Annotated in this window: 47 protein-coding genes, 1 other RNA gene and 2 pseudogenes (1 of these 50 only partly in view); 26 read left to right on the top strand and 24 right to left on the bottom strand. The window is 55.7% G+C overall.

The genetic code is table 11. The features are described 5' to 3' along the window. Positions 1–188 precede the first annotated feature (188 nt). A complete protein-coding gene (gene ettA / locus LRO94_RS24690) occupies positions 189–1,853 on the top strand; it encodes an energy-dependent translational throttle protein EttA (protein WP_032884676.1) in 1,665 nt (554 codons plus the stop codon). Positions 1,854–2,202: 349 nt separating this feature from the next. Continuing rightward, complete coding sequence (gdhA, locus tag LRO94_RS24685) at positions 2,203–3,540, top strand: NADP-specific glutamate dehydrogenase (protein WP_032884677.1); 1,338 nt, start codon at positions 2,203–2,205, stop codon at positions 3,538–3,540. Here gdhA and LRO94_RS24680 read toward each other — a convergent pair. The 5 genes from LRO94_RS24680 to LRO94_RS24660 form a co-directional block, all read right to left on the bottom strand. Beyond that, on the bottom strand, positions 3,537–4,034 hold the full coding sequence (locus LRO94_RS24680) for a GreA/GreB family elongation factor (RefSeq protein ID WP_032884678.1): 498 nt from the start codon (positions 4,032–4,034) through the stop codon (positions 3,537–3,539). The two genes, gdhA and LRO94_RS24680, sit on opposite strands and share 4 nt — an antisense overlap. Before the next feature lie 70 nt (positions 4,035–4,104). Further along, positions 4,105–4,461 (bottom strand): hypothetical protein, encoded by a 357-nt coding sequence (locus LRO94_RS24675; RefSeq protein ID WP_032884679.1) that lies wholly within the window; start codon positions 4,459–4,461, stop codon positions 4,105–4,107. A gap of 159 nt (positions 4,462–4,620) precedes the next feature. Beyond that, positions 4,621–4,926 (bottom strand): chorismate mutase, encoded by a 306-nt coding sequence (locus tag LRO94_RS24670; protein ID WP_032884681.1) that lies wholly within the window; start codon positions 4,924–4,926, stop codon positions 4,621–4,623. Between the two features lie 153 nt (positions 4,927–5,079). Continuing rightward, entirely contained in the window at positions 5,080–6,933 is a 1,854-nt protein-coding gene (locus tag LRO94_RS24665) for an Lnb N-terminal periplasmic domain-containing protein (protein ID WP_179179853.1), read from the bottom strand. Positions 6,934–7,025: 92 nt separating this feature from the next. Continuing rightward, positions 7,026–7,514, bottom strand: a complete 489-nt coding sequence (locus LRO94_RS24660) for a DUF3015 domain-containing protein (RefSeq protein WP_027605327.1) — start codon at positions 7,512–7,514, stop codon at positions 7,026–7,028. A 267-nt stretch (positions 7,515–7,781) separates the two neighbouring features. On the opposite strand from LRO94_RS24660, the gene LRO94_RS24655 reads away from it, so the two are divergent. Together LRO94_RS24655 and LRO94_RS24650 are read left to right on the top strand one after the other, a co-directional pair. Beyond that, positions 7,782–10,220 (top strand): Lon protease family protein, encoded by a 2,439-nt coding sequence (locus LRO94_RS24655; protein WP_032884683.1) that lies wholly within the window; start codon positions 7,782–7,784, stop codon positions 10,218–10,220. Between the two features lie 298 nt (positions 10,221–10,518). After that, complete coding sequence (locus tag LRO94_RS24650) at positions 10,519–10,836, top strand: PA4575 family protein (protein ID WP_032884774.1); 318 nt, start codon at positions 10,519–10,521, stop codon at positions 10,834–10,836. 6 nt (positions 10,837–10,842) lie between these two features. Here LRO94_RS24650 and LRO94_RS24645 read toward each other — a convergent pair whose 3' ends face one another. Continuing rightward, positions 10,843–12,666 carry a hypothetical protein gene (locus LRO94_RS24645; RefSeq protein ID WP_081797591.1) on the bottom strand — a complete coding sequence of 608 codons (1,824 nt, stop codon included), beginning with the start codon at positions 12,664–12,666 and terminating at the stop codon, positions 10,843–10,845. Positions 12,667–12,831: 165 nt separating this feature from the next. On the opposite strand from LRO94_RS24645, the gene LRO94_RS24640 reads away from it, so the two are divergent. Beyond that, positions 12,832–13,320, top strand: coding sequence for a TIGR00645 family protein (locus LRO94_RS24640; RefSeq protein WP_005791582.1), 489 nt, complete (start codon positions 12,832–12,834; stop codon positions 13,318–13,320). A 19-nt stretch (positions 13,321–13,339) separates the two neighbouring features. Here the strand turns inward: LRO94_RS24640 and LRO94_RS24635 are convergent, their stop codons facing one another. The 5 genes and pseudogenes from LRO94_RS24635 to LRO94_RS24620 all read right to left on the bottom strand — a co-directional run bounded on the left by LRO94_RS24635 (position 13,340) and on the right by LRO94_RS24620 (position 19,341). After that, complete coding sequence (locus tag LRO94_RS24635; RefSeq protein ID WP_032884684.1) at positions 13,340–14,773, bottom strand: ArnT family glycosyltransferase; 1,434 nt, start codon at positions 14,771–14,773, stop codon at positions 13,340–13,342. Between the two features lie 149 nt (positions 14,774–14,922). Then, positions 14,923–15,711: a methyl-accepting chemotaxis protein gene (locus LRO94_RS28190; RefSeq protein ID WP_375803696.1), complete on the bottom strand. Its 789-nt coding sequence runs from the start codon at positions 15,709–15,711 to the stop codon at positions 14,923–14,925. Between the two features lie 111 nt (positions 15,712–15,822). Then, positions 15,823–16,773: pseudogene (locus tag LRO94_RS28185) on the bottom strand (PDC sensor domain-containing protein); the annotation flags it as partial. A 444-nt stretch (positions 16,774–17,217) separates the two neighbouring features. Next, positions 17,218–18,333 carry an HD-GYP domain-containing protein gene (locus LRO94_RS24625; protein WP_081797593.1) on the bottom strand — a complete coding sequence of 372 codons (1,116 nt, stop codon included), beginning with the start codon at positions 18,331–18,333 and terminating at the stop codon, positions 17,218–17,220. A gap of 75 nt (positions 18,334–18,408) precedes the next feature. Next, positions 18,409–19,341 carry a chemotaxis protein CheV gene (locus tag LRO94_RS24620; protein ID WP_032884688.1) on the bottom strand — a complete coding sequence of 311 codons (933 nt, stop codon included), beginning with the start codon at positions 19,339–19,341 and terminating at the stop codon, positions 18,409–18,411. A gap of 587 nt (positions 19,342–19,928) precedes the next feature. On the opposite strand from LRO94_RS24620, the pseudogene LRO94_RS24615 reads away from it, so the two are divergent. The 5 genes and pseudogenes from LRO94_RS24615 to LRO94_RS24595 form a co-directional block, all read left to right on the top strand. After that, a pseudogene (locus LRO94_RS24615) lies at positions 19,929–20,474 on the top strand (type I restriction endonuclease subunit R); the annotation flags it as partial. Between the two features lie 27 nt (positions 20,475–20,501). Further along, a complete protein-coding gene (locus LRO94_RS24610; protein WP_081797595.1) occupies positions 20,502–21,413 on the top strand; it encodes a restriction endonuclease in 912 nt (303 codons plus the stop codon). Between the two features lie 936 nt (positions 21,414–22,349). Further along, a complete protein-coding gene (locus tag LRO94_RS24605) occupies positions 22,350–25,139 on the top strand; it encodes a class I SAM-dependent DNA methyltransferase (protein ID WP_179179854.1) in 2,790 nt (929 codons plus the stop codon). Continuing rightward, positions 25,136–27,256 carry a DEAD/DEAH box helicase gene (locus tag LRO94_RS24600; RefSeq protein WP_179179855.1) on the top strand — a complete coding sequence of 707 codons (2,121 nt, stop codon included), beginning with the start codon at positions 25,136–25,138 and terminating at the stop codon, positions 27,254–27,256. Before LRO94_RS24605 ends, LRO94_RS24600 begins: the two co-directional genes overlap by 4 nt. Beyond that, entirely contained in the window at positions 27,249–28,430 is a 1,182-nt protein-coding gene (locus LRO94_RS24595; RefSeq protein ID WP_179179856.1) for a GIY-YIG nuclease family protein, read from the top strand. Before LRO94_RS24600 ends, LRO94_RS24595 begins: the two co-directional genes overlap by 8 nt. A 109-nt stretch (positions 28,431–28,539) precedes the next feature. Here LRO94_RS24595 and LRO94_RS24590 read toward each other — a convergent pair whose 3' ends face one another. Next, complete coding sequence (locus LRO94_RS24590) at positions 28,540–29,208, bottom strand: hypothetical protein (protein WP_179179857.1); 669 nt, start codon at positions 29,206–29,208, stop codon at positions 28,540–28,542. 149 nt (positions 29,209–29,357) lie between these two features. Here LRO94_RS24590 and LRO94_RS24585 point away from each other — a divergent pair, with 149 nt between their 5' ends. Further along, positions 29,358–29,603 (top strand): helix-turn-helix domain-containing protein, encoded by a 246-nt coding sequence (locus LRO94_RS24585; RefSeq protein WP_090399705.1) that lies wholly within the window; start codon positions 29,358–29,360, stop codon positions 29,601–29,603. A 63-nt stretch (positions 29,604–29,666) separates the two neighbouring features. Here LRO94_RS24585 and LRO94_RS24580 read toward each other — a convergent pair whose 3' ends face one another. Both LRO94_RS24580 and LRO94_RS24575 read right to left on the bottom strand, forming a co-directional pair. Then, positions 29,667–30,635, bottom strand: a complete 969-nt coding sequence (locus LRO94_RS24580; RefSeq protein ID WP_179179858.1) for a DUF932 domain-containing protein — start codon at positions 30,633–30,635, stop codon at positions 29,667–29,669. Between the two features lie 49 nt (positions 30,636–30,684). Further along, entirely contained in the window at positions 30,685–31,014 is a 330-nt protein-coding gene (locus LRO94_RS24575) for a hypothetical protein (RefSeq protein WP_233896900.1), read from the bottom strand. Positions 31,015–31,379: 365 nt separating this feature from the next. Here LRO94_RS24575 and LRO94_RS24570 point away from each other — a divergent pair, with 365 nt between their 5' ends. Then, on the top strand, positions 31,380–31,604 hold the full coding sequence (locus tag LRO94_RS24570; RefSeq protein WP_179179859.1) for a helix-turn-helix transcriptional regulator: 225 nt from the start codon (positions 31,380–31,382) through the stop codon (positions 31,602–31,604). Positions 31,605–31,952: 348 nt separating this feature from the next. After that, the gene (locus LRO94_RS24565; RefSeq protein ID WP_179179860.1) at positions 31,953–33,065 is read left to right on the top strand and encodes a YagK/YfjJ domain-containing protein; all 1,113 of its coding nucleotides are present in this window, start codon (positions 31,953–31,955) and stop codon (positions 33,063–33,065) included. Between the two features lie 3 nt (positions 33,066–33,068). On the opposite strand, the gene LRO94_RS24560 is transcribed toward LRO94_RS24565, so the two are convergent. The 6 genes from LRO94_RS24560 to LRO94_RS24535 form a co-directional block, all read right to left on the bottom strand. Next, complete coding sequence (locus tag LRO94_RS24560; RefSeq protein WP_179179861.1) at positions 33,069–33,731, bottom strand: hypothetical protein; 663 nt, start codon at positions 33,729–33,731, stop codon at positions 33,069–33,071. Between the two features lie 243 nt (positions 33,732–33,974). Next, the gene (locus LRO94_RS24555; protein WP_179179862.1) at positions 33,975–35,210 is read right to left on the bottom strand and encodes an integrase domain-containing protein; all 1,236 of its coding nucleotides are present in this window, start codon (positions 35,208–35,210) and stop codon (positions 33,975–33,977) included. 182 nt (positions 35,211–35,392) lie between these two features. Beyond that, positions 35,393–35,789: a transfer-messenger RNA gene (gene ssrA, locus LRO94_RS24550) on the bottom strand. Positions 35,790–35,883: 94 nt separating this feature from the next. Beyond that, positions 35,884–36,165: a hypothetical protein gene (locus LRO94_RS24545; RefSeq protein WP_179179863.1), complete on the bottom strand. Its 282-nt coding sequence runs from the start codon at positions 36,163–36,165 to the stop codon at positions 35,884–35,886. 136 nt (positions 36,166–36,301) lie between these two features. Then, on the bottom strand, positions 36,302–39,112 hold the full coding sequence (locus tag LRO94_RS24540) for an FAD-binding and (Fe-S)-binding domain-containing protein (RefSeq protein ID WP_179179864.1): 2,811 nt from the start codon (positions 39,110–39,112) through the stop codon (positions 36,302–36,304). A gap of 106 nt (positions 39,113–39,218) precedes the next feature. Then, entirely contained in the window at positions 39,219–40,913 is a 1,695-nt protein-coding gene (locus tag LRO94_RS24535) for a lactate permease LctP family transporter (protein WP_032884701.1), read from the bottom strand. A 261-nt stretch (positions 40,914–41,174) separates the two neighbouring features. Here LRO94_RS24535 and LRO94_RS24530 point away from each other — a divergent pair, with 261 nt between their 5' ends. Further along, entirely contained in the window at positions 41,175–41,942 is a 768-nt protein-coding gene (locus LRO94_RS24530) for an FCD domain-containing protein (RefSeq protein WP_032884703.1), read from the top strand. A 37-nt stretch (positions 41,943–41,979) separates the two neighbouring features. Here the strand turns inward: LRO94_RS24530 and smpB are convergent, their stop codons facing one another. Beyond that, positions 41,980–42,462: an SsrA-binding protein SmpB gene (gene smpB / locus LRO94_RS24525; protein ID WP_003176160.1), complete on the bottom strand. Its 483-nt coding sequence runs from the start codon at positions 42,460–42,462 to the stop codon at positions 41,980–41,982. A 168-nt stretch (positions 42,463–42,630) separates the two neighbouring features. On the opposite strand from smpB, the gene LRO94_RS24520 reads away from it, so the two are divergent. Both LRO94_RS24520 and LRO94_RS24515 read left to right on the top strand, forming a co-directional pair. After that, complete coding sequence (locus tag LRO94_RS24520; RefSeq protein ID WP_032884705.1) at positions 42,631–43,065, top strand: type II toxin-antitoxin system RatA family toxin; 435 nt, start codon at positions 42,631–42,633, stop codon at positions 43,063–43,065. Continuing rightward, positions 43,058–43,360, top strand: coding sequence for an RnfH family protein (locus LRO94_RS24515; RefSeq protein ID WP_032884706.1), 303 nt, complete (start codon positions 43,058–43,060; stop codon positions 43,358–43,360). Before LRO94_RS24520 ends, LRO94_RS24515 begins: the two co-directional genes overlap by 8 nt. A 63-nt stretch (positions 43,361–43,423) precedes the next feature. Here the strand turns inward: LRO94_RS24515 and LRO94_RS24510 are convergent, their stop codons facing one another. Next, positions 43,424–43,951, bottom strand: a complete 528-nt coding sequence (locus LRO94_RS24510) for an outer membrane protein assembly factor BamE (RefSeq protein ID WP_017528805.1) — start codon at positions 43,949–43,951, stop codon at positions 43,424–43,426. Positions 43,952–44,049: 98 nt separating this feature from the next. On the opposite strand from LRO94_RS24510, the gene fur reads away from it, so the two are divergent. Beyond that, entirely contained in the window at positions 44,050–44,454 is a 405-nt protein-coding gene (fur, locus tag LRO94_RS24505; RefSeq protein ID WP_003194220.1) for a ferric iron uptake transcriptional regulator, read from the top strand. An 84-nt stretch (positions 44,455–44,538) separates the two neighbouring features. Here the strand turns inward: fur and recN are convergent, their stop codons facing one another. Next, positions 44,539–46,212, bottom strand: coding sequence for a DNA repair protein RecN (recN, locus tag LRO94_RS24500; RefSeq protein ID WP_032884707.1), 1,674 nt, complete (start codon positions 46,210–46,212; stop codon positions 44,539–44,541). A gap of 254 nt (positions 46,213–46,466) precedes the next feature. On the opposite strand from recN, the gene grpE reads away from it, so the two are divergent. From grpE to LRO94_RS24460, 8 genes are all read left to right on the top strand, one after another. Then, positions 46,467–47,027 (top strand): nucleotide exchange factor GrpE, encoded by a 561-nt coding sequence (grpE, locus tag LRO94_RS24495; protein WP_017139264.1) that lies wholly within the window; start codon positions 46,467–46,469, stop codon positions 47,025–47,027. Between the two features lie 102 nt (positions 47,028–47,129). Further along, the gene (gene dnaK, locus LRO94_RS24490; protein WP_032884708.1) at positions 47,130–49,046 is read left to right on the top strand and encodes a molecular chaperone DnaK; all 1,917 of its coding nucleotides are present in this window, start codon (positions 47,130–47,132) and stop codon (positions 49,044–49,046) included. A gap of 318 nt (positions 49,047–49,364) precedes the next feature. Further along, complete coding sequence (gene dnaJ / locus LRO94_RS24485; RefSeq protein ID WP_032884710.1) at positions 49,365–50,489, top strand: molecular chaperone DnaJ; 1,125 nt, start codon at positions 49,365–49,367, stop codon at positions 50,487–50,489. 10 nt (positions 50,490–50,499) lie between these two features. Further along, positions 50,500–51,306 carry a 4-hydroxy-tetrahydrodipicolinate reductase gene (gene dapB / locus LRO94_RS24480; protein WP_032884711.1) on the top strand — a complete coding sequence of 269 codons (807 nt, stop codon included), beginning with the start codon at positions 50,500–50,502 and terminating at the stop codon, positions 51,304–51,306. Positions 51,307–51,565: 259 nt separating this feature from the next. Beyond that, the gene (gene carA / locus LRO94_RS24475) at positions 51,566–52,702 is read left to right on the top strand and encodes a glutamine-hydrolyzing carbamoyl-phosphate synthase small subunit (protein ID WP_032884712.1); all 1,137 of its coding nucleotides are present in this window, start codon (positions 51,566–51,568) and stop codon (positions 52,700–52,702) included. Positions 52,703–52,807: 105 nt separating this feature from the next. Next, on the top strand, positions 52,808–56,029 hold the full coding sequence (carB, locus tag LRO94_RS24470; RefSeq protein WP_032884713.1) for a carbamoyl-phosphate synthase large subunit: 3,222 nt from the start codon (positions 52,808–52,810) through the stop codon (positions 56,027–56,029). Beyond that, entirely contained in the window at positions 56,026–56,502 is a 477-nt protein-coding gene (gene greA, locus LRO94_RS24465; RefSeq protein ID WP_032884714.1) for a transcription elongation factor GreA, read from the top strand. Before carB ends, greA begins: the two co-directional genes overlap by 4 nt. Before the next feature lie 28 nt (positions 56,503–56,530). Next, positions 56,531–56,935, top strand: coding sequence for a hypothetical protein (locus LRO94_RS24460; RefSeq protein WP_032884715.1), 405 nt, complete (start codon positions 56,531–56,533; stop codon positions 56,933–56,935). A gap of 8 nt (positions 56,936–56,943) precedes the next feature. Here LRO94_RS24460 and LRO94_RS24455 read toward each other — a convergent pair whose 3' ends face one another. Beyond that, entirely contained in the window at positions 56,944–57,252 is a 309-nt protein-coding gene (locus LRO94_RS24455; RefSeq protein ID WP_017139256.1) for a YhbY family RNA-binding protein, read from the bottom strand. A gap of 105 nt (positions 57,253–57,357) precedes the next feature. Between LRO94_RS24455 and rlmE the strand changes: the two genes are divergently transcribed. After that, a protein-coding gene (gene rlmE / locus LRO94_RS24450) for a 23S rRNA (uridine(2552)-2'-O)-methyltransferase RlmE (protein WP_003235041.1) crosses the window boundary here: on the top strand, positions 57,358–57,671 show its start. 337 nt of this gene lie beyond the right edge of the window; the window shows 314 of its 651 coding nt (coding positions 1–314); it begins with the start codon at positions 57,358–57,360; its stop codon lies beyond the right edge, outside the window.

Raw genomic sequence — 57,671 nt, 5'->3', positions numbered from 1 at the left:
CAGCCCTGCTTGGCTGGACTGACCAAGCGCATTGAGGTAGCTTTGCCGGTTACGCGGGGGCGTTCCAGCCCCAGATACTCAGGCTTTTTTCGCTCGCTGGCATTGATGATAGTCAACGGCCCGCGCGGCGCATGGCTTGGCACGGGCTTCGCCCGCTTAATTCATCAGTCACTGACGCTAGGTTCACCATGGCTCAATACGTCTTCACCATGCATCGGCTGGGAAAAGTTGTTCCGCCGAAGCGGGAAATCCTGAAAAATATTTCGCTGTCCTTCTTCCCCGGCGCCAAAATCGGCGTGCTCGGCCTCAACGGTTCGGGTAAGTCCACGCTGCTGAAAATCATGGCCGGCGTCGACACCGAGTTCGAAGGCGAAGCCCGCCCGATGCCGGAACTGAACATCGGCTACCTGCCGCAGGAACCAATCCTGGACCCAACCAAGACCGTGCGTGAAGTGGTTGAGGAAGCGGTCAGCGTGATCAAAAACGCCCAGGCGCGCCTGGACGAAGTCTACGCCGCCTACGCCGAGCCGGATGCCGACTTCGACAAGTTGGCCGCCGAACAGGCCAAGCTCGAAGCCATTCTGCAGGCCAGTGACGGTCATAACCTGGAACGCCAACTGGAAGTCGCCGCCGATGCGCTGCGCTTGCCGGCTTGGGACGCCAAGGTCGAATTCCTGTCCGGTGGTGAAAAGCGTCGTGTGGCCCTATGCCGCCTGCTGCTGTCGGCCCCCGACATGCTGCTGCTCGACGAACCAACCAACCATTTGGACGCCGACTCCGTCGCCTGGCTGGAACATTTCCTTCACGATTTCCCGGGCACCGTGGTTGCGATCACGCACGACCGGTACTTCCTTGACAACGTGGCCGGCTGGATCCTCGAGCTCGACCGTGGCGCCGGTATCCCGTACGAGGGCAACTACTCCGGTTGGCTGGAAGCCAAGTCCGATCGTCTGGCCGCCGAATCCAAGCAGCAATCGGCCCATGAAAAAGCCATGAAGGAAGAACTGGAGTGGGTGCGCAAAGGCGCCAAGGCCCGCCAGTCCAAATCCAAGGCACGTCTGCAACGCTTCGAAGAAATGCAGTCCCAGGAATTCCAAAAGCGCAGCGAAACCAACGAGATCTATATCCCGGCCGGTCCGCGCCTGGGTGACAAGGTCATCGAATTCAAGAACGTTTCCAAAGGCTATGGCGACCGCGTGTTGATCGACAACCTGTCGTTCTCCATGCCAAAAGGCGCGATCGTCGGCGTTATTGGTGGTAACGGTGCGGGTAAATCCACGCTGTTCCGCATGCTGATGGGCAAGGAAACGCCGGATTCGGGCAGCATCGAGATCGGCGAAACCGTGCAACTGGCTTGTGTGGACCAGAGCCGTGATGACCTCGACGGCAGCAAGACCGTGTTCCAGCAAATCTCCGACGGCTCTGACCAGATCCGCATCGGCAACTATGAAATTCCGTCGCGCACCTATGTTGGCCGCTTCAACTTCAAGGGCGGCGATCAGCAGAAGTTCGTCAAGGACCTGTCCGGCGGTGAGCGCGGTCGCTTGCACCTAGCCCTGACCTTGAAAGAGGGCGGCAACGTGCTGCTGCTCGACGAACCGTCCAACGACCTCGACGTTGAAACCCTGCGTTCCCTGGAAGAAGCCCTGCTGGACTTCCCTGGCGCCGCCATTGTGATCTCTCACGATCGGTGGTTCCTTGACCGCGTCGCGACCCACATCCTGGCGTACGAAGACGACTCACAAGCGGTGTTCTTCGAAGGTAACTACACTGAGTACGAAGCGGACCGTAAAAAGCGTTTGGGCGAAGCTGCTGCCCAGCCGCACCGTGTACGGCACAAAAAACTGGCCTGATCCGGCTGGTTGAAAAAAGCGGGGCCTTCGGGCTCCGCTTTTTTTTGCGCTGGGGTTTTGCAGTGTTTTTGATGGCCCTATCGGGAGCAAGCTCCCTCCCACATTTGATTTGTGAACACATCCAAAATGTGTGAGGGGGCTTGCCCCCGATAGCTATTTCCCTGCTGGTGCGTAACCTGCCTTGGCAATCCTCTTTTAAGTGCAAAAAATCCCTGTTTCCTGTGTTTATTTATATCCAATGCACCATTTAAATTCACAAAAGCGACATTTTGCCCTGTCGCGGTGCGACATGAATTGATAAAGTCCGGCTCAATCTCCCTTAAAAGCAATCAATTTGCCGAGACTTTTCATGATCGAATCCGTCGAATCCTTCCTTGCCCGCCTCAAAAAACGCGACCCAGACCAGCCAGAATTCCATCAGGCTGTAGAAGAAGTCCTACGCAGTCTGTGGCCGTTTCTTGAAGCCAATCCCCATTACCTGACCTCGGGTATTTTGGAGCGCATCTGCGAGCCGGAACGAGCGATAACGTTCCGGGTTTCGTGGGTCGATGATCACGGCAAGGTCCAGGTCAATCGCGGTTTCCGTATCCAGATGAACAGCGCCATCGGCCCCTACAAAGGTGGCCTGCGTTTCCACCCGTCGGTGAACCTGGGCGTGCTGAAATTCCTCGCCTTCGAACAGACCTTCAAGAATTCCCTGACTTCGTTGCCAATGGGCGGCGGCAAAGGCGGCTCGGACTTTGATCCAAAAGGTAAGAGCGACGCCGAAGTCATGCGTTTTTGCCAGGCATTTATGAGCGAGTTGTACCGCCATATCGGTGCGGATGTGGATGTGCCGGCTGGCGATATCGGCGTGGGTGCACGTGAGATCGGCTTCCTGTTTGGCCAGTACAAGCGCCTGAGCAACCAGTTCACCTCCGTGTTGACCGGCAAAGGCATGACCTACGGCGGCAGTCTGATCCGTCCGGAAGCGACCGGATTTGGTTGCGTGTACTTCGCCGAAGAGATGCTCAAGCGCGACGGTAAACGGGTCGAGGGCAAGCGTGTGGCGGTCTCCGGCTCAGGCAACGTCGCCCAATACGCGGCGCGCAAGGTTATGGACCTGGGCGGCAAGGTGATTTCCTTGTCTGACTCCGAAGGCACCCTGTACGCCGAAAGTGGTTTGACCGAGGAACAATGGTCGGCGCTGCTGGAGCTTAAAAACGTTCAGCGTGGGCGCATCAGCGAACTGGCCGAGCGTTTCGGCCTGGAGTTCCGCAAGGGGCAAACGCCGTGGGACCTGGCCTGCGATATCGCCCTGCCATGCGCCACCCAGAATGAACTCGGCGCCGACGCCGCCCGCACCTTGCTGCGCAACGGCTGTATCTGTGTGGCCGAAGGCGCCAACATGCCTACAACGCTTGAGGCTGTGGATATCTTTATCGAGGCGGGCATTCTGTTCGCACCGGGCAAGGCATCCAATGCCGGCGGCGTTGCGGTGAGTGGCCTGGAAATGTCGCAGAACGCCATGCGCTTGCTGTGGACCGCTGGTGAAGTGGACAGCAAGCTGCACAACATCATGCAGTCGATCCACCACGCTTGCGTGCACTACGGCGAAGAAAACGGCCGCATCAACTACGTGAAGGGCGCGAACATCGCAGGCTTCGTGAAAGTCGCCGACGCGATGCTGGCCCAAGGCATCGTCTAGGTCTCGGCTTCGATACGCAGCACCTCGATCAGCTGATCGCCAACGGGGCGCTTCCACAGCACCTCATCACCCACCTGGGCGCCCAGCAACGCGCGGCCCAGGGGTGAACCCCAGTTGATCAGGCCTGTGCTGGCGTCGGCCTGGTCTTCACCGACCAACTGGATGCGCTGTTGCTCGTCATGCTCATTGGCGAAGGTCACCCAGCTGCCGATCTGCACCTTGTCGGTGCCGGTGGCCAGCGCCACGACCTGGGCGCTCTGGACGCGTTGGTTGAAGTAGCGTAAATCCCGCTCAAGATCGGCCTGGCGCTGCTTATCGGCCTGCTCACCCTTGGCAGATTCGGCACTGTGCTCAGCCTTCAACTGCGCAACCTTGGCCTGTAACTGCGCCAACCCTTGCGCGGTCAAGTGATTGGGTTGCTCACTGACCTGACGCTCCACTGGCTGATCAGCCTGGGCGGCGGCGTTATCCTCATTTACAAAAGCTCGGCTCATGACGTTCTCCCTCTATGGAGCTTGGGCCATGTTCGCTGCGCTTTAGTTTCGATGGATGTCTGAAAGCGACCTATTGCGAGCGATAGGCCCGAGCGGCATCGCGATCCTTCTCGTGCTGCCAGGCGCGCTCACGGTCGTCCCAGTGATTGTCCTTGTAGTCGCGCAGTTCTTCGTTTTCACGCATGGCCTTGCACTGGCGAAAGCCGTCCTCCCAGCCTTCGGCGTATGTCCGGTCTTTCAGGTAGCGCGGGACATTTTTGCGAAACTCCCCGGAAATCACCCCGGCGGCCTGGCGACCGCTGCTGCAGCCATCGTCAAATCCATCGGCGAAGGCCGGTGGATAACCTCTGGCCAGCAATTCCTGATGAGTCGATTGACAACCCGCCAGCCACACCATCGCACACAGTATTACTGCATACCGCCACATTGCTTGCTCCCTGGCCGTTTAACGGCTGATAGGGGAAGTCTAGATAGGGATTTGTCGGGGAGGTGTGAAAGGGGTGTGAGAAAGGTGTGGAGCACGATGAGATCGGTCGGTGAGTGCCGAACCGGTGATGAGGAAGCTGGGCTCCCTCACCACAAAAGACTATGTGGCCTGGCTGTTCGCCAAAGCCCTGTGTTCCGCCAATTCCTGCTCAATGAATGCCGCAATCATTGCGCGATAGACCTGCTCGGTTACCTCGGGGTTTGCGCCCACGGTCTCCGATAATTCCCGCACCTTGGTGATCACCTGCTCAACCCGCTGTGGGGCCTTGACGCCATCGGTGTCTTTTTTGAAGCGTGCTGCCTGTGATACGTAGCGGCCTCGTTCGGCCAGCAGGGTGACGATTTGCTGGTCGAGGCGGTCGATGTTGTTTCGAACGTCTTCAAGGGTGGTGCAGGTAACGGCCATGTCGAGTCAACTCCTGATTGTGCGGGCAATGCTAACAAAATATGGGAGGTGGCTTGCTCCCGATAGCAGAGTGTCAGTCAGTCAATACTTAACTGAAACACCGCCATCGGGGGCAAGCCCGCTCCCACATTTTTGATTTTCTCCAGGCTTTGGTCAGTAGTGATACCACTTCACTTCAAGCATCACTTCATTCACTGGAGTCGACAGGTGGCTGTACTCGCGCTGTGCGCTCAGGCGCAGGCCCAGGTTACGGGACAGTTCCCACTGTTGGTTGAGGCTGATGCTGCGCCGCACTTCACCATTGGTGAAGAAATCGCCCTTGGCTTCCAGGCTCAAGTTGCCCAGCGGGTTTTTCCACAGCACGCCGGTGTTGAAGCCGGCTGCGGGGGAGATGGCTTCGTTGAAGTCGTTGTTGTGTTCCACGCGCACGGTGCCGAGGGCGAAGCCGAGCATGTCGTCGCGTAGTTGCCAGGTGCCGCCAGCGCCGCCGTTGACGTGGGCGACCAGGGTTTCGTCGTCGTGTTTGCCCGGCACGCGTTCCAGGCCGCCCGTGACTTGCCAGGACCAGGGTTGCAGCAGGGCGTTGCGTGGGGTCAGGGAGCGGATGGTAGCCAGGTCCAGTTGCTGCAATTGCCAGTGGTTACCTTCGTACTGGCGCAGTTTCATTTGCAGGATTTCAATCTGGGCGCCGAGGGGGAAGCCTTCGGCGTTGTCGTTGAGGTCGTGGTAGGCCATGCGCAGGCCGTATTCACCGAAGGCTTTGTCGCCCCGGGTGCCGATGCCAGCTTGCCAGGTACGCGACTCATGGCCGTTTTCCGGCAGGCCGGGAGGCGTGATCTTTAGATCGGGCGCGGGGTTCTGGTTGATCGCGCGCAGCAGTTCGAAGCTGCGTTGGGAGCGTGCGGTGTCCCGTTCAAGGCCATTGGCACGGTAGCGGCCCAGGCGATAGGCGGCGTCGATGATCAGGGCCTGACGTTCGCGGGGTAAGGCTTTAAAAGCAGGCTCTTGTAGTTGCTGCTGGTCATCGCTGACCTTGAGCACCCATTGCTGCTCGTCGCTGTCCAGCGGCTTTGCGCGCTCCAGCAACTCTCGCTCGCGGGACGGTCGGTAGTCGATCTTCTCGACCAGGCCCGCGTCCTTCACCGCCTTGACGGTGTCGGTGGGAATGGCGGTCAGCGGGAATTGCTCGGTCAGGCGCAGGCCGGGGCGGGCCACTTGCAGCAGTTCCAGCAGGCGATAGGAGCAGTTTTCGTCGAAGAAGAAATAGTCGAACTGGATCTGCTTGAGCTCCCACACGTGCTCGACCATGCGCTCGGTCTCGACCTGGGTGAGGTTAAGGCGATATTCCCACAGGTCGCGGTTTTCGAGGCTGCGGTACTCGGAGAGTTTTTCTTGGTAAGGCACCAGCGCGAACAGACCGGGGTAGCCGCCCATCAGGCCTTTCCAGGCGTAGAGAATGCTGTTGTCCGAGCCTTCTATATAGGCGCCGAAGTTGATCGCGTAGCTGAGCAGCGCGGTCTTGTTGCTCTGCACGTCGGCCTGGTCGATACGCAGCAGGGTGTGGCCGAACATCGAGGACGGGCTGTTGAGGTAGGCCGCCGGGAAGATCATCACCGCGCTATGGGGCGAGACGTCCTTGAACCATTGCTTGAATTCGGTGCAGTCCACGGCGGGCAGGTCAGTCAGGTGCAACTGATCCTTTAACCAGCGGGTACGTGCGGGGTAGACGCATTGGGCGTGCTTTTCACCCAGGCTGGCCGGAGCATAGAGTGCTTCAACGGTGGCCTTGAGTTCGGCATCCGGGTGATGGGCACCGTCGGGGGCGAGGAAAAATTTCTGCTCGCTGACATAACTGCGCCAGCCACTGATTTTGCCGGCTTCGTAATGGCCCAGCGAAAGCCAGAACGGCTCGTTGGCCAATTGCTGCAAACGTTGATCATCAAGGTGCGGTGCCGCGTACAGCGGGGCGCAGGCGAGGAGTGCCATCCAGGCAAAGCGTTTGAGCATAGGGGCAACTTAAGTCGGAAATTAGAGAGACCCAAAGGGGAAGCGGGTCCAAAAATAAAACCCGCGCCTGGGGAGGCGCGGGCAGGTCGAGCTTAAGCCTGGGTAGCGTATTTCGCCAGACGGGCATCGCCTTTCAGTACAGCCAGAGTGTTGTTGTGTACGTCTTCAGCGGTCACATCGGCCTTGCTGAAGATTTGCTGGAAGTGTTCGTGAGCCACTGCAGCGAAGTGTTCGCGATCTTCCGGAGCAACGCCCAGTACCACCGCGTAAGTGGTCAGTGCTTCGCCATTACCCTTGGCCATGTCTTCGGACAGCTCGTTCATCATGCCATTCATGGCAATCCAGGACTTGCCGCCGTAGGTCAGCGCGCTGTTGGTGCTGCAACCGTTGGTGCCCGAGGTCATGCCGAAGGTGGCGTTACCCGAAGTACCGTTGGTGGTGGAAGCCAGGAAGTGAGCCGGAGTGCCGCGCTGGCCTTCGAACAACATGTTGCCCCAACCGCAGTTCGGGCCACCTGGTGCTTCAGCCATTGCATTGAGGGAGACGACGGTGAAGAGAGTACCGAGAAGGATCCGTTTCATAGCTTTGTTCTCTTTGTGTGCAAACCAATGGACAAGGGTTCAGGCACTTCATAGCGCCCTAGGGATCGGTTATTAGTCCAACCCGCGCAGTTTGGAGTTTAGGCACGTTCCAAGGGTTCCGTGTGTTTTTATAAAACAATCAGAGATGTCGCGATTTTTTTGTAGGACTCATTCGGTGTCTACGCTTTCACAAAGGCTCGCCTTGCCAGAGCGCGCAACGGGGAGCCAGAATGCCGTCATCTGCCCCGCCTGATGTAAGGAAGCCCGATGCCTGATCCTGTTGCTGCCAGCCTGCGTCTAGCGCCCGAAGCGCTGACTCGTCCTTTTTCCGCTGAACAGTTCAGCTTCTCGACCACCAATGATTTGGAGCCCTTTCGCGGTGTGCTTGGCCAGGAACGCGCAGTTGAAGCGTTGCAGTTCGGTGTGGCCATGCCACGCCCCGGTTACAACGTGTTTGTCATGGGCGAGCCGGGCACCGGTCGCTTCTCGTTCGTCAAACGCTACCTGAAGGCCGAAGGCAAGCGCCTGCAGACCCCGGCGGACTGGGTCTATGTGAATAATTTCGATGAACCCCGCGAACCACGCGCCCTGGAATTGCCAGGCGGTGCTGCGGCGGCGTTCATTGCCGATATCAACGGCTTGGTCGACAACCTGGTGGCCACCTTCCCGGCGGTCTTTGAGCACCCGACTTATCAACAGCGCAAAAGCGCCATCGACCGCGCGTTCAACCAGCGTTACGACAAGGCCCTCGATGTGATCGAACGCCTGGCTTTGGAAAAGGACGTGGCGCTGTACCGCGACAGTTCCAACATCGCGTTCACGCCGATGCTCGACGGTAAGGCGCTGGACGAAGCCGAGTTTTCGCAACTGCCGGAAGTAGATCGCGAGCGTTTCCACACAGATATTTCCGAGCTGGAAGAGCGCCTCAACGAGGAGTTGGCCAGCCTGCCGCAGTGGAAGCGTGAGTCCAACAACCAACTGCGCCAGTTCAACGAAGAAACCATCACCTTGGCCCTGCAACCTTTGCTTGCGCCACTGTCGGAAAAATACGCCGAGAACGCAGCTGTCTGCGGTTACTTGCAGGCGATGCAGGTGTACCTGCTGAAAACTGTGGTCGAGCAATTGGTCGACGACGCCAAGACCGACGCCCAGGCCCGCAAGCTGCTCGAAGAGCAATACTGCCCGAGCCTGGTGGTTGGGCACCCGGTCAACGGCGGCGCCCCAGTGGTGTTTGAACCGCACCCGACGTACGACAACCTGTTTGGCCGTATCGAATACAGCACCGACCAGGGCGCGCTCTACACCACCTATCGCCAACTGCGACCGGGTGCCTTGCACCGTGCCAATGGCGGGTTCCTGATCCTCGAAGCCGAAAAAATGCTCAGCGAGCCGTTCGTGTGGGACGCCCTCAAGCGCTCCCTGCAATCGCGCAAGTTGAAGATGGAATCGCCTCTGGGCGAGCTGGGCCGTCTGGCTACCGTGACCCTCAACCCGCAAATGATTCCGTTGCAGGTCAAGGTGATCATTATCGGTTCGCGCCAGCTTTACTACGCGTTGCAGGACGCCGATCCGGACTTCCAGGAGATGTTCCGGGTGCTGGTGGATTTCGACGAAGACATCCCGATGGTCGACGAAAGCCTGGAGCAGTTCGCTCAGTTGCTCAAAACCCGGACCTCGGAAGAGGGCATGGCGCCGTTGACCTCGGACGCGGTGGCGCGGCTGGCGACTTACAGCGCGCGGCTGGCGGAGCATCAGGGCCGTTTGTCGGCGCGTATTGGTGACTTGTTTCAACTGGTGAGCGAGGCGGACTTTATCCGCCACCTGGCCGGCGATGAGATGACCGATGCCGGCCATATCGAGCGCGCCCTCAAAGCCAAGGCCACCCGTACCGGCCGCGTGTCGGCACGGATCCTGGATGACATGCTCGCCGGGGTGATCCTGATCGACACCGCCGGTGCGGCCGTGGGCAAGTGCAACGGGCTGACGGTGCTGGAAGTCGGTGACTCGGCATTCGGCGTACCGGCGCGGATTTCCGCCACGGTGTACCCGGGCGGCAGCGGCATTGTCGACATCGAACGTGAGGTTAACCTCGGTCAGCCGATTCACTCCAAGGGCGTGATGATCCTCACGGGTTACCTGGGCAGCCGTTATGCCCAGGAATTCCCGCTGGCGATCTCGGCGAGCATCGCGCTGGAGCAATCCTACGGTTATGTGGACGGCGACAGTGCGTCCCTGGGCGAGGCGTGCACCTTGATCTCGGCCCTGTCGAAAACCCCGCTCAAGCAATGTTTTGCCATCACCGGTTCGATCAACCAGTTTGGTGAAGTGCAGGCGGTAGGTGGGGTCAACGAGAAGATTGAAGGCTTCTTCCGTCTCTGTGAAGCGCGCGGTTTGACCGGTGAGCAAGGGGCGATCATTCCTCAGGCCAACGTGGCCACGTTGATGCTTGATGAGAAGGTCTTGCAGGCTGTGCGCGCCGGGCAGTTCCATATCTACGCGGTGCGCCAGGCCGATGAGGCGTTGAGCCTGTTGGTGGGTGAAGACGCGGGTGAGCCGGACGCCGAGGGGCAGTTCCCGGAAGGGACCGTCAATGCGCGAGTGGTCGAGCGTTTGCGTGCGATTGCCGAGATGATCAGCGAGGAAGACTTGAAAGAGGCGGAGAAGGAGTTGGCGCAGCAGGCGCTGGCCGAAGCCAAGCCCACCTGAGTTCTGAGGCCAGGCCGGGTCAAACATGTGGGAGGGGGCTTGTTCCCGATTGCGATAGGTCAGTCATGTAGATGTCGACTGACACACTGCATCGGGAGCAAGCCCCCTTCCACATTTGGAACTGGTTGCGTCACTAAATTGACTTCCTTCTGAGGGACTAATGTCCGTTGGTCCCTACGGCCTTGGTTTGTCGGGTTTTTCTTCTATTCTCTGCTTTAGGGATATTCACAGGAGTCGCTGGATAGAAACAGCCTTGCCCCAGGCCGGGCTGAACACCGATCTGCCGAGGGTCGCCGCCATGCCGCGCAACCTTTGTCTTACCCGCCAGTGCTTTGGCCTGGTCACCCGTATCGAATGCTCCATTCGCCCTCTCGCGGGGGATAACGGGATGTGGACCTTGTTATTTGCCGCCGGAATGTCCGGTGAACAGCCGTCCACCATCAAGTCCCAAGGCCCGTTTCATGGGCCTTTTGCGGCGCAAACCATCCTGGAATCGATTGTGGATAGCCTGACCATGCACGGCTATGAAGTGGCGGGCGACCCACAGATCTGGTGCCTGCATATGCAGGCCCATCTGCGGCAGCTCAATGGCAACCATGAGCCGCTTGCGCTGTAGTGGCGGTCACTTGCTGTCGGGCTTGTCCAGCTTGACCTCGAAGCCGTACTGCACGGTGTTCAGGTCGGTGCGCTGGTAGCTTTCCAGTGCGGTCGGTCGGCCGTAGAAATAATGCACGTCAAACATCGCCGTGCCGTATTCCTCGGCGCGGTGGCTCACCCCAAGGATTTCCTTGAGGTACTGGCCACTGGCGTCCTTGGCATAGAAGCGCCAGCTGTCGGCCGGGAATTCTTTCTGATCGACGATCAGCGCATTGTCCTTGAGCGACAAGCCCTTGGGCAGCTTGGCCACGTCTAACTCACCTTTCTCGATAGTCGCCAAAAACAGCGGGATTGAGCCCACCACAAACGCCGGGTTTTCCGGGAACAGGGTGAGGTCGTAGGTGAGAGTTCCACGGGCCGGATTTAGCTCGAACGCTTCGGTCGGCAGCTCGATGGGGTCGCCGCGCTCACCTTTTTCGTCCGCCGTAAAAAAGGTAATCGGCGATTCGCTGCTGTTGCGCTCTGCACCGACCAGGTCGTCATTAAAGGTGAACGGGTGGTCGAACACGATATGCGCGGCACTGGCGTCTTCGACAGACTGGCTGATGCTGACGCTGTTTTTCAGTTGTTCTTCGGTCATTGCCGAGTCTTTGAGCCAGCTGGCAGCGCTGTCGTCGTAGACGGTGACCGGCATCGGCAAGGCTTGTACGGTCTTTTCCAGGCTGTTCTTGTCGAAGCGCAACACCGGCAAGTCGAGGTCCTTGCGGGTAACGGACGCCGTGGAAAAGTCCATCACGTTGACCTGCAGGGTATCGATCAGGCCGTTGAAATACACCTTGGCGTAATGACTACCCTGCTTATGCTCGAAAGCTTTCTGTTCATCCGTCAGTTGTTTTTCGAACCCCTCCGACCAGGCCTTCTGCTTTTGCATCTCGGCCAACTGTTTCTCGTAGAACGCCACTTGCGCGGCACTTTCGTTGATCGAACCTGAGCGTGTGAGGAATTGCCCGGTAGTGTCGCGCGCCTGCACCAGCAGAGGGTTTGGCGACTCGTCGCCGACTTGCGGGGCCAGTGGCTCGCTGTTGGTCAGCTCGATTTCGGCGTAGTTCTTCTCCAGCAGCAGCAAATTGAGGGTGATATTGCCCTCAGTGCGTTTGTGACCCACGTCCTTTTTCGACAGGTCGAACGTCAGCACCTTGCCCGGCGCGATGACTTCGACCGCGCCTTTTAGGGTGACAGGCTGGGGTTGGCTCTTGTTTTCCGTCTCGATGCCGTCGATGAAGGGGTAGGTCACCGTCAGGTCATCGGGGTTGGTCAGGTTGGAGCTGCTGGGGCTTAACTGAATGCCGGGGTCTGTCTCCGACCATTCCGGCTGGAAGGGGATGACTTTGTTGTTGCTCAAGGTGACCGACTGCCATTCCAGGCCATGGGGGAAGGGGAATTGGTCGGGCATGTTGAAACTGAACGGGAAGACCGGCTGCAAATCCGTCAGGTAGTCGGAGTGTGAAGTCTTGCGCAGTACGAACAGGCCATTGATATAGGTATCCACCAGCGCCTGGGGCGTGGGGTAGTGCTTGAGCAGGGCCAGGTTGTCTTCGCCGTACTCGGCCTCGATGGGCTTGGTGGCCAGTTTGACCCGCGCCCGTTCCAGCAATAGCAGCGAACCGCCGAGGTCGGCGACGGCGTCACGCAGTTTGGGGTCTTGGATGCTGTCGAGGGACTGTTCGAATTTGGCGGTTTTCTCTTCGAGGGTCGTCTGCTTCTGCTCGTCGCTGGGGGAGCAGCCGCTGGCCAGCAGCAATGCCGCGCACAGGCCAATGCTGGCCAAAGGGGATCGCACATCCATCATCTGAGTTTTTCCTGTCCGACGTCATCGAGCCGAGTTGAGATGGGCTCGACACTAGCAGAAAAATTCTCTTACAGATGCCGCCTGGGTCAGTTTTCTCGCGCTTACAGGTGTCTTGTAGCGGCTGGTATACTCGCCGCCATTTTTAGCCAAGCTGTGTGAGATCCCATGGAACGCTTTATCGAAAACACTATGTACGCTTCACGCTGGCTGCTGGCGCCGATCTACCTGGGGTTATCCCTGGGTTTATTGATCCTGGCGCTGAAATTCTTCCAGGAAATCATTCACGTGATTCCCAACATTTTCACCATGCTGGAAGCGGAAGTGATCCTGCTGCTGCTGTCGTTGATCGACATGGCGCTGGTGGGTGGCTTGCTGGTGATGGTGATGATTTCCGGCTACGAGAACTTCGTGTCGCAGCTGGATATCGATGAAAACAAGGAAAAGCTCAACTGGCTGGGCACCATGGACTCTTCGTCGCTGAAGATGAAAGTGGCGGCGTCCATCGTGGCGATTTCCTCGATCCACCTGCTGCGCATCTTCATGGACGCCAAGAACGTCGATCCCCAGCACCTGATGTGGTACGTGATCATCCACATGACCTTCGTGGTCTCGGCCTTTGCCATGGGCTACTTGGACAAGCTCACCAAGCACTGATGCCCTGCGTGCGCTGGCCTTACTGCTCGATGAAGTAGTAAGGCTGGCGACCGATCTTCATCTCCTTGATCACGGTGATCTTCCCGCTCAGTTGGCGGGTGTTGTCCAGCAATGCAATGTTGCCGGGCTTGGCCGTGAGAAAACTGTGTAATTCAGCTTCGGTCTGCAGGATCGGCAAGTAGGCCTGCAGATAGAACACGCTCGCCCCGGCGATGCGCTCATTGGGCTGGAACATCACCACATTCTTACCTTCAGTTTGAAACGCCCTGGCCTGACTGATCACGGGTACGAAAGACTCGCGCTTGTCTGCTTTGGGTGCGAACCAGAACGCAGCCGTCAGGTAGCTGACCATTGCCAGGCTGAACACGCCGATGATCACCCCCCGGTGGTAGCGGTACAGCGCCGGCTTGCGCACCTTGAGCCATTCCAACAGCACACCTGCATATTCTGCTGCGAGCACGGCGGCGGCTGGCGTGAGTGCCATCAGGTAAACGGTGCGCTTGCTGGACGCCAGAGTCAGCAGAGTGAATTGCGCCACCAGCCAGACACTGAAAAACAGGCGGTAGCGATCGCGCACCAGGCTTTTTCGAAAGTGCCACAGGCCCAGGTACACGAGGATATTCCAGGGCAGGAACGCTTGCGGCAGCTTCGCGAAGTAGTAGTAAAACGGCTCGTAATGCCCAGCCTCGACGAACGACCCGCTGAACCGCCCGACGCTGTTGGTCCACAGCACTTCGCCCACGGCCTGCATCCCGCCGCGCTGGAACAGGAAGCCCAGCCAGATCATCAACGGCACCAACGCCAGCACGGTGAACACGCCCGGTTTGAGCCACTCGCCGATACGCAGGCGCTTGTCCATCAGGCTGATGCTGGTCAGGTACACAAAGATCACGATGCCCGGCAACGCGAGGCCCAGCACGCCTTTGCTCAGGGTGGCGATCACCATGCCGGCGGTAAACAGCATCCATGCCCACGCACTGGAACCCTCACGTCCGGGTCGCACGGCTTGGTAGAACGCCAGCAGCGCGGTGGTCACGCCCAGGCTGAGCAGTGAGTCTTCACCCACGCCGCGCACATTGCCCCAGTAACTGGCCATGGTCGCCAGGATCAGCGCTGCGCAAAACGCCAGTGCCTTTGGGCGTCCGAACCTGCGCAGCATTCCATAGAGCAGCATCACGCTGAACAGACCGGCAAATGCCGAAGCCAGCCGTACCGCCCCAGGTGTGCCGCCAAACAGGCGAATCGCTCCGGCGTCCAGCCACAGGCTTAGGGGCGGCTTTTCCAGGAAGGGCTCACGAAACAGTTGCGGTACGACCCAGTCATTGTCCAAGTGCATGGCCATGGCAATGCCCGAGACACGGGCCTCGGTGGAGCCTTGCAGTTCATGGTTACCCAGGGCCAAGAAGAACAGCAGACCAGCAAGCAGGAGCAGCAGAGGAGCGGGACGCGTCATGGAGTCTGGCTACCGAGAGAAGGGGGATCGTTTGAGGGAACGGCTCACAATCGATGAGTATAGGGAGGTGATTCTTAATATTTCATGAATGGGCGTGGGTTATGTCGCTGGGCCAGGAGGTTGACGACCCCCTGGCTTCGCGTGAGGCATTACGAGGCTTTGACTTTGAAGCGGCTCAGGCCCTGTTGCATGGAGTTGGCCCGTTCCGACAGGTTCTTGGCTGCCACTGCACATTGCTGGGAGTTTGCCTGGTTCTGCTGAGTGACTTCGTCGATCTGCTCCAGGCCGATGCTCGCCTGTTGCAGGCCGGAAGCCTGTTCGCTGGAGGCTTGGTAGATCAACGACACCAGGCTGGAAACCGTGCTGGTGCCAGTAACGATATTTCTCAACGAGTCGGCGGTGCGCCCGGCGATGATCATGCCGCGTTGCGTTTTGGTCGAGGAGTCGGCAATCAACGCGGCGGTTTGCTGGGCGGCTTCGGCGCTGCGGGCGGCGAGGCTCCTGACTTCGTCGGCGACCACCGCAAAACCACGCCCCAGTTCGCCGGCACGTGCGGCCTCGATAGCTGCGTTCAACGCCAGCAGGTTGGTTTGAGCGGCGATGTTGTCGATGGTGGTGATAATCGCGGTGATGTCTTTGCCCGAATTGTCGATTTCCGCCATGGCCGCGATCAATTCACTCATCAACTTGTCACTTTCCCCGGCGTCGGCGCGCGAGGCCTGGGATTGCTCGTCCGCCTTCTTCGCATTGGCGGCGTTGTCGGTAGTCTGCGCTGCCATCTGGGTCATAACGGCACTGATTTCGGTGATGGACGATGCAGAATTGGACGCGCCGTCGGACAGCGACTGGCTCAACTCGGTGACCTGCGCGGAACTGCCGGTGATTTGCGTGGCGCTGGCCTGCACTTGGGAAATGAGGGTGTTCAGGTTACCGACCATTTTTTCCAACGATTTGCCGAGGGTGTCGTTGGGCGAGGACAGGCGTACTTCCAAATCCAGGTCCCCTTCGGAAATACGCTCGGCCACACGCACCTGGCGTTGCAGGCTTTCCGACATATCGTTCAAGGCAAAGGACAATTGGCCGACTTCGTCATCAGATTTCTGCACCAGCCGGCGAGAGAAATCACCCAGACTGATATTCGCGGCCAGAGCCGCAGCTTCACGAATCGGGCCGACGATTTTCGCAGTGGCAAACCACAGCGCCAGCAATGCCAGCAAGGAGACACCTACGCCGACCGAGACCTGCCAGATGCTGCTCTTGACGCCGCGTGACTGCAGTTCCTGCTCCAGGGCCAAGGCCTGGCTCATGACCACCGCCTTGGGCAGATGGATCAAAATCGCCCACGGCTTGCCGGTGCGCCCCAGATTGATCGGCATCTGTACTTCGATTTCCTGGGAGTCCTGATTGAGCCGGCTGTCTCCCTGGCCTTTTTGCACATTCGCCAACACCTTTTCCCAAGTGCCTGGCAACAAGCCTTTCAGTGACTGGCCAATGAATTCCGGGCGTTTACTGTCAGCCACCACGAGCCCTTGATTGCTCAGGATCGACACGGAGCCTTTGCCGCCATACAGATCTGCGGACATTTGCTCGCTGAGTTTCTGGATAAACGAGATATCGAAGTCAGCCCCGACCACGCCGTAGAACTTGCCATTGGCAGTGATAGGTACCGATAGCGTGGTCAGCCACACATTTTTGCCTTGCACCACGTAGGGAAGTGGGTCCAGCACGCTTTCTTTCTGGGTGTCCCGTGGGCCTGAGTACCAGCCGCCCTTCAACACGCCATTGGGGTGGCGGGCATCGGAGTCGTACTCAACCAGCGGTTGCACGGCGATATGGCCATCTGAACTGCGTGTCCAGTAGGGGGTGAAGCGACCGGTCAACGGGTTGTTACCGCCCTCATTGATACGAAAGGCTTGGTCCTGGCCGTCCAGCGCATCCGGTTCCCAGCATGAATACGTGCCGTTGAAGTCGGGGTTGTCCTTGAGCACGCTGAGCAGCATCGTATTGATCTGCTCACGGCTGAGGGTCAGTGGGCTCTGCGCACTTTTACTCGCTCCCAGCGTATTGGCCATTGTGCGTGCTGAATCCAAGGCGTTCTGCAGTTTTGCCTGGATGGCATTGGCACGCGACTCAGCCAGGTTTTGCACTTCGCGGATAGTGGCGCTTTCAATCAGGGCTGAAACTTCAGTGCCGACATACGCTTGATTGGCGCTTGAAGAATAAAGGCCATATGAGACCAGGCTCGCACACGAGATAAACAGGCAGAGTCCGGCGGTGAAGCAAATTCGAGTCTGCAATGAGTTGAATTTCATGATATTTCCTGCCCATGCTAATAGTCGTCAACATCATCGAATGTCGACATTTCGGTACTTCTTTTGCACAAGGCACAGTGTTTTATCATTGGCTGCTTAGGCATGGACATGCTGTACAGCGCTTGGAGTTACTTAATGCTCTTTGGGCATCTCTTCGTCGAGCCATAAACGTTCGGTGTTTTTAAAACCGTAACGCTGGGGCGGTACCCGCGCGACAATTCGATCGGGTTGTTCGGGATCACTCAGGTCTATTATTTTCGGCGTTACATAAATATTTAGAACGGGCAGAAAGAACACTTTGATTTTTGGTGTCAGTAACGACTCGGGATGTTGTTCTATCACTACACCGATACTGCCACTTTTCAATTGAACGATAGAACCGACCGGGTAAATACCCACGGACTTTAAAAACGCGCGGAATACCTCGTCATCAAAATGCCCTTCCCATGTGGACATTTGCTGGATGGCGACGGCGGGGTCCCAGCCCTGGTTGTAGGAGCGGTCCGAGGTGATTGCGTCGTAGACATCGCACACCGCAGCCATCCGAGCCACCAGACTGATCTGGTCCCCTACCAACTGATGGGGGTAGCCGGTGCCGTCGACTTTTTCGTGGTGATGCAGGCACACATCCACGACCATTTCGCACATCTGCGAGGTCGCTTGCAGGGTTTTTTCCCCTTCCAGTGGATGGGTACGCACCAACTGCAATTCGTCAGTGCTCAACCGGCCAGGCTTGTTGAGAATGGCGCCCGGTATGGCCATTTTGCCGATGTCGTGCAACAGCCCGGCCATGCCGACGCGACGAATCAGTGCGGTAGAGAGGCCCAATTGATTGCCGAGGGCAATCATCAACGCACACACGGCGACTGAATGCATGTAGGTGTAGTCGTCGATGCTTTTCAGGCGTGCCAGGCTGATAAAGGCATTAGGGTGGCGGGCGATAGAGCTCGAAATGTCTTCCACCAATGCACTGATGTGCTCAAGCTCCAGTGCCCGGCCCATGCGGGCATGGCCGAACATCTCGACAACGGCGGTTTTAGCGCGACTACAGATTTCCTGTGCGGCGACTAATTCGTTTTGCATCGATGTGGGGATGGCTGGGACTGCTGGCGCAGCCGCTGGGGCCGTAGCGACCGGTTTAGCGCCGCAGCCCAAGGCGCACGGCGCCTGCGACGGCTCACCGCCCCGCCAGAATGGCTTTGCCTCGCCATCAGGCGCCTGAAGATCGAGTTCATTGCACTTCAACATGGTATGCCCTCTGTTGATGGTCTTTTTATACGTTGTTCATCAGCCTCCTTGGCTTGAGCAGTGTCGTTTTGCCTTTCAGGTAGGGCTCACGGCCTTGATTCGTGCGACTACGCGACCTGCCAGGTCATCCGGGCGAAACTTCGCGAGGAAGTCATCGGCCCCGACTTTCTTGACCATGGCCTGGTTGAAACCGCCCGATAGGGACGTGTGCAGCACGATATGCAACTTGGCCATGCGTGGGTCGCTGCGGATTTCGGCGGTCAGCGTATAACCGTCCATTTCCGGCATTTCGATATCTGAAATCATCATCAGAAACTCCTCATCCGGGTTGCGCCCCTCGTCAAGCATGGCCCGAAGGTAATCCAGCGCCTGGCGACCATCGTTCAAGGCGACGACCTCGACACCCACTGTCTCCAGGCAGCGGGTCACCTGTTTACGCGCAACCATCGAGTCATCCACGGTCAGCACTCGCAGGTGTCGAGCCTGTTGATTGACCGCGTCATCCACCACACCAATCGAAATTTCCTCGGACGAGGGCGAGATTTCCGTCAGCACCTTTTCTACATCGATGATTTCAACCAGACGATCATCGGTACGGGTAACCGCCGTCAGGTAATTGTTGTCACCGCTGCCCTTGGGAGGCGGATGAATGTCTTCCCAGTTCAAGTTAACGATGTGTTCAACTGCATACACCAAGAAACCTTGAACTCGGTTGTTGTACTCCGTAAGTATGATAAAAGCGCTTTCTTTATCTGTGATGCCGGGCAGCCCGGTAGCCATTGCAAGGTCTAGAATGGGGATGCAAGCACCACGGATATTCGCAACGCCACAAATGTTGTTATTAGACTTTGGTAGTAGAGATAGCTTAGGGCAGCGAATAACTTCTCTGACTTTAAAGACGTTAATGCCATACAGCTGTTGGTCGTTAAAGCGGAATAGCAATAATTCCAGTCTGTTCTGACCGACCAGTTGTGTACGGCTGTTAACGGATGCCATTACACCTGCCATACACACCCCTTTGATTCTGGTTGGAACAGCGTTGATGTCGTAATGACATTATCATATGTAGGGGAATGTAAAATATATGTGAAAGCGAAATACTTTTTAGGTTAATCGTTAAAGCGATAGCCAAGCGGATGATGAGCAATTCAAGTGGATGTTTGAATTAGTTAGTTGGCTAACTTGCTAGTTTAAGTGTTGAGAATGATTAAGATTGGAAGCCAGGATTCAGCAAAGTTATGGCGCCTCATGTGTTCCACGTCCAGCTTTCGGCTAGCGGCGTGTGGCGGTGAGTACTGTCGAGTTCGAAGGGCTGGCTGGTGGTCATGGTTTCAGTGAGGGGAGGGGGGGAGGTAGGACTGAGACGATCAGTCGTTTTAGAAAACCCGCTACTCAAATGGCTAGGCGGGCTGATCCATTTCTTGTCGGCTAAGCCAACATAGATTGCTAATCCCGATTTTGAGAACGCGTTGCAGCAGACGTATCGTTGCTGGCCATACGTTTGAGTACGGCCGTAGCACCTTTAAGTCATGGGAACCGAGTGAAAATAGGCCATCGCCTCTGTGACCGGCCGCGAGCTCTACGGGGTAAACTTGCAGCTGTGCGTGTACGCCAAGCATCTGTACCCGTTGCTGCGCGTAGATCGCCTGCTAGAGGACGACGTGGATGTGGGTGAGTTGCAACTGAGCCACTACCGTCTGAGTAAGCGCGCCGAACACCTGCTTCGCCTGAACGAAGAGACGGGCAAATACACCGTCAAACCCGGCAGTGACGTGGGGAGCGGTAAGCCGCATGAGCCGGAGAAGAAGCGCTTATCCGAAATCATTGAGGCGCTTAACGATATCTTTGGTGCCGAAGTGAGGGACGACGACCAGCTGCAGTTCCTTACTGGCATCGCCCAGCGTATCAGCCGTCAGGAAGATGTGATGGCCCAGGTGAACAACCATTCGGTGGATCAAGTGATGCACGGCCTTTTTCCCAAACGCGTCCTCGATACAGTGTTAGATGCTATGACTGAACACGAGAAACTCTCGCTGGAAGTACTGGATAACGAAACGAAGAGCCGCGCGTTTGCGCTGGTGATTTTGAAGATGCTCAAGACCGCGGCTTCCTTCGATGAGGCTCGCGTGGGCGGCGCCTAAAGCAGCCGCTAAAATTAAGGAGAAACAGTGGCAATTCCGGATTTTCAAAGTGTGATGCGCCCAGTGTTGAGCACCGTGCAGAGCGGTGCGCCGCTGCCGCTCAATGAGTTGCGCGAGAGGGTCGCTGATCAATTCCAATTGACCGAGGACGAACGCAAGGAGCGCCTACCCTCTGGTCAGCAGACGGTGATCAACAACCGAGTGGGCTGGGCTCGTACCTATTTGAATAAGGCCGGGCTGCTATGCATTCCGGCCAAAGGCATGGTGCAAATTACCCCTCGTGGCCTTGATGCTTTGACCAATGGTCCGCAGCGCATCACTGTGAGCTGGTTGAAGCAGTTTCCTGAGTTTGCGGACTTCCATACGGCCAAACCGCAATCAGTTGACGCTCCCTCCCTGCTGAACGTGGGTATTTCCGAAACCACGCCAGACGAACAGTTGGCCGAGGCGCATCAGACCCTCATGCAGTCCCTGGCAGACGAGTTGCTGACGCAAGTCCGGTTGGCCACCCCCAGCTTCTTTGAACAGTTGGTAGTCGATCTTATGATCGCAATGGGTTACGGCGGTTCGCGTAAAGAGGCTGGTAAGGCTACCCAAGCGACCAATGATGACGGTATCGACGGCATCATCAAAGAAGACAAGCTTGGCCTCGATGTTATCTATCTGCAGGCCAAGCGCTGGGCCAATACGGTGCATCGCCCGGAGATTGACAAGTTTATCGGCGCACTGACTCGCCAGCGTGCGCGTAAGGGCGTGTTCATCACTACCTCTGAGTTCTCTGAAGGGGCTCGCATTGCGGCGCTGGGGCTGGACATCAAAGTGGTATTGATCGACGGTGTTGAGCTGGCGCGATTGATGGTAGATAACAACCTAGGCGTGAGCGTTAAGGATGTTTACGAGGTGAAGCAACTCGACAGTGATTACTTCTCGGGCGAGTGACTTGGAACCTGGCCTGCAGGAGCAGTCAAGGCAACTCGGTGGTGTTGCTGTATGTGAAGTGCTTCAATTACTCGCCTTACCTGTAGGCGGTCTTGATCATTCGGAGCCGGGTGCACACGCTTCACAGGCTTTGAGCTGGCGATCGGAAATACGTGTAATTTGAGTGCGCACGAGAAGAACTCCATTCCACATTTGGTATTCCCAAGATTAGCTTCGGGAAGCTGGGAAGACCAAAACCGGTGAAGCTCAAAAGTCGTCTACGGAAGGTAATGGCGGCGAAAGCCCTGATTTCACTGAATTTCAGGCACAAAAAAAGACGTCTGTGGACGTCTTTTTTCGTTGAGCCGAGGTAATCTGAACTGGATTTTTAATCTATTGATTTATAAGGATTTATACGGATAGTTTTTTTGTTTGGAATACTTTTTGGAATACTGTGTTTCTTTGCAAAGCCTTGAGTCGTGATCGGCTGCGCCGATGAGGTCCTGTCATTAGCCATAGCTCGGATATCGACAAAAACCAAAATAGCTCGCAGCGTCACCAGACTACGGCCGGGCCTGGAGGAAGGGCTATCCTTCTCGCCCTTCTACATCACCTCCCGATCTGGACAACCTTCGATAGCTCCATACGGCGGGCTGCCTACGGTTGTTTACCATAAGGAGGAACCTTCCTTTACAATCCACGGCACCGTGGATTGGTTAAAAAAGCTGACGCGGGATGCTGCTTACGACCCGGTTTTGAGCCGATGCTTTTGACTTGGGCGCAATGCCTCCGCCTTGTCACTATCTTGATTGTTCGTGGCACGCCAAATGTCATCTCGCTAGAGTTTGCCGGGACAAGGCAAGAATTAGGCATCCTCTGAGGTCTCGCATTAATCATCAAAATTTAGCGGCTTAAGTGGCCGCCTTCGCTTTTGAGCGATCTGGACAGTGGTAAACCATGAACGCAGTAGAAATCGAGTCCGCAATATCGGAGCTGGCTCTCCAGCCTTTCGACGCGACGGAGTTCCCGTTTGCCTTTTTAGCCGCATTCGGTAGCAAAGACACGGCGCTCAAGCGCCTGCGTGCAGGTAATAACAATGCGTCGGATGTGTCCGGTGGAGTGTTGCTCAGAAGTAACATTCATATAGCCGTATGCGAAGCTGGCACCGTGGGCGAAACCCTCAAACGGTTGCTAGCCAGCCCGGCCACCACAAAAAGCAAAGCCAAGTACGTTCTCGCCACCGATGGTCAAACAATTGAGGCCGAAGAGCTGATCACAGGTGAAACCATTACCTGCGACTATGGGGACCTCCCTAACCATTTCGGCTTCCTGCTGCCGTTGGCAGGCATCTCCACCATCAAGGAGATCAAAGACAACCCCATCGATGTACGTGCTACTAGCAGGCTGAACAAGCTGTACATTGAGCTTCTGGGAGAAAATCCGGACTGGGCCAAGGACGAACGTCGGGCTGACATGAACCATTTCATGGCGCGCCTGGTGTTTTGTTTTTTTGCGGAAGACACCGACATCTTCAATGGAGAGGGTTTATTCACCCGATCTGTAGACCGGTACAGCGAGCGCGACGGCTCCAATACCGATCAGGTGCTGTCCGAAATCTTCCGTTCCATGAACATCAAAGGTATCGATCGCACTAGTGCCCAGCCGCGATTGCCGAGCTGGACTAACGGTTTCCCCTATGTAAATGGTGGGTTGTTTTCCGGGAGTACTGAAGTCCCACGCTTCACGCGCATGGCGCGTACATATCTGCTGCATGCAGGTGAGCTGAATTGGAAGAAAATTAACCCAGACATTTTTGGCAGCATGATCCAAGCTGTAGCGGATGATGCTGAGCGCGGCACGCTAGGCATGCACTACACCAGCGTGCCCAACATCTTGAAGGTGCTGAATCCGCTATTCTTGGATGATTTACGCGCTCAGTTGGGGGAAGCAGGTGATAACGAGCGCAAACTACTGAATTTGCGCCGACGCATGGCGCACATTCGAGTGTTCGATCCGGCATGCGGGTCAGGCAACTTCCTGGTCATTGCCTACAAGCAGCTGCGCGAAATCGAGGCGGAAATCAATCGCCGTAGGGGTGAGGCTCACAATAAGTCAGAAATACCGCTGACCAATTTCCGTGGCATTGAGTTGCGTGACTTTCCGGCAGAAATTGCCCGTCTGGCACTGATTATTGCTGAGTACCAGTGCGACGTGTTGTATCGCGGTCAGCAGGATGCACTCGCCGAATTTTTGCCGCTGAATGCGCAAAACTGGATTGTCTGCGGGAATGCTCTGCGGTTGGACTGGATGAGCATTTGCCCGCCAACCGGGACGGGTGTGAGGGTAACCGGCGATGATTTGTTCGATACACCGCTGGATCAGACGGAAATCGATTTTGAGAACGAAGGTGGTGAAACCTACATATGTGGTAACCCTCCCTATTTGGGAAATACTTGGCAGACACCCGAGCAGAAAGCCGACATCCGTAACGTCTTGAACGGACGCACCGGCTCCACAGGCTTCCTAGACTATGTGGCTGGTTGGTTTGTAAAAGCAGCGGACTGGATTGCAGCAACCAACCAAGGCATCGCTGCATTCGTGACTACAAACTCAATCTGCCAAGGTCAGTCTGTTCCCATTATGTGGCCGATTCTGTTTGATGCAGGCTGTGACATCAGATTCGCATACACGTCGTTTAAATGGGCAAACCTTGCGAGTCATAATGCGGGCGTGACAGTGGCTGTAGTTGGCATTGGAGTGCAAAATAGCGCCACCCGCCGCCTCTACGAGCATCAAGATGACGGCAGCGTTGTCCTACGTGAAGGTGCCTCGATAACGCCGTATCTGACGATGGGGCGGCGCGTCATTGTTGAAAAAAAGAGAGCGCCGATGTCCGACCTTGGCGTCATGGAGTTCGGCAACAAGCCCAGTGATGGGGGGAACCTGCTCTTAAGCCGGGACGAGTTGGAATCCCTCAGTTTGACGTCAGCCCAAAGAGAGCTATTCATCCGCCGTATCTATGGGTCGGCCGACTTCATCAACGGCGGCACCCGGTTTTGCGTTTGGATTGAAGAGAAAAACCTGGCGGAGGCACAGGGCATTCCAGTCCTAAACGAACGTATTGAGGCAGTGCGCAAGGTGCGTTTGGCAAGCCCCGACAAGGGGGCGCAGATGTTGGCAAGACGCGCGCATCAGCTCAAATTGATGCGAATAGGCGAGCGGCACACTATCGTTGTGCCGAGTGTCTCCTCTGAGCGAAGACCATTCCTGCCTTCGGGAATCATCGATAGCCATACAACACTCACCAACTTGGCATTTGGCTTGTACGACGCCCCACTCTGGAACATGGCCGTGATCGCATCACGCTTGCACTTGGTCTGGATTGGGACCGTCTGCGGAAAAATGAAAACCGACTTTCGCTATTCGAACACCCTCGGCTGGAACACATTCCCTGTGCCGCTGCTCACCGAGCAAAACAAAGCCGATCTGACTGCTTGTGCCGAGGATATCTTGCTTGCTCGCGAAGCCCATTTCCCAGCCACCATCGCCGATTTGTACGATCCTGAAAACATGCCTGACAATCTACGCCGTGCCCATGAGCGAAACGATGAAGTGTTAGAGCGTATCTACATCGGTCGACGCTTCAAAAACGACACTGAGCGGCTGGAAAAGTTGTTTGACCTTTACACCAAGATGACGGCAGGTGCAGCCAAAGTCGCACCCAAAATAAAGGGAAAAAAAGCGTGACGGAACCAGCCAGCAATCCGACAAATAGCTATACCGTACCGTCGGTGTCCATTACCACTGCTCGCACCGGCGCATCCAGTAAAGCCAACCAATTGGGCATGCGAACGATGCAAGAGCGCGCCTACACCAAGCGCGGTGAGCAGTACTTGTTAATCAAATCGCCACCAGCTTCGGGAAAATCCCGTGCGCTGATGTTTATCGCGTTGGACAAGCTCCACAACCAAGGCTTGCAGCAGGCCATCGTCGTCGTTCCGGAGCGTTCTATTGGTGGCAGCTTTGCTGATGAGCCTCTTAGCAAGTACGGCTTTTACTGGGATTGGCAGGTATCCCCTCAGTGGAACCTGTGCAATGCCCCAGGCATCGACGAGCCACGTGTAGCCAAGTCCAAGGTTGGGGCGGTTGGTAAGTTTTTGGAAAGCACTGACAAGGTGCTGGTTTGTACGCATGCCACCTTCCGCTTTGCGGTGGAAGAGTTGGGCATCGAAGCTTTCGACAATCGTCTGATCGCCATCGACGAATTCCACCACGTTTCTGCGAACCCAGACAACAAGCTGGGTGGGCAACTAAGCGCCTTTATCGGTCGCGATAAAGTGCATCTGGTAGCTATGACCGGCTCTTATTTTCGCGGTGACAGCGAGGCAGTACTGGCCCCTGCGGAAGAGGCTAGGTTTGAGACGGTCACTTACACTTATTACGAGCAGCTCAATGGCTACCGTTGGTTGAAGTCTCTGGACATTGGATACTTTTTCTACACTGGAAAGTATGTGGATGCCGTCGCCAAGGTGCTGGACCCGGCTTTGAAAACTATCATCCATATTCCCAATGTGAATGCCCGCGAAAGCCTCAAAGACAAGGAACGCGAGGTCAACGAGATAATGAGTGCGCTGGGGGATTGGCAGGGTGTCGATCCGGCCACCGGCTTCCACCTCATTAAGACCAAGGACGGTCGCACTCTGAAACTGGCCGATCTGGTGGATGACAGCGACGCGGCTGGACGCTCGAAAGTGCTCGCCGCGCTGAAAGACCCTGTGCAGAAGAATAACCGGGACAACGTGGATGTGATCATTGCGCTGGGTATGGCGAAGGAAGGCTTTGACTGGATCTGGTGCGAACATGCGCTAACTATTGGCTACCGATCAAGCTTGACGGAAATTGTGCAGATCATTGGCCGCGCAACTCGTGATGCCGAGGGGAAGGAGCGCTCACGCTTCACCAACCTGATCGCCGAACCTTCAGCCGATCAAAGCGCTGTTGCTGAAGCGGTGAACGATATGCTCAAGGCCATTTCTGCCAGCTTATTGATGGAACAGGTGCTTGCACCGCGCTATGAGTTCACCCCTAAAGATACAGGACCGAAAGAAGGTTTCAATTATGGGCTCGATGGTTATCAACCAGGTGGCACTAACCTGGGCGTGAATGAAGCCACAGGCCAATTCCATGTCGAGATCAATGGCCTGACGACGCCGCAAAGCGCAGAAGCTACGCGCATTTGCAAAGAAGATTTGAATGAAGTGGTGACTAACTTCTTGCAGGATAAAACCGTGTTAGAACGCGGTTTGTTCGACAAGGAAAACACCCTGCCCGAAGAGCTGACACAACTCCGCATGGGCAAGATAGTGCGTGAGCGTTACCCAGACTTGAGCGACGTCGACCAGGAAGCCATTCGCCAGCACGCTATCGCTGCAATGAACATTACTCAGCAGGCCAAACTGGTCTTGGGGCAGGCAGATGCAAACGGTGGTGACACCGTCCAAGGAAGTACAGCGCTGCTGGATGGCGTGCGTAAGTTCGTTAACGTACGCGAACTGGACATTGACCTGATCGACCGTATTAACCCCTTCGACGCGGCTTATGCGGTGCTTGCGAAAGCGATGGATGAGAAATCACTGCGTCAGGTGCAGGCCAGCATTGCCGCCAAGAAGTTGAGTATTCCCGAAGACGAAGCCCGTGAGCTGGCGAGGCGTGCGTTGCAGTTCAAGAATGAACGCGGTCGCCTCCCGGATATCAATTCCGCCGATTCGTGGGAGAAGCGAATGGCCGAAGGAGTGGCTGTATTATCCCGTTACCGTGCGCAGGCCAAGGCCGCACAGGCTCTTAGAGAATCCGACAATGGCTGACATGAACGATGACGAACTGCTGGACGCGCTTGGCGTAGAAGTCACTCCACTCAAGGTCGCAAACCGACCGCCTCGTGAAGAACGGATCGTCGCCGGCTTCGAGGACATTCTGCGCTTTTATCAGATCCACGGTCGTACACCACTACACGGTGAAGACCGCGACATATTCGAGCGTTTGTACGCCGTGCGCCTGGATCAGTTACGCAGGTTGCCGGAAGCCCAAACCCTACTGGCTGCGTTGGACGAGCCCGGCCTGCTGTCTGGTGCCTATGTCGCTTCGGTGGATGTGGACGAGCTGGATGAAGACGCATTGCTAGCTGAGCTCGGTTTGGGCGGTGAGTCCGCAGACCAGAACGACATCACGGTGCTGCGCCATGTGCGTTCGAGCACTGAAAAGCGTGCTGCCGAGGAAGTCGCTGACCGTGCTCCTTGTGCGGATTTTGACAAATTCAAACCGCTATTCGAACTAGCTGAGAGCGATCTGAAATCCGGCATTCGCAAAACCCTGCGTTTTGGGCGCGATACCAGCGTTGAAACTGGAAACTACTTCATCGTAGGCGGGCAGCTAGCGTATGTAGCCGGCATAGGAGAAACCATCAAGGCTCCGAATGGCGAAAGCGATGCGCGTTTGCGCGTCATCTACGCCAATGGCACGGAAAGCAATCTGCTGCGTCGCTCCTTACAACGCGCACTTTACAAAGACGACACCGGTCGCCGACTGACAGACCCGGACATGGGGCCGTTGTTTGGTGATGCTTCTGAATCCGACGACATTGAGAGCGGCACGATCTATGTATTGCGAAGCTTGTCGAGCCACCCATTTGTAGCCGAGCACCGCGAACTGATTCACAAGATCGGGGTGACTGGCGGTAAAGTGGAAGCACGCATCGCGGGCGCGGAAAAAGATGCTACCTACATGTTGGCTGGAGTGGAGGTAGTTGCCGCCTATAAGCTGCACAACCTTAATAGAACTAGATTAGAGAATATCTTCCATCGCTTATTTGGCGCAGTGCAGCTTGATCTGACCATAGAAGATCGCTTCGGAAATCCGGTTAAACCGAGAGAGTGGTTCCTTGTGCCACTCCATGTGATTGACGAAGCGGTCGAGCACATTCGTAATGGAACTATTACCGAAATGTTATACGATCCCAAGTCGGCTCGCCTAGTCAGCTAGTATCTATGAAAAGGCGTAGGGTGTCTAAACTAACACCCTGTGCCTACAAATAAATATTCTTAATGGCGTCGTGCTTGACGCCTTAACGCCTTAACACCGACTCGAAGTATTAATTTTTCCACAGATGGTAGTCAGGGTTAAGGCCGATAACATTCTGCTTAGAGTCGTAACAAAACTCCATTGAGCAATTTTCTGTATTGGAAGCTATCGGTACGTAAACGGGAAGCCGAGCACGACTTACTTGGTCGCTACCTCCATCAATTGTTAGATCGCAACTATCACCTTGAGGATCACACCAAATGTCATAGGTTCCGGAAGCATTGGGTGTTGCTTTCACTGAGGTGGCGACAGGTTTTACTACGGTGTTACCTGCTGGAGCGCCTCCGAATAAAGGCCCTGTACCATTTTTATAAGCCCAGTCAGTTCCGTCGGCCCCTGGGTAGATATAAAAGTCTAAGTAAACAAAGTATTTCATATCTTTCTCAGTATTACTTTTGCCACGATAGTTTCGACTGTTATCTATGCATTTTTCTAGCTGCGGAATGCATGTGACGGCTTCGAAGGTAGACTCTTCTCTCATTGTGGATTGACCACTTTGGTCCTGGTACTGTACTACATGTTTTTCTGGTCTGGTTGAATCTGTACAGTGTTTAATGTTGTTTCTTAAAACTTCGCATTTAATGGCGTTCGGGGTTTGATATTGGCTCCAAAGATCTGCTTTAGATTGGGTCGATAAAACTACGAGTGCTGTTGCGACAAGTACTTTAGAGATTTTCATAGCTTCCGCTGCTTTCCTTAACTGGGTTTAAAGTCATGGCATTGATGCCGTGAGGGGCTCGGTTGGGGATCTCGCACGTTACGTCAACGAGCCAAAAAGGGTCGTAAATACCGTGGTCGTTTAGGCATCATAGCGTAACGATTCTCGGCATGGAAAGAATCTCCGCAAGCCTTGATAAAGACCGTGACCTTGTACGTTTGGGGGCTGCTGTGCGTGCTCGTCGACTTGAGCTAGGGCTTTCCCAGGAAGCATTAGCCGACTTCGCGCAGATTGATCGGTCCCATATGGGAAAAATCGAGCGAGGAGAACGAAATGTTACGTTCTTGAATATCTTGCGCATTGCCAAAGCGATCCAACGTAAGCCATCTGAGCTGCTGGGCGACGCTGGGCTTTGAGAGTTACTGTCTTCTCAACGACGACCTCCCAGCCTGTTTGGTACGGGCTGAGAGGCCGTTGCTTTATGCCGCAAGCTTTAGGGCAGCATTTAGTGCTCGTTGCTTGAGAGTTGCCCCTTGGCCGAACCATGCGGAATCCATGCGGTACTCACTACTTCGAGCTCGACGCTCGTGGTCCACATACTCCGTTACAGCGTTGAGTAACCCCCAGGCAGTGCCCTGAGCCGACTCCAGTGTCGATCCGCGTCCCTGTCCTTCGTATAGATTTTGCACCTTCCGCAATGCCCGCTCATTAGGCAGGACTGCCGGTAGCGGACTATCAGGGCTGGTGTCACACAGTACGTTCATGAAGAAACTCATCGCCTCGGGCCACTGAACCTTTCGCTCAGACAGATTTTTCATTCGGTACATGAACTCGTCCCATTGAGAGACGGCGATACCGAGCTGCTTTTTCACCGCTTGTGGATCGAAACGCGTGCTGTGCGGTACTTTGATAGCGTTGGCTACGCCGTCCAGGGCTATGGTCAACGTGTTGTTGCATACCACCCGCACCGTGGTCGGTGTTGCCGTCGTAGCCAGCGTACCGTCACAGGAGGTGGCTAGCAGCAGGTAACCATTCACCTGGTCATTACCACGGAGCGTCGTGCCTTGCCCGGTTCGAGCCAGTGCCCAGAACTTACGACCACCTTTCAGTATCCCAGCCGTTTCCAGTTCGTAGCCTGAAACCTCGGTGAGGTCTCTGTAGAACTCTAATACCTCACGGGGTTGCACCACCTGGTAGCGTTGAGATACGACTGAGAGAGCGACTTTCGTATCGGAGCGATACAGTACTTTCTGCTCAGGAAAGGTGTGAATGCTTCCCAAGTGGCCGATTGAGCCAGCTTTGTAGTGGACCGGACTTTCCTGTATCAGCCAGTCCATGCCCGCTTCCTCTTGCCAGACTTCAAGAGGTTGCTTTTTGGTTAGTTGGTTGCCAAGACCATGCCAAGGAGTAGCACCGACATAAGCCATTTTTTCGATGAGATGAGCCATTTTTTAACTCGCTAACAAAGTTTAATGAAGTTAACAGTATTGTGAGTTATCAGCTTCTGGACGTAAAAGAATGACGGCAACTTAAACACTGGAAGTTATTAAGTATTCTCGTGTCGACCTGCTCCCCCACAGTCGCGCCAGCAATGCCACCTGCTACTCCGCCGAATAGCCCACCTATAAGGGCGCCAGCGATTCCCCCTATCGCAATGCCTATAGGGCCACCAGTAACACCTAAAGTTGCGCCTAGCTCTGCACCTGATAACGCTCCCGTGGCACCACTCGTTGCGCCTCCTACAGATCCAATAAAACCGCCAGTCTTTCGTCCGATATTTCTAGTGGTTATGCGAGATGAATTACAGTTCGGGCATGAGTTGTTCATTTTAGTTTCCGTAGTTGAGTGCTTGGTTGTGGATGGCGTTTCGCTTTGAATAATCCATATATCCAATTAGGTAATATGTGTTTCAAATAAGTTTGATTAGTGTGTTGATAGTTAGCATGAATCTATCTATCAATAAAGAATATTAAATAGTTTTAATATTCTATTTGGTTATAAGTGTGGTGTTCCAGTTAGGTCTACAACCGCTGTGCGTGTTGGTTCTTCCGGAAAGCTTGGGTTAGTTCTTCAGGTCGTCATTCTTACGGCTTACGCGAGGTGTATTTTTTTACGTAAGCACAATTTTGCACGGGATTCGCATGAATATTTAAAGTCGATCCATAGCCAATTTGACTCATGAGAGGTTGACGATGGAAGCGCAGACGCAAAGGCAAATGAGGGTTCTCCGGATGAGGCAGGTCCAGGAACGTATCGGTTTATCGCGGTCCACAATTTATGATCGGATGAACGTCAATTCGCCTAGGTACGACAAGACCTTCCCCAAGCCGATAAAGCTTGGCTGCTCAGCTGTTGGATGGCTGGAAGCGAATATCAACGACTGGATTCAGTCTAGGGCAACCGACTCTGAGTCCTGACCAGCCATTGGTCATATCTGGCGTAGCACTAACTCGATGCTTGTGGTTCTGTAACTATGCCTTTTTGCTCCGAAGCAACGCTTTGCAAATTTCTTCCTGTGCCTAGATTCCCTTCTGAATCACCTATAGAGGAATTCTGGATTCTTTGTTATTGGTATTAATTAGTATTAGTTCTAGGTGTTTGTGAGCATATATACCTATTGATTGCTCTGACTTTTGTCAGTGAGCTATCAATTGTGAATAGGTTTGTCGAGCAATGAAAGTGAGCAATTAATAAGCACTCCGTCAGTCGAGACGTTTGTATGATGCTTATTGCTGTCTAAAACTGTGCGCGCATAGCACAGGTTTATGAAAGATGATGATGTAGAGGTTGGGATGAAAAGAGTAGATAGATACGTTGAAGAGGCGTTGCTGGAAAGTACCACATCGTATTTCGATAGTGATACATCCGCAACCATAGCAGTCAATGGAGAAAGGAGTTCGATACTAAAAATTAGCGCAATAGAGAAGCTTGTTCAAAACGTGGTCGAGACTGATGATGCTGTGGCATATCTCCAGGAGGGTTATGGTGGGCAAAAAATAAAGTTAACCAGCATGGGAGAGCGACTGCTGGTTTACATCTGGGCTAAGCAGGAAATTCAGCGGTATTATCCAATTCATGATTTCAGTCCATTGGTTAAGGTTTTCTTTCAAGCGACTCAAGAGCATGCTCTTCAGTATTATAGTCATCGTAATCCGAAGACTTTTCATGGTGATCTGCTTGCGCTGGTCCATTCGATTAATGTTGCTGTTGAGCGGATTAGACTCTTGGTGCGTGGTGCGGCTTTCAGAAAGCAGCTAAATGCACACCGTAGACTTTCTAATAAAAATTACAAAAGCCTCATTGCGTATATCGATGCTATTTTTAAAGAAACATCACGAGTATTAGTTCTGCGAGTAGATTTAGGATATTCAAAGCTAGTCGGTGGTGGAGGAGTGCGAGAGCAATTAAGTTTCGAAGACGTAAAATTGCATAGAGAAAAGTTAATGGGTGTGTTGAGGCGTAAGCTTCCTACAAACACGTTGCTAGGGCATTCTTGGAAGTTGGAATACGGACTCTCCAAAGGATATCATTATCACTGCATGTTTTTTCTAGATGGTTCTCGGGTCAGGGAGGATATAGGCTGGGCCAGAATGATCGGTGAGACATGGGCCGACAAAGCGACCCACGGAAGAGGGGTGTATTACAATTGCAATCGTAGGAAGGATGCGTATCGTGCTTGCGGCATTGGTATGATTGAGCACTCTGACAAGGATAAGCGAAAGAATTTGCAGAAAGCAGCGATTTACTTAACTAAGATTGAATATTACGTTCGAATTGTTATAGATGGAAGAGCTAGAACTTTCGGTCGTGGAGAGATGCCGAAGCGGGCAGTTAAGAAAAGAGGGCGTCCTCGTAGGTCATCCTCTCTTGGAGTATGAAAACTACCCGGCGGAAGGTGTAAGTATACGGTTTAATGAGTCTCGAAAGCTTGCGTCTTCTTTAGACCATTGTCTCAGATTGCTCACGATCCGATTTTTCGTTAAACTGATTTTGTTACTTTTTATAAAGGCGCTTAGCTCCTCTTCTATTGACTCTGCTGCATGTGTCAGATCATCCCAGCCGTCGCTTGGACGTCTTTGGCTGATTAGCAGCAGTGCCTGATCCTTCGCTAATTGGAATGTTTCACTTCGGGCTGCCGCTGCTGCTTGCGTGGTTCGTCGACGTAGTGCAGCGGGGATATCCAGTAGTGAATTGAATTGCGCATGCACAGCAGCGCCTTCAACGTAGGCGCTGGCCTGCAAAGCCAACGCTATAAAGGCTTCATAATCCTTGCGAGCTATAGCTTGTAGGGTTAAGTCGGTTAGAACGGCAGCACGTAAAAAAGGGTAATGGGGACTGAGAGGAGTTGAAGCAAGATAGTTAATTAGCTCATCATTCAGGCGCTCCTGATCGAGATCGCCGCTCTCTATGTTGGCTCGAATGCTCTGCATGTATTCGTCAAATTCAGTATCTTCGAATATGAGCTCATACGACGTTCGAAGTGATTGTCTTAAACCGTGAATGAATTCATCTATGTTAATTTTAGACAGCTTTTCAAACGACATTCGTATCGTTCCTGGAGTTTGTGGTGTTTTGTCTAATCGTTATTAGGTTGTTCATTTACTAACAATTCACTTGGGGCGCGTAAGTCGTTGCAAGAACCACTGCCATCATGGCGTGCCACTTTATCAGACAGGAAGGCAGCGAAAAACGCTGCCTTTACTTAGCTCTGTAGATCGCAAACTAATGCCTGCTCACGGGCCACCCGAAGATGAGACGTTGGTCTTCCAACTCATTGAAGTGTGGCTTCAGTCCTGGCAGTCAATGATTGCGGCTATTGAAAGGTTTCCGGTAGCCGCTTCCTTGATATGCTCGCTCCACCACTTCATCATTGGGCGTCGACGCTCAATGTAATCGGCCCGATTATACGCGCTACGTACTTCATCCTTGTCGACGTGAGCAAGCGCAACCTCGATCAGCTCAGGATCCCAGCCGTGCTCGTTGAGGATGGTGCTGGCCATTGAGCGCATTCCATGGCTCACAAGGCGGCCTTCAAATCCCATACGCTTCAGCGCCATATTGGCCGTTTGGCTGTTGCAATGGGTTCGGGGATTACGGTCTGCTGGGAAAACATGCTCGCGGTGGCCGCTCAGCGGCTTTATAGCCTCTAGAAGCCCTAAAGCCTGTTCCGTGAGTGGGATGATGTGAGTCCGACGCTTTTTCATCCGCTCCGCTGGTATTGTCCAGATCTTCTTGCCGATATCGATGTCTGCCCACCGTGCGGTAGCTGCTTCTGCGGGGCGAGTCATGGTGTGAAGCTGCCACTCAATCAAGCAACGTGTAGTCCTTTTTATGCTGGCATTGGCCACAGTCATCATTAGTTCTTTCAGTTCGTCTGGCGCGAGCGCTGCCATGTTTTTCTTCTTCGGTTTCTTGAAGACCGAGCGAATCCCGCTGAGTGGATTTGAGTGAATCAGGCCGGAGTTCACGCCGTAAGTCATGATTTCGTTAAGACGCTGGCTCAGTCGCTTCACGGTCTCAAGGCTGCCTTTGGTCTCAAGCGGTCTAAGCAATTTTATGACCTCCGGCGCAGTGATCGCTGAGATCGGGGTCGTACCCAAGTCGGGGAAAACATGCAGCGTCAGCGAACGCCAGATGTCCTCAGCATAGGCAGTCGTGACGGAGTCTTTTTTGAGCTCGAACCACGCGGTGGCTACGTTTCTAAATGTGTGTTCCGTAGTCGCTCTTAAGGTTTTTCGATCCGCGTCGCGCTTCTCCTTCGGATCTATCCCTTGCGCTACCAACTCCCTGGCTTCTACGGTCCGTTTCCGGGCTTGAGCCAAGCTCACCTCCGGAAAGGTGCCAAGGCCCATGTTGATTCGTTTTTTGCTTGCTGGGTGAATGTAGTTAAAATTCCACAGCTTTGAGCCGTTGGCTCTCACCCTCATTTGAAGGCCGTCGCCATCAGTGAGGATGTAGTCTTTTTCTTTTGGTTTCGCTGCTTTGACTTTGACGTCTGAAAGCCGCGTGGCTTGAGCACCCATGGTGATCTCCGATACTGCGTGTATTCCAAAAAATACCAGTCGTGGGTTTGGAATACCACGTGGAATACACGAATTGTAGGATGAACTCAGATACCATCGGACACCATTGGACCTGAAAGCCCCGTATTTGCTGGATTTCAGGCACAAAAAAAGACGCCCTTGGACGTCTTTAGATGTAAAAGTGGTGGAGCCGGGGGGATTTGAACCCCCGTCCGCCAGTACTCCGCTGTCGGTACTACATGCTTAGCCGTGTCTATTAAGTTAACCCTCAGCGACCCGACTGGCAGGGTGCTTTGGGCGAGTTGTGTAAGTTTTAGCCGCTTCGTCCACAACGTACTGCACGGCGATTCTGTTCTATATGACAATCACTTTGGGTTTACAGACATCCCCTGGTGATTGCTGGACCCGAAGGTACCAGAAGCTCAGGTCTAAGGCTGCTTACGCAGCGATAGCGAATTCCTGGCCGTAGTTTTCGTCATTGGCAACTATAAGTAGTTGCAACAGTGGATTTACGAGTTCTGTTACCAACTCGGCATGCACCTAAAGTTTCGCGACCGGCGTCGAATCCTAAACGGCCCCGTGCTTGTAACTCGTTGTTTCATAGTGAGTGACAAGCCTGTGCAGTGTACGCCATACGGTCACCGAAGGCCAACCCGAAGGTTGGCCTTACTGCTTACTTGCCGCCTTTGTTGCTGTTTTGCAGGTCTTGCAGGGTTTTGCTGGTGACTTCGATGCACTGCTTATCATCGCCAGATGCGTGAAATGCCTTGGCTTGGGAGACAATCGTGTCTATTTCCCCACTCTTGCCGGTGGTGTCGGTGGCGAGTGTCGCTTTGGCGTTGTTAATTTTGTCTATATTGATCTGGCACAGGTCTTTTTCACTGTCGGCCGCGAAGACCGGGGACGCCAGCATCGCAGCGGTAACGAACAAGCCAGCAAGAGCGGAACGCTTCATAGGGTATCTCCTTGCGCAAAGGGCTCGACGCTGCTGGCCTTCAAGCGCTGCCAGCGACATCACTGATTGGCCTCGTTCGTCGAGGCCTATTCAAGTGACTACGCTGGCGTGCAGGGGTTCTGTTTTTTTTGCAGGATTATTGGGCGCGGGCCTGGGTGACGCGGTCCACGAGGTACACCAGCCCGTGATAATCAATGCCGCCATGCTGGCTCAAGCCGATTTCGCAGGTGCGGCTGGTGGAGATGCCTTCGCTGCAATATTGCACGGCATCCTTGAGGGTGCGCAGTGAGTGGGCATTGAGTTCTGGCGTGGTAAAGCCTTTGTCGCCGGCAAACCCGCAGCAGTGGATGCCTTCTGGAATCACGACGGTTTTGGCGCAGCGACGGGCTAGGTCGATCAGCGCCTGGCTTTCTCCCAGGTGTTGGGTACTGCAGGTGACGTGTACGGCGATCGGTGCTTCCTGCGGCATGAAATCAAGGCGGTCCATCAGGTGTGTGCGGATAAAGCGTACTGGGTCGTAGAGGTCCAGGCGGGTTTCGCCCAGGTCTTGCACCAGACGTAGGGTGCACGGGCTGGTGTCGCAATAGATCGGATCGAGGCCGCCGCGGCTGGCATGGAGCAGGGCGCCGATCAACTCCTGGCGCTTGTGCTCTGCCTGTTCGGCATAGCCTTTGGAAGCGAACGGCTGGCCGCAGCACAGGCTGTCTTGGTTGTCGGGAAAGACGACCTGGTAGCCAGCCTTTTCCAGCAGGCCCCGGGTTTTGTCGTACAGCGACATCTGCTCTTTATCGCCGAACGCCGGGCCCATGGCGCGTGAGACGCACGCCGCCAGGTAGACCACTCGAGGCCGCTCATCCGTCATAGCCGGGCTGAAATGAATCGCCTTTTCCGGCTGTGGCATAGCGCTGCTCCACTGCGGAATTTGTCCCTTGGACAGCTTGGTCACGGTGGCAGACAGCTTCGTCAGGCGAGGAGCGCCGAGCAGCATGCGAGCACCATTGGCGACATGCAGGGTAAAGCGCGCACCTTGCAGTGCGGTGGCGAAATGGGTGGCGAGCCATTCGGCTGTTTTCGTACGGTCGGCGTCACGACTGCGCAGCTTTTTCACCAAGTCGCCGGTATTGATTCCCACAGGGCAGCGCTGGGCGCATAGCCCGGTGGCTGCGCAGGTGTCGATGCCTTGGTAGTGGTAGGCGGCTTCCAGTTCGGTGGTGTCGACGCCGGCGCGTTTCTTCGCCTGAATGTCGCGCCAGATCACGATGCGCTGGCGTGGGCTCAACGTCAGGCCTTTTGAGGGGCACACAGGCTCGCAGAAGCCGCACTCGATGCACTTATCCACAAGCTCGTCGGCTGCAGGCAGTGGTTTGAGGTGCTTGAGGTGAATCTGCGGGTCGTTGCTGAGCACTACGTCGGGGTTGAGAATGCCGTTGGGGTCGAGCAGGCGCTTGAGCTGCCACATCAGTTGGTAAGCATCGCTGCCCCATTCCAACTCGACGAATGGCGCCATATTGCGTCCGGTACCATGCTCGGCTTTCAGTGAGCCGCCGAACTCGACGGCCACCAGTTGCGCCACGTCATCCATGAACGCTTGGTAGCGTGTGACTTCTTCGGCGCTGTTGAAGCCTTGGGTGAACACAAAGTGCAGATTGCCTTCCAGGGCGTGTCCGAAAAGGATGGCTTCGTCGTAGTGATGTTTGTCGAACAGTTCGATCAGACGGTTTACGCCGATGGCGAGTTGCTCGACGGGAAAGGTTACGTCTTCGATGATCACCGTGGTGCCGGTTTTGCGCACAGCGCCGACGGCAGGAAAGGTGTCCTTGCGAATCGCCCAGAGTCGGGCGTTTTCTACAGGGTCTTCGGTGAAATCGACCTGTTTCTCGACGGGGAAAACGGCCAGGGACGCCATGATCAGCGCCATTTGCTCATGCAGCAAAGAAGGTGATGCCGCGCGGGATTCGATGAGCAGCGCGCAGGCATTTTCCGACAGGTGTTGTACGAAGGCGGGCATGCCGGGTTTGTTCTGGACCGAACGCATGCTACGTCGATCCAGCAGCTCTACGGCTGAGACCGGCTGGGTTTTCAACACGGTTACTGCGTTGCAGCACGTCTCCACATTGGGGAACACAATCAATGCCGAGGCTTTGTTGGGATGATCGATCACGGTGTCGTAGGTCACTGCGCTGATAAAGCCCAGCGTACCCTCGGAGCCGACCAGCAGATGGCTAAGAATATCCAGTGGTTCATCGAAATCCACCAGGGCATTGAGTGACAGTCCTGTGGTGTTTTTCAGACGATATTTGTGGCGGATTTTCGCGGCGAGTTCGGCGTTTGCCCGCGTCTCGCGACCCAGTGTCGCCAGGCGTTCAAGCAGCGCGCCGTGCCGCTCACGAAAGGCGCTGACGCTGGCCGCATCTTCGGTGTCCAGGCAACTGCCGTCGGCCAGCACCAGACGAATGCCAGCCAAGGTGTGATAGGTATTTTGCGCGGTGCCGCAGCACATGCCGCTGGCATTGTTGGCGACGATTCCGCCGATCTTGCAGGCATTGATCGATGCGGGATCCGGGCCGATCTTGCGCCCGAACGGCGCCAGCCAGGCGTTGGCCTGGGCACCGATTACGCCGGGTTGCAGGCGGATCTGAGTCCCGTGCCCGCGAATCTCGCGGCCGTTCCAATTGTCTCCCAGCACGATCAGTACGGAGTCGCTGATCGCTTGACCGGACAAACTGGTGCCGGCCGCGCGGAAGGTCACTGGCACGCGCTCACGCTGGGCCAGTTGCAGCAGAGCTACCACTTCACCTTCCGACTCCACGCGGATCACTAGTTGTGGGACCAATCTGTAAAAACTGGCGTCGGTGCCGAATGCGAGGGTGGAAAGTGGATCGTCGAAACGCCGATCTTTTGGGATCAGCTGTGCGACGTCAGCTAAGAAAGCGGCAGGCAGACTCATGGGGCCTCCAGGATCAGCACCCCCAGGGCGCCGTATTGACACGAATGCGCAATGCCGACGCCGAGGTTACCGCCCGGCGTCGGCTATTACCCTATTGCTTGTGGCTTTAGTGCACCAGCATGCCGGTAAACCAGTAGGCCTGAGCCAGCGTGATCAGCCCGACGATTGTGGCGAAGAACAGGCTGTGCTTGAGGGTGAAGCGGAACAGATCGGATTCTTTGCCCACCAGGCCGGTTGCGGCGCAGGCCACTGCAATCGATTGCGGCGAGATCATTTTGCCGGTAACGCCGCCGCTGGTGTTCGCGGCTACCAAGAGGGTGTCGTTGACGCCGATCTGGTGCGCTGTAGTGGCTTGCAGCGAGCTGAACAGGGCGTTGGACGAAGTGTCGGAGCCCGTCAGGAAAACGCCCAGCCAGCCAAGGAACGGCGAGAAGAACGGGAAGGCTGCGCCGGTACCAGCCAATACCAGCGCCATGGTCGACGACATGCCGGAGTAGTTGGTGACGAAGGCAAAGGCCAACACCATGCCGATCGACAAGATTGGCCAGCGCAGTTCGTAGAACGTCTCTTTTAAAGTGGTAAGACCAATCTTGATGTTGATCTTCAGTACTAGCATCGAAATCAGTGCGGAGAAGAAAATCGCGGTACCAGTGGCTGAAATTGGGTCCAGCTTGAATACCGCTGGAATGGCAGTCGGGTTGGTCACGATGGGTGCGACCTTGACCACCAGTTGGTCCAGGTGCGGGATCGCGAAGTTGAACACCCAGCTGTACATAGAGCCGCCGGCGGCGAACATCGCCTTGAACGGTTTGAGCGTCCAGATAGTCACCAGCACGGTGAGGATCAGGAATGGCGACCAAGCCTTGAAGATCTGCCCCAGGCTATAAGGCGAGGCGACGGTGCTGCGTGGCAAGCCGAAGCCGCCAACACTGGCGGTAATGGCTACGCCGGAGGTTGCGCCCGCAATCTGCGCGCCTGCGGTGCGCTTGGGTTGCCAGACTTTCAGGAACAGGGTCAGGGAAATCAGGCTGGCCAAAGCCGAGGTGATGTCCGGCAGTTCCGGGCCGATGAAGTTGGACGTGAAGTATTGAGTGATGGCAAAGCTCAAGCCAGCGACCAGCGCAGCCGGCCAGGTTTCGCGCACACCGCGCAGGCCATCCATCATAAATACCAGCCAGAACGGCACGAACAGCGACAAGAGGGGCAACTGGCGTCCGGTCATGGCGCCGATCTTGAAGGCATCGATACCGGTCACTTGCCCGGCAACGATGATCGGAATCCCCAGGGCGCCAAAGGCAACGGGCGCGGTGTTGGCAATCAGGCACAAGCCGGCTGCGTACAGCGGGTTGAACCCCAGGCCTACCAGCAATGCGGCGGTAATTGCCACGGGGGCACCGAAACCGGCAGCGCCCTCCAGGAAGGCGCCAAAGCAGAAACCGATCAGCAGCACCTGTAAGCGTTGGTCATCGGTGATCGACAGCACCGAGCTGCGGATGATCTCGAACTGGCCACTCTTGACCGTTAGTTTGTAGAGAAACACCGCCGCGACAATGATCCAGGCAATAGGCCAAAGACCGTAGGCGAAGCCGTAGCCAGCAGCGGCCAGCGCCATATCTACTGGCATCTGGAAGGCAAAGATTGCCACCAGTATCGACAGCGCCAACGTGATGCTGCCGGCCACGTGGCCTTTGAGGCGAAACACGGCCAGGGCCAGGAAGAAAAATACGATCGGAATAACGGCGGCCAATGCGGACAGGCCGAGGCTGCCGAGCGGGCTGTAAAGCTGTTGCCAGGTTTGCATATGGGGTGGCCCCTAATTGTTGTTGGTCAGGCACTTTTTAGTCGATCTGGATAATTGGTATTACCAATTTACAATCGCTGGAGGGTAGGTTAAAAGCCTTCAGGGGATGTGTCAATTTGCCGCTCGCGAAACTTTGGTCGTAGGTCATTGGGTAAGACCATCTGATCGGTTGAATCGAAGCTGTTCTGATAGGTGCTGGAAGGGCGGCGATAGGCCAGAATAGAGGGCCCGGCGAGTGGTCGGGATGGTGGAGAGTGAGTTATGGGGTTTGATCAGGTGCGTCAGCGCCGTTTGTCTGACGATATTGTCGAGCAGCTTGAGGGGATGATCCTTGAGGGCACGCTGAAGTCGGGTGAGCGCTTGCCGGCTGAGCGCGCTTTGGCTGAGCGGTTTGGCGTGTCGCGTCCGTCGCTGCGGGAGGCCATTCAGAAACTGGCGGCCAAGGGGTTGTTGGTGAGTCGGCAGGGCGGAGGCAATTATGTTGCCGAGTCACTGGGCTCGACGTTCAGTGATCCGTTGCTACACCTGTTGGAAAACAACCCCGAGGCGCAGCGTGACCTGCTGGAGTTCCGCCAGACCCTCGAAGCATCCTGTGCTTATTACGCTGCGTTGCGTGCCACCGAGGTCGATCGCGAGCGGCTGACCGCTGCATTCGAGGCGCTGCAGGATTGCTATGGCCGCGTTGATGAAGTGAGTCGGGTCGAGGAGGGTGCTGCGGATGCAAGATTTCATCTGGCCATTGCGGAGGCCAGTCATAACGCCGTGTTGCTGCACACCATTCGCGGCCTGTTCGACCTGCTCAAGCGTAACGTGGTGACCAATATTGGCGGCATGTATCAGCAGCGTACGGAAACCCGCGACATGCTGATCAGTCAGCATCGGGAGTTGTACCTGGCAATTATTGAGGGGCGGGCAGAGCAGGCGCGAGAAGTCTCAACGCGTCATTTGGAATACGTGCAGGAAGTGTTGGCGGAAGTGCGTCAGGAGGTTCAGCGCGTGGCGCGAGCGGAGCGGCGTAAAGGGATGTAGCCGGGGGATTTATTCCGAGGCTACATCGTCACAAGGGTTACTCTTCCTTGCCCTTGTTGCGCACAGCGCGATGCAGTTCCCGGTTGGAATCGCGTTCGCGCTCGGTATCACGCTTGTCGTATTCCTTCTTGCCCTTGCCCAGTGCGATCTCGCACTTGACCAGATGCTTGCTCCAGTACCAGGACAGGCAGATGCAGGCGTAGCCTTTCTGCTGCACGGCAGCGGCGAGCTTTTCCAGTTCGCGTGCGTTGAGCAATAGTTTGCGCGTGCGCACCGGGTCGGCAATTACGTGGGTGCTCGCAGTGGTCAACGGGGTGATATGACTGCCCAGCAGCCATGCCTCGCCATCCTTGAGCAATACGTAGCTGTCGACCAGTTGCAGCTTGCTGGCACGCAGACTTTTTACTTCCCAGCCGGCCAGGACCAGACCAGCCTCGAACCGATGTTCGATGAAGTAATCGTGTCGCGCCTTTTTATTTTGCGCGATGGTCCCTGTGGGGTGTTTCTTTTGTTTAGCCATAGGGGCGGCATTATAGGGAGTTGCGAGCGTGTCGGCTACGGTCAACCTACGTGCTTGAGCGTGTTGGTCGAATCCCGGACAATGCTGGCAGTTCTTTGGTTTTTTTCTCTCGCGGAACGAGCTGTTCTTTCGCGATGTTTGCCGCTCAGCTGTGGAAATAACGCGCACATGACGACGCATATTCAACGTTCGGCCCTGCTGCCCTATCCGGCGCAGGCGCTCTATGACCTGGTCAACGACGTGGCGCGTTACCCGGAATTCCTGCCTTGGTGTTCAACGGCTGAGGTGCTTGAAAGCACTGATGAGCACATGGTCGCCAGTGTCGGTGTGGCGAAAGGTGGGTTGGGCCAGCACTTTGTCACGCGCAATGTGTTGGTGCCGGGCAAGTCCATTGAAATGAATCTGCAGGAAGGCCCCTTTACCCAGTTACACGGTATCTGGGTATTCAAGGCGCTGACCGACAAGGCCTGCAAGATCAGCTTGGACCTATCGTTTGATTACGCTGGCCCGCTTGTGCGGGCGACATTGGGGCCATTGTTCAATCAGGCGGCCAATACGCTGGTAGATGCGTTCTGTCAGCGGGCCAAGCAACTGCATGGTTGAGATTGAGGTGGTATACGCTGCCCTAGATCAGCAGGTCTTGCTGGCGGTAACGGTGGCTTCGGGTACCAGTCTGCGAGGGGCGGTACAGGCGTCAGGAATTGCAGTGCGGTTTCCCGAGTTGGATCTGGCTGATTGTCCTTTGGGGATATTCGGTAAGGTTGTCGCCGACGCTGAAGCGCGCGTTGTGCAATCGGGTGATCGCATTGAGATCTATCGACCTTTGCTCGTCGACCCTAAAGAGGTGCGAAGGCTGCGTGCCGCCAAGGCGGCGTTGATCAAGCAGCAGAACTCATAAGATTGCTAATCATCAGGCAGCAAAAAGCCCGGCGTGCCGGGCTTTTTTGTAGGTGCCGCAATGTTACTGCGGGCTGGTGTCCAGCGGCTGAGGCGTCGGTACCGGAACGGTTTCCACTCCGTCGACGTCCTTCTGAATCTTGTCGAGCAACGAGCCTGGCTTCGCTGGCACTTCGGATTTCGGCTTCTCGCTTTCCTGCGCAGGTGCAGTCACGTTGGTGCCATTGTCTTTGCCGAGCAGGGCTTCATCCCGGCTTACGCCAGGCATGAAGTCACCGGACAGGCTGACAAGCTGGTCATTGCCATTGAAAATGACGCTGACACGTTCCTGTTGGCGTTCACCGCCACCAGGCTGCAGGCTGTAGAGATAATCCCAGCGATCGGCGTGGAAAGTGTCGGTCAGCAGGGGGTTGCCCATAATAAACCGTACTTGCCGTCGGGTCATTCCCGGGCGTAACTGGTCTATCATGTCCTGCGTGACGACATTGCCCTGCTGGATGTCGATTTTGTAAACCCCGGGGAATGAACAACCGGCGAGTGCGAGCAGTCCCACAAAGGTGAAACTGGTTAGCAAGAGCTTGGTGTTTTGCATCGGTGGGCGACTTCCACTATCTTGGCTGGGACAACGTAAACGCCGATCATACCCGTATTAAGAGAAGCTGCGAAGCAGCATCCGCGAGAAAGCTAACCATGGTTGAAAATAGCGAACTACGCAAAGCCGGTCTTAAAGTGACTCTGCCACGAGTCAAGATTCTACAAATGCTCGATTCTGCTGAGCAGCGCCACATGAGTGCCGAGGATGTTTACAAGGCGCTGATGGAGTCTAACGAGGACGTCGGCCTGGCCACGGTTTACCGTGTACTGACCCAGTTTGAAGCCGCAGGGCTGGTGGTTCGTCATAATTTCGACGGCGGTCATGCAGTGTTCGAATTGGCCGACGGTGGTCATCATGACCATATGGTTGACCTGGATACCAATGAGGTTATCGAGTTCACTAGCCCAGAGATCGAAGCGCTGCAGCATAAGATTGCTGAGGAGCATGGCTTCGATTTGGTTGACCACAATCTCGTGTTGTACATCCGTAAGAAAAAGTAAAAATCGATGCAGATTCGCTCTGCAAAACGATTGAAGGCGACCCTAGGGTCGCCTTCGTGCTTTCTACATAAGGAAAAGTCTTGGTCAGGCCTTGGTGGTTACGACCATCTTCTTAGCGTGTGCTAAAGACTCTTTAGTCAGGTCGATACCCCCGAGCATTCGGGCCACTTCTTCAACGCGTTCCGACTTGCTCAGCTTAGATACTGCCGTGTGTGTCGCATCGCTTCCTCTTACCTTGTGCACAAATAAGTGTTGATGCCCCTGGGCTGCTACTTGTGGCAAGTGAGTGACCGTCAGTACCTGCCCTCGATCTCCCAGGCGACGCAGCAACTGGCCAACAATCTCCGCGGTAGGGCCGCCGATGCCTACGTCGACTTCATCGAACACCAGCGTCGGCACCCGGGATGTTTGCGCAGTAATCACTTGGATCGCCAGGCTGATACGCGACAGCTCGCCACCGGACGCGACCTTTGCAAGTGCCTTGAGCGGTTGTCCTGGGTTGGCGCTGACCAATAGCTCAACCTGCTCCAGGCCGTGTGGCTGTAACTCAGTAGTGGTGTTGGCGCGCAATTCAATAGTGAAGCGCCCGCCCGGCATGCCCAGGCGCTGGATTTCCTGCTCAACGGCATCTGCCAGACTGCTGGCGGCCTGTTGGCGCAGCTCGCTCAGTTCGCGGGCCTTTTCCTGGTAATGGCGGGCAAAAGAGCCGAGCTCTTCGCCTAGTCGCTCGATGGATTCGTCATTCGCGTTCAGCGTCTCGATTTCATCCAGCAGCTTTTGCTGCATGGTTGCTACTTCAGTGGGTTGGATTCGATGTTTGCGCGCCAGGGTGTAGATGGTGTCAAGACGCTCTTCTATTTCCTGCAGGCGCGCCGGGTCGGCGTCGAAATGATCCAGGAAGCGGTTGAGTTCGCCCACGGCTTCTTCTACTTGGATTTGTGCACTGGTCAGTAGGGTTGTGGCTTCACTCAATGAGCCCGAAGCGCTGTTAACGCTGGACAATCTGTTTAGGCTCGCCGTGAGCGCATTGAGCACGTTGCCGGAGTCGCTCTCGCTGCACTGCTCAACCACTTGGCGGCAGATACCCAGCAGGGTTTCGGCGTTGGTGAGGTTCTTGTGTTCCTGCTCCAGTTGTTCCAGCTCCGTTTCTCCAAGACCCAGGCTTTCCAGTTCTTCAAGTTGATAGCTGAGCAGTTGGTGGCGAGCGCGCTGCTCGTCGCCGGAGTTGGACAGTCGTTCCAGCTCCTGGCGAGTCTGGCGCCAGCGCTGGGCAGCCAGTTGTACTTGCCGGGCAAGGTCGGTGGCGCCGGCGTATTCGTCGAGCAGGCGGCGGTGGGTATCGGTTTTGAGCAGGGACTGGTGCTCATGCTGGCTATGAATGTCTATCAGCAGTTCACCCAGGGCTTTCAGGTCGCCGAGGGGGCAGGGCGTTCCATTGATATAGCCGCGCGAGCGTCCTTCGGCAGTGATGACGCGGCGCAGGATACATGGGCCGTCATTATTGAGGTCGCGCTCGGCTAGCCAGACTTCGGCTTCGGGGATATCGGCGAGGTCGAAGGTGGCCAGGATGTCGGCCTTGTCAGCCCCTGGGCGCACTACGCCACTATCGGCTCGGTCGCCCAGGGTCAGGCCCAATGCGTCGAGCATGATCGACTTGCCGGCGCCGGTTTCGCCTGTGATTACGCTCATCCCGCGATCCAGTTCGAGATCCAGATGTTCAACGATGGCGTAGTTATGTACGGACAGGTGCACGAGCATGAAGGCCGCTCCCAGGCTTTAGGTCTGGTTATTTATACAGTGTTTTGTTTGGGGCTGACAATCCTGATGCTTAGCTCGATTTGCTCGGTCGAGCAGGTTTTTTAGCGCAAAGAAGAATGGTGGTGCGGGAATTGATCTGTGGCAGGCGAAAGACTTTTGGTAACGCCTGCGCCCTTGAACCTGGAAATTGTGGCCCCATATACCGGAACAGAAGCGCGAGTTGAGTTCGCGCATGATTTTGAAAGGAGAAATCTATGGCTGACGAACAGACGCAGGATACGCAAACTCCAGACGCCAATTCGGCTGCCGGTGATGAACTGGCAACTCGTGTGCAAGTGCTCGAAGAGCAGTTGGCCGCTGCGCAGGATCAGTCGTTGCGTGTTGCCGCCGATCTGCAGAACGTCCGCCGCCGTGCCGAGCAGGATGTAGAAAAGGCTCACAAATTCGCGCTGGAAAAATTCGCCAATGACTTGCTGCCGATCATCGACAGCCTGGAGCGTGGTCTTGAATTGTCTAATCCGGATGACGAAAACATCCGCCCGATGCGCGAAGGTATTGAGCTGACCTTGAAAATGTTTCAGGACACTCTGAAGCGTTATCAGCTTGAAGCCATCGATCCGCAAGGCGGCGAACCGTTCAATGCTGAGCATCACCAGGCTATGGCCATGCAGGAAAGCCATGATCTGGAACCTAATAGTGTGTTGAAAGTGTTCCAGAAGGGTTATCAGCTCAACGGCCGTCTGCTGCGTCCGGCAATGGTAGTGGTGAGCAAGGCTCCTGCACCGGTTGCACCTTCTATTGATGAGCAGGCTTGAAATCCGCCGCAAGGCCCCCATCTATAAGTCAAGCGTTTAAGTGCTACCGCAGTTAGCCACCACTGCTGCGGCAACCAAATTCAAGTTTCGGGAGAGTAAATCATGGGCAAAATTATCGGTATTGACCTGGGGACCACCAACTCCTGCGTCTCTGTGCTGGAAAACGGCGTAGCAAAAGTAATCGAAAACGCCGAAGGCGCGCGTACCACGCCGTCGATCATTGCTTACGCCAACGACGGTGAAATCCTGGTTGGTCAGTCGGCCAAGCGTCAGGCAGTGACTAACCCGCATAACACGCTGTACGCGGTAAAGCGTCTGATCGGTCGTAAGTTCGACGAAGAAGTCGTACAGAAAGACATCAAGATGGTTCCGTACAAAATCGCCAAGGCTGACAACGGTGACGCTTGGGTTGAAGTAAACGGCCAGAAAATGTCGCCGCCACAGATCTCGGCTGAAATCTTGAAAAAGATGAAGAAGACTGCCGAAGACTACCTGGGTGAGACAGTGACTGAAGCGGTGATCACCGTTCCGGCCTACTTCAACGACAGCCAGCGCCAGGCGACCAAAGACGCCGGCCGCATCGCGGGTCTGGACGTAAAACGTATCATCAACGAACCAACCGCAGCTGCTCTGGCTTACGGTATGGACAAGGCCAAAGGCGACCACACTGTGATCGTTTATGATCTGGGTGGCGGTACCTTTGACGTCTCCGTAATCGAAATTGCTGAAGTGGATGGCGAACACCAGTTCGAAGTGTTGGCTACTAACGGCGACACCTTCCTGGGTGGTGAGGACTTTGACATTCGTCTGATCGACTACCTCGTTGACGAATTCAAGAAAGAAAGTGGCATGAACCTCAAAGGTGACCCGCTGGCGATGCAGCGCCTGAAAGAGGCCGCTGAAAAAGCCAAGATTGAGCTGTCTTCCGCTCAGTCGACCGACGTTAACCTGCCGTACATCACGGCAGACGCTACCGGTCCTAAGCACTTGAACGTGAAGATCTCTCGCGCCAAGTTGGAAGCGCTGGTTGAAGACCTGGTTCAGCGCACTATCGAGCCTTGCCGCATCGCTCTGAAGGACTCCGGTATCGACGTTGGTGCTATCAACGATGTAATCCTGGTGGGCGGTCAGACCCGTATGCCACTGGTTCAGAAGTTGGTTACCGAGTTCTTCGGCAAAGAAGCACGTAAAGACGTAAACCCGGACGAAGCGGTTGCCATGGGTGCTGCCATCCAGGGCGCGGTATTGGCCGGTGACGTGAAAGACGTGTTGCTGCTGGACGTAAGCCCGCTGACCCTCGGTATCGAAACCATGGGTGGCGTGATGACTGCGCTGATCGAAAAAAACACTACGATTCCTACCAAGAAATCCCAAGTGTTCTCGACTGCCGATGACAACCAGGGTGCTGTGACCATTCACGTGCTGCAGGGTGAGCGTAAACAGGCTGCTCAGAACAAGTCCTTGGGCAAGTTCGATCTGGCTGAGATTCCACCAGCACCACGTGGCGTGCCACAAATTGAAGTGACCTTCGACATCGACGCCAATGGCATTCTGCACGTCGGCGCGAAAGACAAGGCTACCGGTAAAGAGCAGAAGATCACCATCAAGGCCAACTCCGGTCTGTCTGATGAAGAAATTCAACAGATGATTCGTGATGCTGAAGCCAATGCTGATGCGGATGCCAAGTTCGCAGAACTGGCTGGTGCTCGTAACCAGGGTGACGCACTGGTTCACTCGACGCGCAAAATGATCGCTGATGCTGGCGAGAAAGTGACCGCTGAAGAGAAGGCCGCAATTGAAGCCGCTGTGGTTGCGCTGGAAGCCGCTGTAAAAGGTGACGACAAGGCTGCTATCGATGCCAAGGTTGAGGAGCTGTCGAAAGTCTCCGCGCCAGTTGCTCAGAAGATGTACGCCGAACAAGGTCAGCCCGCTGACGCTGCTGCGCAACAGGCAGAGCCTGAAGCCAAGCACGACGACGTTGTCGATGCTGAGTTCGAAGAAGTTAAAGAGACCAAGTAAGTTGGTCGCCCGGTTGACCGCTATCAAGCGGTGACTGGTAGGATGTCGCCGCGCGGGAGCTTGCTCCCGCGTTGGCGTGTCTGGGGTATGTGAATTTTTACAGCATGCGACAACGCTCGGATGCTGGCGGTGTGATCGGGAATGCTCCTGCTTTCCGATCAATAAATACCGCGTTTTTGGCCGGGTCCCTGGCTAAAAAGTAGTAATGACCAGGATCGTTGAATTGACGTGAGTTGGGTCCGGGCCTGTATTGGGGCTCAACGAGTTTAGTCGGGCTCAGGAGGGTCTGGCTGAACGTCCTTAAGAGTGCAAAGACTTATGGCAAAGCGTGACTATTACGAAGTATTGGGTGTGGAGCGCGGCTCCAGCGAGGCGGACCTGAAAAAGGCTTACCGTCGCTTGGCGATGAAGCACCACCCGGACCGTAATCCGGATAGCAAAGAATCCGAAGAAATGTTCAAAGAGGCCAATGAGGCCTACGAATGTCTGTCTGATCCCAACAAGCGTGCAGCCTACGACCAGTATGGTCATGCGGGTGTCGACCCAAGTATGGGTGGTGGCGGTGCTGGTTTTGGTGGTCAGAACTTCTCCGATATTTTCGGTGACGTATTCAGTGACTTCTTTGGCGGTGGCCGGGGTGGTCAGCGTGGTGGCGCCCAGCGTGGTAGCGACTTGCGTTACACCCTGGAACTGAACCTGGAAGAGGCCGTGCGCGGGACCAGCGTCAATATTCGCGTACCGACATTGGTTAACTGCAAGCCGTGCGATGGTTCGGGGGCTAAGAAAGGCTCTTCGCCGATTACCTGCCCAACCTGCGGAGGTATCGGCCAGGTTCGTATGCAGCAGGGCTTCTTCTCGGTGCAGCAGACCTGCCCGCGCTGCCATGGCCAAGGCAAGATCATTTCCGATCCGTGTGATTCGTGCCACGGTGAGGGGCGCGTCGAAGAGTACAAGACCCTCTCGGTGAAAGTGCCGGCTGGTGTTGATACTGGTGATCGTATTCGCCTTTCTGGCGAGGGTGAGGCCGGGACCCAGGGTGGACCAACGGGTGACTTGTACGTGGTGATCAATGTGCGCGAGCACTCGATCTTCCAGCGCGATGGTAAGCACCTGTTCTGCGAGGTGCCGATCAGCTTTGTCGATGCAGCCTTGGGTGGCGAGTTGGAGATTCCGACCCTTGATGGTCGAGTCAAGCTCAAGATTCCTGAGGGGACGCAGACCGGTAAACAGTTCCGCATCCGTGGCAAGGGCGTAGCGCCGGTGCGCGGTGGCGGTGCTGGCGACCTGATGTGTCGTGTGGCGGTGGAAACTCCCGTCAATCTGGGGCGCCGTCAGCGTGAACTGCTTGAAGAGTTCCGCAGTTCGTTGGAGGGCGATGACACCCATTCGCCGAAAACCACTGGCTTCTTCGAAGGCGTGAAGCGCTTCTTCGGCGACCTGTAAGGAAGTGAGTATGCGACGTATAGCCGTAATGGGCGCTGCCGGGCGCATGGGCAAGACGCTGGTCGAAGCAGTGCAGCAGCGTTCGCCGGCCTCTGGGCTGACTGCGGCGATTGTTCGCCCTGGCAGCACGTTGATTGGTGCGGATGCGGGTGAGTTGGCTTCGCTGGGGCGTATCGGTGTGTCGTTGTCCGGCAACCTGGAGCAGGTGGCTGACGAATTCGACGTGCTGATCGATTTCACGCTGCCGGAAGTGATGCTGAAAAATCTCGCATTCTGCCGTAAGGCGGGCAAGGCGATGGTGATCGGTACCACGGGTTTGACTGCCGAGCAGAAGCAGTTGTTGGTGGAGGCGGGCAAGGATATTCCTGTCGTCTTCGCTGCCAACTTCAGTGTTGGCGTGAACCTGTCGCTCAAGTTGCTGGATATGGCGGCGCGCGTGCTGGGTGATGAGGCGGATATCGAGATTATCGAAACGCATCACCGTCACAAGATCGATGCGCCGTCGGGTACAGCGCTACGCATGGGCGAAGCTATTGCTGATGCGCTTGGGCGTGACCTGTCTAAAGTGGCCGTTTACGGTCGTGAAGGCCATACCGGTGCGCGAGCGCGTGACACCATTGGCTTTGCGACCGTTCGCGGTGGTGATGTTGTGGGTGACCACACCGTGCTGTTCGCCACCGAGGGCGAGCGCCTGGAAATCACACACAAGGCTTCCAGTCGCATGACATTCGCCAAGGGGGCGGTGCGTGCTGCGCTTTGGTTGGAAGGTCGTGAAGCAGGCCTGTACGACATGCGCGATGTACTGGATCTTCACTAATCAGTAGCTAAAACGGGGTCTCAGGATTATCCTAAGGCCCCGTTTTTACCCGCTAAGCGACGTCCTGTCGCATTCTCCTGCCTTTAAGGCTCATTAGCGGTGGACCAAAAAAGCCTTTTTCTGTAAGCTACAGCTTTAGTGTGTCCACTAAAAGCGCGCAGAATAATTCAGTGAAGAAGCGGGGTGACGTGTCCATACGTCACTCCGCTTTTTTACAACCTGCGATCGCCCTTTCAGGCTTTATTTACGGGAGGTCTTCTTGACTAAGCCAGCCATACTCGCCCTTGCTGATGGCAGCATTTTTCGCGGCGAAGCCATTGGAGCCGACGGTCAAACCGTTGGAGAGGTGGTGTTTAACACCGCCATGACCGGCTATCAGGAAATCCTTACCGATCCTTCCTACGCCCAGCAAATCGTTACCCTGACCTATCCGCACATCGGCAATACCGGTACCACACCGGAAGACGTCGAGTCTGATCGTGTATGGTCGGCCGGCCTGGTCATTCGTGACCTGCCATTGGTTGCGAGCAACTGGCGTAACACGATGTCGCTGTCGGATTACCTGAAAGCCAATAACGTTGTGGCGATCGCCGGTATCGATACGCGTCGCCTCACACGCATCCTGCGTGAAAAAGGCTCGCAGAATGGCTGCATCATGGTCGGTGACAATATTTCCGAAGAAGCGGCGATTGCCGCGGCGCAAGGCTTCCCAGGCCTGAAAGGCATGGACCTGGCGAAAGTCGTCAGCACCAAGGAACAGTACGAGTGGCGCTCTACGGTCTGGGACTTGAAGACCGATAGCCACGAGACCATCGACGCGGCTGACCTGCCTTATCACGTGGTCGCTTACGACTACGGCGTTAAATACAACATCCTGCGCATGCTGGTTGAGCGCGGTTGCCGCGTGACCGTTGTTCCTGCGCAAACCCCGGCCAGCGATGTTCTGGCCCTGCAACCGGACGGTGTGTTCCTGTCCAACGGCCCGGGTGACCCGGAGCCTTGCGACTATGCCATCCAGGCCATCAAGGAAGTGCTGGAAACCGAGATTCCGGTATTCGGTATCTGCCTGGGCCACCAGCTGTTGGCGTTGGCCTCCGGTGCCAAGACTCTGAAAATGGGTCATGGCCATCACGGTGCCAACCACCCTGTGCAGGACTTGGATACAGGCGTTGTGATGATCACCAGTCAGAACCACGGGTTTGCGGTGGATGAAGCGACCTTGCCGGGCAACGTCCGGGCAATTCACAAGTCGCTGTTCGACGGTTCCCTTCAAGGCATCGAACGCACCGACAAAAGCGCGTTCAGCTTCCAGGGCCACCCTGAAGCCAGCCCGGGCCCGAACGACGTAGCGCCGCTGTTCGACCGTTTCATTAATGAGATGGCCAAGCGACGCTGACTGAGCGGCCTGCGGGCGGCCCCGAAACCCGGTGGCCCCCGCAGGTTCTTCAAAGATTGTTCAAGACGGCTTGCCGATTGACCTGCGGATTTGAGTGACAAACCCATGCCAAAACGTACAGACATAAAAAGCATCCTGATTCTCGGCGCTGGCCCGATCGTAATCGGCCAGGCTTGCGAATTCGACTACTCCGGCGCCCAGGCTTGCAAGGCCCTGCGCGAAGAGGGCTACCGCGTCATCCTGGTGAACTCCAACCCGGCCACGATCATGACCGACCCGGACATGGCTGACGCCACCTACATCGAGCCGATCAAATGGCAAACTGTTGCCAAGATCATCGAGAAGGAGCGTCCGGACGCCCTGTTGCCAACCATGGGTGGCCAGACCGCTCTGAACTGTGCCCTGGACCTGGAGCGCGAAGGCGTCCTGGAAAAATTCGGCGTAGAGATGATCGGCGCCAATGCCGACACCATCGACAAGGCTGAAGACCGTTCGCGTTTCGACAAGGCCATGAAATCCATCGGCCTGGCGTGCCCGCGTTCCGGCATCGCCCACAGTATGGAAGAGGCCTATGCGGTTCTGGAAACCCTCGGTTTCCCGTGCATCATTCGTCCGTCCTTTACCATGGGCGGCACCGGTGGTGGCATCGCCTACAACCGTGAAGAGTTCGAAGAAATCTGCGCCCGTGGTCTGGACCTGTCTCCGACCAAAGAGCTACTGATCGACGAGTCCCTGATCGGCTGGAAAGAATATGAGATGGAGGTTGTCCGCGATAAGAAGGACAACTGCATCATCGTCTGCTCCATCGAAAACTTCGATCCGATGGGCGTGCACACCGGTGACTCGATCACTGTTGCTCCTGCACAAACCCTGACGGACAAGGAATATCAGATCCTGCGTAATGCCTCCCTGGCGGTATTGCGTGAGATCGGTGTGGAAACCGGCGGTTCCAACGTCCAGTTCGGCATCTGCCCGGACACCGGTCGTATGGTCGTGATCGAGATGAACCCGCGTGTTTCCCGTTCGTCGGCCCTTGCCTCTAAAGCTACCGGCTTCCCGATTGCGAAGGTCGCGGCCAAGCTGGCTGTGGGTTACACCCTGGACGAGTTGTCGAACGACATCACCGGCGGCAAGACCCCTGCGTCCTTCGAGCCGTCCATCGACTACGTAGTGACCAAGCTTCCACGTTTTGCCTTTGAGAAATTCGCCAAGGCTGACGCGCGTCTGACCACTCAGATGAAGTCGGTCGGCGAAGTTATGGCCATCGGCCGTACGTTCCAGGAGTCCTTGCAGAAAGCTCTGCGTGGTCTGGAAGTGGGGGTTTGCGGCCTCGACGAGAAGCTCGACCTGAGCAACCCGGAAAGCATGAGCGTGCTCAAGCGTGAGCTGACTGTGCCGGGCGCCGAGCGTATCTGGTACGTCGCTGACGCCTTCCGTGCCGGTATGACTGTCGAAGACATCTTCGGCATGAACATGATCGACCCATGGTTCTTGGTACAGATCGAAGATCTGATCAAGGAAGAAGAGAAGGTCAAGACCCTGGGGCTGGCTAGCATCGACCGCGACATGATGTTCCGCCTCAAGCGCAAAGGCTTCTCCGATCAGCGCCTGGCCAAACTGCTGGGTGTGACCGAGAAGAACCTGCGCACGCATCGCCATAAGTTGGACATCTTCCCGGTCTACAAGCGCGTTGATACCTGTGCGGCCGAGTTCTCCACCGATACCGCGTACCTTTACTCCACCTACGAGGAAGAGTGCGAGGCTGCGCCGTCGGGTCGTGACAAGATCATGATCCTGGGCGGCGGTCCTAACCGTATCGGCCAAGGCATCGAGTTCGACTACTGCTGTGTGCACGCTGCGCTCGCTCTGCGCGCCGACGGGTACGAGACCATCATGGTCAACTGCAACCCGGAAACTGTTTCCACCGACTACGACACCTCTGATCGGCTGTACTTCGAGCCAGTGACACTGGAAGACGTGCTGGAAATCGTGCGCGTTGAGAAGCCGAAAGGCGTGATCGTGCAGTATGGCGGCCAAACCCCGCTTAAACTGGCGCGTGCGCTTGAGGCTGCTGGAGTGCCGATTATCGGTACCAGCCCGGACGCTATCGACCGCGCTGAAGACCGTGAACGCTTCCAGCAAATGGTTGAGCGCCTTAACCTGCGTCAGCCGCCAAACGCTACCGTGCGCAGCGAAGATGAAGCCATCCGTGCAGCCAGCAAGATCGGCTATCCGTTGGTGGTGCGTCCTTCCTATGTGTTGGGCGGTCGGGCGATGGAAATCGTCTACGAAGAGGACGAGCTCAAGCGTTACTTGCGTGATGCGGTGAAAGTGTCCAATGACAGCCCGGTGCTGCTGGACCACTTCCTCAACTGCGCCATCGAAATGGACGTGGATGCGGTTTGTGACGGCACCGACGTGGTGATCGGCGCGATCATGCAGCACATCGAGCAGGCAGGCGTTCACTCCGGTGACTCCGCATGCTCGCTGCCGCCATATTCGTTGCCGCTGCACATCCAAGATGAGATGCGCGAGCAGGTCAAGAAAATGGCCCTTGAGTTGGGTGTTGTCGGCCTGATGAACGTTCAGTTGGCGCTGCAAGGCGAAGACATCTACGTCATTGAGGTTAACCCACGTGCTTCGCGTACCGTACCGTTTGTATCCAAGTGCATCGGTGTGTCCCTGGCCATGATCGCTGCCCGTGTGATGGCTGGTAAGACCCTGAAGGAAATCGGCTTCACCAAGGAAATCATTCCGAACTTCTATAGCGTGAAAGAGGCGGTGTTCCCATTCGCCAAATTCCCTGGTGTGGACCCAATCCTGGGCCCAGAGATGAAGTCCACCGGTGAAGTGATGGGCGTGGGCGATACCTTCGGTGAAGCATTTGCCAAAGCTCAGATGGGCGCCAGTGAAGTGCTACCGACCGGCGGAACTGCGTTTATCAGTGTGCGTGATGACGACAAACCACTGGTTGCGGGCGTTGCCCGTGATCTGATCAGCTTGGGCTTTGAAGTAGTTGCCACAGCAGGTACCGCCAAGCTGATCGAAGCGGCAGGCCTGAAGGTGCGACGCGTAAACAAGGTGACGGAAGGCCGTCCGCACGTGGTCGACATGATCAAGAATGACGAAGTTACTCTGATCATCAACACCACCGAAGGTCGTCAGTCGATCGCGGATTCCTACTCTATTCGCCGTAATGCCTTGCAGCACAAGATCTACTGCACCACCACCATTGCTGCTGGCGAAGCTATCTGTGAAGCGCTCAAGTTCGGTCCGGAAAAGACCGTGCGCCGCTTGCAGGATCTACACGCAGGATTGAAGGCATGATCAAATACCCAATGACCGTCCAGGGCGCAAAGGCCCTGGAAGAGGAGCACGCCCATCTGACCAAGGTCGTACGTCCTAAGTTGAGCCAGGACATCGGTACGGCCCGCGAGCTGGGTGACTTGAAGGAAAACGCTGAATACCACGCTGCTCGCGAGCAGCAAGGTATGGTCGAGGCGCGGATCCGTGACATCGAAGGGCGCATGCAGAATGCGGTCATCATCGATGTCACGACCATTCCGAAAACCGGCAAGGTGATTTTCGGCACGACCGTGGAAATCGCTAACGTCGAGACGGACGAAAGCGTGGTCTATCACATCGTTGGCGAAGACGAAGCTGATTTCAAACTCGGCAAGATCTCTGTCGGTTCGCCGCTGGCCCGCGCCTTGATTGCCAAGGAAGAGGGTGATGTGGTCGCTGTAAAAACACCTGGTGGCGTGATCGAGTACGAGATTGTTGAAGTTCGTCACGTCTGAAAGGCGGCGCCCGCTTCGTGCGGGCGCCATGCTTTGGCAGCTCTCCCAGATGCTTTGGGTGGGTGGCCTGTGGTTGCTGCACATTGGTGTACTCCCGGTGCTGGGCCTTATTGGCCTGGCTCCGCTGTTGATCGATGAGATCGATGGATTACTGAGTGCGTTGCTGGTGGGTTTTGCAGCGGCGTGCGTGACCCTTCAGGCATTGGTGCTGGTCAAGGCTGAGGGGTTTGTGAGTTTGTGGCGGGATATTCGCGGCCAACTGCTGTTGATGGCGCTGTATGCGTGTGCAATGTATTGCATCGTGCATGTGTGGCTGCCGGAAGCGTTGCGCTGGCAGCTATTCAGCTATCTTGTGCTAGGGTTCTCCGGCTTGGTGTTGGTAGTACAGCCCGCGCCAGGATGGAGTGGCAGGGCGCGCAAAGCACGCCCGTGACCCTTGTGTCATTTGAAGCGATGAACGTTCGACAGTTGCTTGTTGACGCTGAAGTTCTTGCGATACAGCAGCGCCATCTTGCCGATGACCTGAACCAGGTCCGCTTTGCCAACCTTGCACAGTTCTGCAATGGCGGCCAGGCGCGCTTCGCGGTCAAGGATGTTGACCTTGATCTTGATCAGTTCGTGATCGCCCAATGCGCGTTCAAGTTCGGCTAACACACCCTCAGTCAAACCGTTGTCTGCCACAATCAGAACTGGTTTCAGATGGTGGCCAATGGATTTGTACTGTTTCTTCTGCTCTTGAGTGAGCGGCATAATCTGACCCCTGCGTCTGATCTTGTAAAAAGCGGCGGCCAGTTTACCCGAGCGAGTCCGGGACCGCCCAGTTAATCACGACCCGTTTTATTTTCGAGGTGGCCCGTGGCCCGTTCCAAAACTAGCCTTAAGTGGCTGCAAGAGCATTTCAACGATCCTTACGTCAAAAAGGCGCAGAAGGACGGCTACCGTTCGCGGGCCAGTTACAAGCTCCTGGAGATTCAGGACAAGGACAAATTGATTCGTCCGGGCATGAGCGTGATTGATCTTGGCGCGGCGCCGGGTGGCTGGTCTCAAGTGACCAGTCGTCTGATTGGTGGCCAGGGAAGATTGATCGCGTCCGACATCCTTGAGATGGACAGCATCCCGGATGTGACCTTTGTGCACGGCGACTTCACCCAGGACTCGGTATTGGCCGA

It is taken from the genome of Pseudomonas sivasensis (assembly GCF_021391435.1).
Taxonomy (GTDB): Bacteria; Pseudomonadota; Gammaproteobacteria; order Pseudomonadales; family Pseudomonadaceae; genus Aquipseudomonas; species Aquipseudomonas sivasensis.
Note: the sequence above shows the minus strand (reverse complement) of the source record. Positions and strands in the feature narration are given on the sequence as shown.

Bases quoted from the DNA above. Each gene is read 5' to 3' on its own strand.
- ettA (WP_032884676.1), top strand. From the start codon at position 189: ATGGCTCAATACGTCTTCACCATGCATCGGCTGGGAAAAGTTGTTCCG.
- gdhA (WP_032884677.1), top strand. From the start codon at position 2,203: ATGATCGAATCCGTCGAATCCTTCCTTGCCCGCCTCAAAAAACGCGAC.
- LRO94_RS24680 (WP_032884678.1), bottom strand. From the start codon at position 4,034: ATGAGCCGAGCTTTTGTAAATGAGGATAACGCCGCCGCCCAGGCTGAT.
- LRO94_RS24675 (WP_032884679.1), bottom strand. From the start codon at position 4,461: ATGTGGCGGTATGCAGTAATACTGTGTGCGATGGTGTGGCTGGCGGGT.
- LRO94_RS24670 (WP_032884681.1), bottom strand. From the start codon at position 4,926: ATGGCCGTTACCTGCACCACCCTTGAAGACGTTCGAAACAACATCGAC.
- LRO94_RS24665 (WP_179179853.1), bottom strand. From the start codon at position 6,933: ATGCTCAAACGCTTTGCCTGGATGGCACTCCTCGCCTGCGCCCCGCTG.
- LRO94_RS24660 (WP_027605327.1), bottom strand. From the start codon at position 7,514: ATGAAACGGATCCTTCTCGGTACTCTCTTCACCGTCGTCTCCCTCAAT.
- LRO94_RS24655 (WP_032884683.1), top strand. From the start codon at position 7,782: ATGCCTGATCCTGTTGCTGCCAGCCTGCGTCTAGCGCCCGAAGCGCTG.
- LRO94_RS24650 (WP_032884774.1), top strand. From the start codon at position 10,519: ATGCCGCGCAACCTTTGTCTTACCCGCCAGTGCTTTGGCCTGGTCACC.
- LRO94_RS24645 (WP_081797591.1), bottom strand. From the start codon at position 12,666: ATGATGGATGTGCGATCCCCTTTGGCCAGCATTGGCCTGTGCGCGGCA.
- LRO94_RS24640 (WP_005791582.1), top strand. From the start codon at position 12,832: ATGGAACGCTTTATCGAAAACACTATGTACGCTTCACGCTGGCTGCTG.
- LRO94_RS24635 (WP_032884684.1), bottom strand. From the start codon at position 14,773: ATGACGCGTCCCGCTCCTCTGCTGCTCCTGCTTGCTGGTCTGCTGTTC.
- LRO94_RS28190 (WP_375803696.1), bottom strand. From the start codon at position 15,711: ATGGTCGGTAACCTGAACACCCTCATTTCCCAAGTGCAGGCCAGCGCC.
- LRO94_RS24625 (WP_081797593.1), bottom strand. From the start codon at position 18,333: ATGTTGAAGTGCAATGAACTCGATCTTCAGGCGCCTGATGGCGAGGCA.
- LRO94_RS24620 (WP_032884688.1), bottom strand. From the start codon at position 19,341: ATGGCAGGTGTAATGGCATCCGTTAACAGCCGTACACAACTGGTCGGT.
- LRO94_RS24605 (WP_179179854.1), top strand. From the start codon at position 22,350: ATGAACGCAGTAGAAATCGAGTCCGCAATATCGGAGCTGGCTCTCCAG.
- LRO94_RS24595 (WP_179179856.1), top strand. From the start codon at position 27,249: ATGGCTGACATGAACGATGACGAACTGCTGGACGCGCTTGGCGTAGAA.
- LRO94_RS24590 (WP_179179857.1), bottom strand. From the start codon at position 29,208: ATGAAAATCTCTAAAGTACTTGTCGCAACAGCACTCGTAGTTTTATCG.
- LRO94_RS24585 (WP_090399705.1), top strand. From the start codon at position 29,358: ATGGAAAGAATCTCCGCAAGCCTTGATAAAGACCGTGACCTTGTACGT.
- LRO94_RS24580 (WP_179179858.1), bottom strand. From the start codon at position 30,635: ATGGCTCATCTCATCGAAAAAATGGCTTATGTCGGTGCTACTCCTTGG.
- LRO94_RS24575 (WP_233896900.1), bottom strand. From the start codon at position 31,014: ATGAACAACTCATGCCCGAACTGTAATTCATCTCGCATAACCACTAGA.
- LRO94_RS24570 (WP_179179859.1), top strand. From the start codon at position 31,380: ATGGAAGCGCAGACGCAAAGGCAAATGAGGGTTCTCCGGATGAGGCAG.
- LRO94_RS24565 (WP_179179860.1), top strand. From the start codon at position 31,953: ATGAAAGATGATGATGTAGAGGTTGGGATGAAAAGAGTAGATAGATAC.
- LRO94_RS24560 (WP_179179861.1), bottom strand. From the start codon at position 33,731: ATGTCGTTTGAAAAGCTGTCTAAAATTAACATAGATGAATTCATTCAC.
- LRO94_RS24555 (WP_179179862.1), bottom strand. From the start codon at position 35,210: ATGGGTGCTCAAGCCACGCGGCTTTCAGACGTCAAAGTCAAAGCAGCG.
- LRO94_RS24545 (WP_179179863.1), bottom strand. From the start codon at position 36,165: ATGAAGCGTTCCGCTCTTGCTGGCTTGTTCGTTACCGCTGCGATGCTG.
- LRO94_RS24540 (WP_179179864.1), bottom strand. From the start codon at position 39,112: ATGAGTCTGCCTGCCGCTTTCTTAGCTGACGTCGCACAGCTGATCCCA.
- LRO94_RS24535 (WP_032884701.1), bottom strand. From the start codon at position 40,913: ATGCAAACCTGGCAACAGCTTTACAGCCCGCTCGGCAGCCTCGGCCTG.
- LRO94_RS24530 (WP_032884703.1), top strand. From the start codon at position 41,175: ATGGGGTTTGATCAGGTGCGTCAGCGCCGTTTGTCTGACGATATTGTC.
- smpB (WP_003176160.1), bottom strand. From the start codon at position 42,462: ATGGCTAAACAAAAGAAACACCCCACAGGGACCATCGCGCAAAATAAA.
- LRO94_RS24520 (WP_032884705.1), top strand. From the start codon at position 42,631: ATGACGACGCATATTCAACGTTCGGCCCTGCTGCCCTATCCGGCGCAG.
- LRO94_RS24515 (WP_032884706.1), top strand. From the start codon at position 43,058: ATGGTTGAGATTGAGGTGGTATACGCTGCCCTAGATCAGCAGGTCTTG.
- LRO94_RS24510 (WP_017528805.1), bottom strand. From the start codon at position 43,951: ATGCAAAACACCAAGCTCTTGCTAACCAGTTTCACCTTTGTGGGACTG.
- fur (WP_003194220.1), top strand. From the start codon at position 44,050: ATGGTTGAAAATAGCGAACTACGCAAAGCCGGTCTTAAAGTGACTCTG.
- recN (WP_032884707.1), bottom strand. From the start codon at position 46,212: ATGCTCGTGCACCTGTCCGTACATAACTACGCCATCGTTGAACATCTG.
- grpE (WP_017139264.1), top strand. From the start codon at position 46,467: ATGGCTGACGAACAGACGCAGGATACGCAAACTCCAGACGCCAATTCG.
- dnaK (WP_032884708.1), top strand. From the start codon at position 47,130: ATGGGCAAAATTATCGGTATTGACCTGGGGACCACCAACTCCTGCGTC.
- dnaJ (WP_032884710.1), top strand. From the start codon at position 49,365: ATGGCAAAGCGTGACTATTACGAAGTATTGGGTGTGGAGCGCGGCTCC.
- dapB (WP_032884711.1), top strand. From the start codon at position 50,500: ATGCGACGTATAGCCGTAATGGGCGCTGCCGGGCGCATGGGCAAGACG.
- carB (WP_032884713.1), top strand. From the start codon at position 52,808: ATGCCAAAACGTACAGACATAAAAAGCATCCTGATTCTCGGCGCTGGC.
- greA (WP_032884714.1), top strand. From the start codon at position 56,026: ATGATCAAATACCCAATGACCGTCCAGGGCGCAAAGGCCCTGGAAGAG.
- LRO94_RS24460 (WP_032884715.1), top strand. From the start codon at position 56,531: ATGCTTTGGCAGCTCTCCCAGATGCTTTGGGTGGGTGGCCTGTGGTTG.
- LRO94_RS24455 (WP_017139256.1), bottom strand. From the start codon at position 57,252: ATGCCGCTCACTCAAGAGCAGAAGAAACAGTACAAATCCATTGGCCAC.